General features: G+C 38.3%; 39 protein-coding genes. 32 read left to right on the top strand and 7 right to left on the bottom strand.

Going from position 1 to position 50,670, the window contains the following annotated elements:
- From C7972_RS16915 to nhaC, 6 genes are all read left to right on the top strand, one after another.
- The coding region (locus C7972_RS16915) for a RagB/SusD family nutrient uptake outer membrane protein (protein ID WP_146216345.1) at nucleotides 1-516 on the top strand (516 nt) is incomplete at its 5' end.
- A 55-nt stretch (nucleotides 517-571) separates the two neighbouring features.
- Nucleotides 572-2,110, top strand: a complete 1,539-nt coding sequence (locus C7972_RS16910; protein ID WP_110357354.1) for an arylsulfatase — start codon at nucleotides 572-574, stop codon at nucleotides 2,108-2,110.
- A gap of 32 nt (nucleotides 2,111-2,142) precedes the next feature.
- Nucleotides 2,143-3,609: a sulfatase gene (locus C7972_RS16905; protein ID WP_110357353.1), complete on the top strand. Its 1,467-nt coding sequence runs from the start codon at nucleotides 2,143-2,145 to the stop codon at nucleotides 3,607-3,609.
- Nucleotides 3,610-3,837: 228 nt separating this feature from the next.
- The gene (locus tag C7972_RS16900; protein ID WP_220020925.1) at nucleotides 3,838-6,342 is read left to right on the top strand and encodes a GH116 family glycosyl hydrolase; all 2,505 of its coding nucleotides are present in this window, start codon (nucleotides 3,838-3,840) and stop codon (nucleotides 6,340-6,342) included.
- A gap of 19 nt (nucleotides 6,343-6,361) precedes the next feature.
- Entirely contained in the window at nucleotides 6,362-7,459 is a 1,098-nt protein-coding gene (locus C7972_RS16895; protein ID WP_110357351.1) for a GTP-binding protein, read from the top strand.
- Between the two features lie 268 nt (nucleotides 7,460-7,727).
- Nucleotides 7,728-9,191, top strand: a complete 1,464-nt coding sequence (gene nhaC, locus C7972_RS16890) for a Na+/H+ antiporter NhaC (protein ID WP_110357350.1) — start codon at nucleotides 7,728-7,730, stop codon at nucleotides 9,189-9,191.
- A gap of 322 nt (nucleotides 9,192-9,513) precedes the next feature.
- Here nhaC and C7972_RS16885 read toward each other — a convergent pair whose 3' ends face one another.
- Complete coding sequence (locus tag C7972_RS16885) at nucleotides 9,514-9,723, bottom strand: tyrosine-type recombinase/integrase (protein ID WP_110357349.1); 210 nt, start codon at nucleotides 9,721-9,723, stop codon at nucleotides 9,514-9,516.
- 1,146 nt (nucleotides 9,724-10,869) lie between these two features.
- On the opposite strand from C7972_RS16885, the gene C7972_RS16880 reads away from it, so the two are divergent.
- The 7 genes from C7972_RS16880 (at nucleotide 10,870) to C7972_RS16845 (ending at nucleotide 18,815) form a co-directional block, all read left to right on the top strand.
- Nucleotides 10,870-11,403, top strand: coding sequence for a dihydrofolate reductase family protein (locus C7972_RS16880; RefSeq protein ID WP_110357348.1), 534 nt, complete (start codon nucleotides 10,870-10,872; stop codon nucleotides 11,401-11,403).
- A 410-nt stretch (nucleotides 11,404-11,813) separates the two neighbouring features.
- On the top strand, nucleotides 11,814-12,620 hold the full coding sequence (gene map / locus C7972_RS16875) for a type I methionyl aminopeptidase (protein ID WP_110357347.1): 807 nt from the start codon (nucleotides 11,814-11,816) through the stop codon (nucleotides 12,618-12,620).
- 158 nt (nucleotides 12,621-12,778) lie between these two features.
- On the top strand, nucleotides 12,779-13,594 hold the full coding sequence (locus C7972_RS16870; protein ID WP_110357346.1) for a helix-turn-helix domain-containing protein: 816 nt from the start codon (nucleotides 12,779-12,781) through the stop codon (nucleotides 13,592-13,594).
- 75 nt (nucleotides 13,595-13,669) lie between these two features.
- Nucleotides 13,670-14,164 carry a VOC family protein gene (locus tag C7972_RS16865; RefSeq protein WP_110357345.1) on the top strand — a complete coding sequence of 165 codons (495 nt, stop codon included), beginning with the start codon at nucleotides 13,670-13,672 and terminating at the stop codon, nucleotides 14,162-14,164.
- 198 nt (nucleotides 14,165-14,362) lie between these two features.
- Nucleotides 14,363-15,451, top strand: coding sequence for an AraC family transcriptional regulator (locus C7972_RS16860; RefSeq protein WP_110357344.1), 1,089 nt, complete (start codon nucleotides 14,363-14,365; stop codon nucleotides 15,449-15,451).
- 139 nt (nucleotides 15,452-15,590) lie between these two features.
- Nucleotides 15,591-17,930 (top strand): TonB-dependent receptor, encoded by a 2,340-nt coding sequence (locus C7972_RS16855; protein WP_110357343.1) that lies wholly within the window; start codon nucleotides 15,591-15,593, stop codon nucleotides 17,928-17,930.
- Between the two features lie 417 nt (nucleotides 17,931-18,347).
- Nucleotides 18,348-18,815, top strand: a complete 468-nt coding sequence (locus C7972_RS16845) for a DinB family protein (RefSeq protein WP_110357341.1) — start codon at nucleotides 18,348-18,350, stop codon at nucleotides 18,813-18,815.
- A gap of 94 nt (nucleotides 18,816-18,909) precedes the next feature.
- Here the strand turns inward: C7972_RS16845 and C7972_RS24210 are convergent, their stop codons facing one another.
- A complete protein-coding gene (locus C7972_RS24210; RefSeq protein WP_309148931.1) occupies nucleotides 18,910-19,230 on the bottom strand; it encodes a transposase in 321 nt (106 codons plus the stop codon).
- A 225-nt stretch (nucleotides 19,231-19,455) separates the two neighbouring features.
- On the opposite strand from C7972_RS24210, the gene C7972_RS16835 reads away from it, so the two are divergent.
- From C7972_RS16835 to C7972_RS16820, 3 genes are all read left to right on the top strand, one after another.
- Entirely contained in the window at nucleotides 19,456-20,916 is a 1,461-nt protein-coding gene (locus tag C7972_RS16835) for a serine hydrolase (protein WP_110357339.1), read from the top strand.
- 646 nt (nucleotides 20,917-21,562) lie between these two features.
- Entirely contained in the window at nucleotides 21,563-22,363 is an 801-nt protein-coding gene (locus C7972_RS16825) for a hypothetical protein (RefSeq protein WP_110357337.1), read from the top strand.
- A gap of 16 nt (nucleotides 22,364-22,379) precedes the next feature.
- The gene (locus tag C7972_RS16820; protein ID WP_146216344.1) at nucleotides 22,380-22,919 is read left to right on the top strand and encodes a DUF4468 domain-containing protein; all 540 of its coding nucleotides are present in this window, start codon (nucleotides 22,380-22,382) and stop codon (nucleotides 22,917-22,919) included.
- Between the two features lie 129 nt (nucleotides 22,920-23,048).
- Here C7972_RS16820 and C7972_RS23690 read toward each other — a convergent pair whose 3' ends face one another.
- The 4 genes from C7972_RS23690 to C7972_RS16800 form a co-directional block, all read right to left on the bottom strand.
- Nucleotides 23,049-23,234: a hypothetical protein gene (locus tag C7972_RS23690; RefSeq protein WP_146216343.1), complete on the bottom strand. Its 186-nt coding sequence runs from the start codon at nucleotides 23,232-23,234 to the stop codon at nucleotides 23,049-23,051.
- A 417-nt stretch (nucleotides 23,235-23,651) separates the two neighbouring features.
- Nucleotides 23,652-24,089, bottom strand: coding sequence for a hypothetical protein (locus tag C7972_RS16810; protein ID WP_110357334.1), 438 nt, complete (start codon nucleotides 24,087-24,089; stop codon nucleotides 23,652-23,654).
- 469 nt (nucleotides 24,090-24,558) lie between these two features.
- A complete protein-coding gene (locus C7972_RS16805) occupies nucleotides 24,559-24,996 on the bottom strand; it encodes an Hsp20/alpha crystallin family protein (protein ID WP_110357333.1) in 438 nt (145 codons plus the stop codon).
- A 94-nt stretch (nucleotides 24,997-25,090) separates the two neighbouring features.
- On the bottom strand, nucleotides 25,091-25,561 hold the full coding sequence (locus C7972_RS16800; RefSeq protein WP_110357332.1) for an Hsp20/alpha crystallin family protein: 471 nt from the start codon (nucleotides 25,559-25,561) through the stop codon (nucleotides 25,091-25,093).
- Between the two features lie 606 nt (nucleotides 25,562-26,167).
- On the opposite strand from C7972_RS16800, the gene C7972_RS16795 reads away from it, so the two are divergent.
- Entirely contained in the window at nucleotides 26,168-26,533 is a 366-nt protein-coding gene (locus C7972_RS16795) for a nuclear transport factor 2 family protein (RefSeq protein ID WP_181422922.1), read from the top strand.
- Nucleotides 26,534-26,587: 54 nt separating this feature from the next.
- Here C7972_RS16795 and C7972_RS16790 read toward each other — a convergent pair whose 3' ends face one another.
- Nucleotides 26,588-27,280, bottom strand: a complete 693-nt coding sequence (locus tag C7972_RS16790; RefSeq protein WP_110357330.1) for an NUDIX domain-containing protein — start codon at nucleotides 27,278-27,280, stop codon at nucleotides 26,588-26,590.
- A gap of 338 nt (nucleotides 27,281-27,618) precedes the next feature.
- On the opposite strand from C7972_RS16790, the gene C7972_RS16785 reads away from it, so the two are divergent.
- From C7972_RS16785 to C7972_RS16715, 15 genes are all read left to right on the top strand, one after another.
- Complete coding sequence (locus tag C7972_RS16785; protein WP_110357329.1) at nucleotides 27,619-29,292, top strand: ribulokinase; 1,674 nt, start codon at nucleotides 27,619-27,621, stop codon at nucleotides 29,290-29,292.
- Between the two features lies 1 nt (nucleotide 29,293).
- Nucleotides 29,294-29,995 (top strand): L-ribulose-5-phosphate 4-epimerase, encoded by a 702-nt coding sequence (locus tag C7972_RS16780; protein ID WP_110357328.1) that lies wholly within the window; start codon nucleotides 29,294-29,296, stop codon nucleotides 29,993-29,995.
- A 15-nt stretch (nucleotides 29,996-30,010) separates the two neighbouring features.
- Nucleotides 30,011-31,522: an L-arabinose isomerase gene (gene araA / locus C7972_RS16775; protein WP_110357327.1), complete on the top strand. Its 1,512-nt coding sequence runs from the start codon at nucleotides 30,011-30,013 to the stop codon at nucleotides 31,520-31,522.
- A gap of 12 nt (nucleotides 31,523-31,534) precedes the next feature.
- Entirely contained in the window at nucleotides 31,535-32,716 is a 1,182-nt protein-coding gene (locus tag C7972_RS16770; protein WP_110357326.1) for an aldose epimerase family protein, read from the top strand.
- An 8-nt stretch (nucleotides 32,717-32,724) separates the two neighbouring features.
- Nucleotides 32,725-34,344, top strand: a complete 1,620-nt coding sequence (locus C7972_RS16765) for a sodium:solute symporter (protein WP_110357325.1) — start codon at nucleotides 32,725-32,727, stop codon at nucleotides 34,342-34,344.
- A 275-nt stretch (nucleotides 34,345-34,619) separates the two neighbouring features.
- Nucleotides 34,620-37,589, top strand: coding sequence for a beta-L-arabinofuranosidase domain-containing protein (locus C7972_RS16760; protein ID WP_309148930.1), 2,970 nt, complete (start codon nucleotides 34,620-34,622; stop codon nucleotides 37,587-37,589).
- 53 nt (nucleotides 37,590-37,642) lie between these two features.
- Nucleotides 37,643-40,333, top strand: a complete 2,691-nt coding sequence (locus C7972_RS16755) for a DUF5695 domain-containing protein (protein WP_110357323.1) — start codon at nucleotides 37,643-37,645, stop codon at nucleotides 40,331-40,333.
- 31 nt (nucleotides 40,334-40,364) lie between these two features.
- The gene (locus C7972_RS16750; protein WP_110357322.1) at nucleotides 40,365-40,643 is read left to right on the top strand and encodes a hypothetical protein; all 279 of its coding nucleotides are present in this window, start codon (nucleotides 40,365-40,367) and stop codon (nucleotides 40,641-40,643) included.
- 747 nt (nucleotides 40,644-41,390) lie between these two features.
- A complete protein-coding gene (locus C7972_RS16745; RefSeq protein WP_110357321.1) occupies nucleotides 41,391-41,849 on the top strand; it encodes a hypothetical protein in 459 nt (152 codons plus the stop codon).
- 373 nt (nucleotides 41,850-42,222) lie between these two features.
- Nucleotides 42,223-43,266, top strand: a complete 1,044-nt coding sequence (asnA, locus tag C7972_RS16740) for an aspartate--ammonia ligase (protein ID WP_110357320.1) — start codon at nucleotides 42,223-42,225, stop codon at nucleotides 43,264-43,266.
- Between the two features lie 292 nt (nucleotides 43,267-43,558).
- Entirely contained in the window at nucleotides 43,559-44,503 is a 945-nt protein-coding gene (locus C7972_RS16735; RefSeq protein WP_110357319.1) for an alpha/beta fold hydrolase, read from the top strand.
- A gap of 131 nt (nucleotides 44,504-44,634) precedes the next feature.
- A complete protein-coding gene (locus tag C7972_RS16730; RefSeq protein ID WP_110357318.1) occupies nucleotides 44,635-45,216 on the top strand; it encodes a tRNA-(ms[2]io[6]A)-hydroxylase in 582 nt (193 codons plus the stop codon).
- 637 nt (nucleotides 45,217-45,853) lie between these two features.
- Nucleotides 45,854-46,723 (top strand): lipopolysaccharide assembly protein LapB, encoded by an 870-nt coding sequence (locus C7972_RS16725; protein ID WP_110357317.1) that lies wholly within the window; start codon nucleotides 45,854-45,856, stop codon nucleotides 46,721-46,723.
- Nucleotides 46,720-48,390: a metallophosphoesterase gene (locus C7972_RS16720; protein WP_110357316.1), complete on the top strand. Its 1,671-nt coding sequence runs from the start codon at nucleotides 46,720-46,722 to the stop codon at nucleotides 48,388-48,390. The genes C7972_RS16725 and C7972_RS16720 overlap by 4 nt, the downstream gene beginning before the upstream one ends.
- Nucleotides 48,391-48,521: 131 nt before the next feature.
- The gene (locus C7972_RS16715; protein WP_110357315.1) at nucleotides 48,522-50,408 is read left to right on the top strand and encodes a cytochrome-c peroxidase; all 1,887 of its coding nucleotides are present in this window, start codon (nucleotides 48,522-48,524) and stop codon (nucleotides 50,406-50,408) included.
- Nucleotides 50,409-50,670: the final 262 nt, after the last annotated feature.

The raw sequence follows: 50,670 nt of genomic DNA, 5'->3' as shown, positions 1-50,670 counted from the left end.
TTGGAGCTTTTTGAACCGGAGGACGAGCGTTTGAACGCGTTCGTGTTCGAGTATACCAATGTACAGGGGGCAACGGTGGTCCTAGGGGAGGACGATGTAAGGAGCTTCAAGTATCTGGAGGACCCCACTGGTATTGGTAGTGTTGCAGGAAATGATCTTCCTTGGATTCGCTATGCCGATATTCTGCTGTCGCGGGCGGAGGCCCTGAACGAGGTACAGGGCCCTACACAGGAATCCATAGACCTGGTGAACGAAATCCGGGAGGCGGCAGATGTTCCTCCGATCGACCTAGTTTCGTACGCCGATAAGGAGTCGCTACGGGACTTTATACTCGATGAAAGAGGCAGGGAGTTTCATAGTGAATGGTTGCGCCGCGAGGACCTCATACGGCACGGCAAGTTTATCGAGATGGCGGTTGCGCGAGGAAAGCCGGCCAAGGACTTCCATGTTCTTTTTCCTATTCCGCAGTCCGAGTTGGACAAGAACCCAAACCTGGAACAGAATCCCGGCTATTAAAGAGGGGTAATGTGGCTTGAGAAACTAGATAGTACTAATCTTAAATTTTGATTTCATGAGGTTTTATAACCATGCGAAATGGCCACCTTTTATAGCGCTATTATTGTTCCTTGTACCCTTTGGGATTTTGGGGCAATCGGGCGAAAGGCCTAATGTGATCATCATCAACGCGGACGATATAGGGTACGGGGACCTGGGTGCCTATGGGGCCACTTTGGTGAAAACGCCCCAAATAGACCGTTTGGCCAAGGAGGGCAGGAGGTTTACGGACTTCCATTCCGCATCGGCGGTGTGCTCTCCTTCCAGGTATGCGCTCATAACGGGGCGGTATCCGAGCAGGAGGGATTTTTGGAACCCGATATCCCTCAGGACGCCCCTGATGGTAGCCCCCGATAGGACGACCATTGCGGATGTGATGAAGCGTGCCGGGTACCGTACCGGGATTGTGGGAAAATGGCATCTGGGCTTTGGCAACGAAAGCCCAATAGACTGGAACAAGGAGTTAAGGCCCGGGCCTTTGGAGCTGGGCTTCGATTCCTATTTCGGCGTTCCGATATTGAACAGCCATCCCCCTTTTGTATATGTAGAGGACCACAAAGTGGTCGGACTTACACCGGAAGACCCTATGGTTTACGGGAAAAAGGCCGAGACACGCTGGTTCCCTGAGAAGATGGGTTTAGATGCCATTGGAGGAGGCCGGGCGGCCCATGCGCTCTATGATGACCGTATGGTGGGAACGGTGCTAAAGGACAAGGCGGTCGAGTTTATCAGGAAGCATAAGGACACTCCATTCTTTCTGTACTATGCCACGACCAATATACACCATCCCTTTACACCTGCACCCCGCTTCATAGGAACGAGCAAGGCGGGACGCTATGGGGACTTCATCCATGAACTGGATTGGATAGTGGGGGAGATCGTCAGGACCTTGGAGGAGGAAGGGCTCACCGAGAACACCATGTTGATATTTACCAGTGACAACGGTGGTATGTTGAACCAAGGAGGGCAGGACGCGTATAGTCAGGGCCACCATCAGAACGATGGCCTACTCGGTTTTAAATTTGATGCATGGGAAGGAGGGCACCGTGTACCCATGATCGTACGTTGGCCCGGCAGAGTCCCGGCAGGATCGGTCTCAAACGAGCTATTGTCCAATGCCGACTTTCTTGCCACTATGGCCGCCTTGGTCGACCTTGGGCTAAAGGAGGACGAAGGCCCGGATAGTTATAATATGTTGCCGGCATTTACCGGGACCCCTAAAAAACCGATACGCGATCAATTGGTGATCAGCCCGAACAAAAAGGACAACCTGGCGATACGCAAGGGGAAATGGATGTACATAAGTGGCCAGGGCGGGGGCGGGTTCTCCGCCACCAAGGCAGGGGAGCATGCTTTCGGCGGTCCGGCGGCGTTTCCTTTTACCGGACAGCGCAATAGCGACATCGAGAACGGAAAGCTTAGGGAGGGCGCCCCAAAGGCCCAGCTCTACAATTTGGAGGCAGATATCAAGGAATCTGAAAACCTTTATGACCAAAACCCTAGGGTAGCCAGGAAAATGAAAGAATTACTGGAAAAAACATTGGCCCCGGATTGAGGCATCTTTAAAAACATTTAAAATATATTCAAATGAAAATTATTAATCATTGTATTTCGATATCCATAATTAGTTTATTTATGGGGTTTGCCATGAACTCGTATGCTCAAGTAAAACAACCAAATGTAGTGCTCATATTTATGGATGATTTGGGTTTTGGGGATTTTGAAAGCTATGGAGGTACAGGTTATCAAACTCCTCACACCAATAAAATGGCGGCCGAAGGGATGCGATTTACACATTTTTACGTATCACAACCTGTATGTAGTGCTTCTCGAGCGGCCTTATTGACCGGGTCTTATTCCAATAGAGTTGGGATTTCAGGTGCCCTAATGCCATGGAGTACCAGAGCACTTAACCCTACAGAGGAAACTATTGCAGAAGTGCTCAAGAAAAAGGGATATCGCACAGGAATGGTCGGTAAATGGCACTTAGGTGATCAGAGGGCACACCTGCCTTTGCAACAAGGATTTGATGAATATTACGGACTTCCATATTCTAATGATATGTGGCCAATGGGCTATGATGGTCAACCTGCGGGTCCGGCGTACAAGCAAATAAACCCCAATAAGCTCAAACATCCATTGCTACCATTAATGGAAGGCAATGAACGAATCGGCTATATTAAGAACATGCAGGATCAGGCGACTCTTACCACTAATTATACGAATCGAGCCGTGAAATTTATAGAAGAAAATAGGGACTCTCCTTTTTTTCTGTACGTAGCGCATTCAATGCCACATGTCCCATTAGCAGTCTCGGATAAATTTAAAGGTAAAAGTGAGACTGGATTGTATGGTGATGTAATGATGGAATTGGATTGGTCCGTTGGAGAGATACTAAATATCTTGAGAAAATTGAAATTGGATGATAACACACTAGTGATTCTTACAAGTGATAATGGCCCGTGGCTTAGTTTTGGAAATCACGGAGGTAATGCTGGTGGATTAAGGGAAGGAAAGGGTAGCGCTTGGGAAGGCGGTATGAGAGTTCCTTGCATAATGCAATGGAAAAATGTTATTCCAGCTGGTACGATATGCAACAAATTGGCATCAACGATTGACTTACTTCCCACAATTGCAAAGTTTGCCAATGCACAATTACCGAGTAAAAAAATTGATGGAGTGGATATATCTTCTCTGTTGAAAAATGAGTCTGGAGCCAATCCTAGAGAACACTTTGCGTATTATCAGGGCAACAAGCTAGAAGCGATACGAAAGGGAGAATGGAAATTGGTGTTCAGCCATTCATATAGGTCTTACAAAAAAAATCCTCCGGGATATGACGGGTGGCCGGGTAAGCAGGAATCTTTAACGGCGAAATATGCGCTATACAACCTTCGTTCCGATCCGGGGGAGACAGTGGATGTACAAGAAAAATTTCCTACAGTAGTGGGTGAATTAAATGAGTTGGCTGACCAGTACAGAATTACTTTAGGTGATGATTTAAGACATATGGAGGGTACTGAACGAAGGGCTCATGCGCAAGTGAAACGGTAATAATTAATATAATGAACATATTAATATACGCTTATTATGAGTTGTGCCATTTTGTTCAATATGCCAAGTAGGTTGGAGGCAAAAATGATAAGAGCTTATATGTAGATAATGAATAAAAAGATAAATTTTTTTCAGTGGAATAGTATATGAAATGTCTTTTTAGGAGTGCAGTAAAAAAGTTTGAGTTGAAGAGAAACCCATTAAAATGGCGCGTATAATTTTATGAATATGGTTGATAATCGTGAATTTAATGATGTTTATAAAGGCAGGCATCTTAGTAAAATTGCATTTCCAATAGGAGGAATTGGGGCGGGTATGTTTTGTATGGAGGGAACGGGCGCAATTTCCCATATGTCAATTAATCATAAGCCTGATGTGTATAATGAACCATGTGTTTTTGCCGCATTACACATTAAGGGTAAGAAGAATATTAGCAAGGTTTTGGAGGGGCCTGTACCTGATTGGAAAAAACACGGCCAAACCGGCGGCCCAAGATCATCTACTGCAATAGGAGCTGGAGACAACAATTTTGGGCTCCCCAGATTCGATTACGCTTGTTTTAAGGCGCGCTTTCCATATGGAACAATACAGCTTAGTGATAGTGATGTTTCTATGGACATTCAAATAAATGGATGGAGCCCTTTTATTCCGACTAATTCGGATGATTCTAGTTTGCCAGTCGGAGCTTTGGAATATTCGTTTGAAAACAAATCTGAAGATAAAATTGAAAGTGTTTTTTCATGGAATTCTAAAAATTTTTTAAAAAAAGGAGGCAATAACCGTATTACTAAAATAGTTAATGGGTTTGTTCTCGAACAAGGGTATTTTGATGAATGCACCCCTAATAACCTTTCCCAATTTGCAGCCTATATACCCAATGAAAAAGTAACATTGGATTGTTGCTGGTTCCGAGGGAGTTGGAACGATCCACTTTATACTGCATGGAATAAAATCGAAAATGGTAATACCTCTAGAACAGACCCCGTTTCTTCAGACGCGCCAGGAGCGAGCATTTATTTGCCTTTCACCTTGAAACCAGGAGAAAAAAAAGTGATTAAAGTATTATTTTGTTGGTATACGCCAAATTCAGATCTGCGTATTGGAAAGGGGATTATATGTGAACCAAATTCGTCCTGTAGTGAATCAAAAACGTATCGCCCATGGTATGTAAATAAATTTAAATCCATCGGTCAGCTGGTAGGTTATTGGAAAGACAATTACGATAGACTTAATAATGATAGTTTCAAATTTACAGAAGCTTTTTACAAATCAACATTGCCTTCAGAAGTTTTGGAAGCCGTTTCCGCCAATTTAGGAATACTAAAATCTCCAACTGTATTGAGACAAACAGATGGCAAATTGTGGGCTTATGAAGGTTGCGATGACACAATCGGTTGTTGCCCAGGGTCCTGTTCTCATGTATGGAATTATGCACAAGCGCTTCCTCATTTATTTCCAGACTTAGAGCGAACATTGAGGGAAACAGAATTTAACCTAAGTCAGAATGAAAAGGGGCATCAGACTTTTCGGACCTCTTTGCCAATAGGTAAAATTGATTATGAATATGAGGAAGCTTCGGACGGAAGGTTCAGCAAAGTAAATCATAATTTTCATGCAGCTGCCGATGGCCAGTTGGGAGGTATAATGAAGGTTTACCGAGATTGGAGAATTTCAGGTGATACCAATTGGATGATTTTATTGTACCCGAGAATCAAAAGTAGTTTGGACTATTGTATAGCGACCTGGGACCCAAAAAGAAAAGGAATATTGGAAGAGCCTCATCATAATACATATGATATTGAATTCTGGGGCCCCAACGGAATGACTATGAGCTTTTATTTGGGAGCTTTGACAGCTATAATTGAAATGGGTAAAGTTGCCAACGAATCGGTCCAAGAATATAGAGTATTATTGAAGAAAGGCAAAGAGTTTATGGAAACTAATTTGTATGAAGGAGAATATTTTATACAAAAGATAGTATGGAAGGGTCTTGTGGCGCAGAATCCTATTGAATTATCTAAAAACAGCTGGAAAACTAATTATTCTGTTGAAGCAAAGGCATTGCTTGAAAAGGAAGGTCCAAAATATCAATATGGCCAAGGTTGCCTTTCCGATGGAATAGTAGGTATGTGGATGGCCTCTTGCTGTGGTTTGGAAGAAGTAATCGACGGAAAGATGGTAATGAGTCACTTAAGATCCGTTTATACGTATAATCTGTTGAAGGATATGCGTAACCATAGTAATCCACAAAGGCCGTCTTATGCATTGGGGGCCGAAGGCGGGCTAATCTTATGTAGTTGGCCTAAAGGAGGTAAATTAAAGCTACCTTTTGTCTATAGTAATGAAGTGTGGACTGGTATAGAATATCAGGTGGCATCGCATTTAATCATGAACGGGATGGTAGAAGAGGGGCTCGAAATAGTAAGGACATGTCGTAAGCGATACGACGGTACCGTTAGAAACCCCTTTGATGAATATGAATGCGGCCACTGGTACGCAAGGGCAATGGCCAGTTATTCCTTAATACAGGGATTAACAGGTGTTCGGTATGACGCTTATGAAAAAACCCTATATATAGATTCTAAAATTGGAGAAGATTTCACGTCTTTTTTGTCTACACGGACCGGCTTTGGAAATATAAGCTTAAAAGATGGTGAACCGGCAATTAATATTGTTTATGGACACATAGAAATTACGAGGTTTTCAATATCAGGGAAGATAATCAAAGTATGATTGTCCAAAATTACAGTATATGAAAAAATCAAAAATAATATTTGTTGGGGGGTTCTTGGGTGCTGGTAAAACCACATTACTTAATTGTGCCTCAAAAATATTAAAATCGCGAAGTATAAAAATAGGTGTTATTACCAATGATCAGGCAGTGGGTTTGGTCGATACGAATATTTTACAACACAATGGCCTAATCGTTAGTGAAATATCGGGAAAATGCTTTTGTTGTGATTTTAATGGATTGGTAGATGCCATAGATTATATGGTAAAGGTATTGCATTGTGAACTGATATTGGCAGAACCCGTAGGAAGCTGTACCGATTTATGCTCAACTTTGATACAGCCATTAAAGAAGTTGTTTCCGAACGCTTTTGAAGTAGCTCCCTTATCCGTATTGGTAGATCCACTAAAATTATTTGCAACACTTAAGAATTTGGATAGTCACAAAGAAGGCTCTGGGTATATTTATATAAAGCAATGGGAGGAAGCCGATTATATAGTTGTCAATAAACTAGACTTACTTGAGAATGATCAAATTGATGAATTGAAGGACTTAATAAACACCAAATTTTCCGATTATCCAATTTGTTGGATTTCGAGCCAAAAAAGTATAGGTGTTGAGGACTGGATTGTTGTAATTCTTTCGGATATAAAATCGGGCAAGCGATTAGCAAATGTAGATTATGATGTTTACGCCTTATGTGAGTCTAGAATGGGTTGGTATAATGCTTCATTTATGATTGGGCTGGAAAATCTTACAATTATGGATTGGCAAGGTTTTAATAGGGAAATATTGGCATTAATTCAAAAGGAATTCGAATCTAAAAAAATAATAATAGCCCATGTAAAGACTTTTTTAAAAAGTGGGGTCAACTTTAGCGCGGGAAACATCATAAATGAAATTGAGGGTGTGGACATAAGGGGAACCGAGTTTGCAAGTCGATCCGTTCGCATGGTTATAAATATTAGGGCAGAAACCTCACATTGGACTATAGATGAAATAGTGAACGATGTTCTTCAATCTTATATGGAACATGGATTTAAATTTGAAATGATTGCCAAAAAACATTTTACACCTATGAGACCTGAGCCTATCCATAGATTTGGCATTACATGTTAAGAGCGGAGGGTTCCGCAGAAAGTAATAAATATATTACTTCCTTTTTGAGATTATATAAAGGGACCATTCGGGAATTGGTGCTAATGAAGGTTCATAATCTAAATCGATAATTGGAAATATGTGTATGGTGGAGCTGTATATATGGATTCATAGGGTTGATCGGGAATAAACAAAACGCTTCGTTAAAGTGACATTATATTTCTAGTGGTTGACTTTTCGTTTCACCGAATAGAATTTTAATTACAATAATATTATAACCTAATAGTAAATGACCAATAAACCACATAGAAATATTAGCTTGTTTCATTTGATATTGCCTATAATATTTCTAATTACTTTTATTTTCTATGGATTGATTATAAGGCCAATATTTTATGAAAAATCTGCCTTTCCTTTGGAGATTATTTTTTCGTTGTCAGCTATTTTTTCCACGGCCCATTTAATATTTATTGGTTATAAATGGAAAGCGATTCAGAAGGCGATAATTGATAAAATTTTAAAGGGGTTTCCTGCAATTCTTATATTATTTGCTATTGGAATCATCATTGGATCCTGGATCATTAGTGGAACAATTCCTATGATGTTGTATTATGGTATTAAATTAATAAACCCACATTATATTTATTTGTTGGCTTTTGTTATCCCTATCATTTTTTCCACTGTAACCGGTACATCTTGGGGATCAGTTGGCACAATTGGAACCGTAATAATTGGAGTTGCAATAATTATAGGGGCAGATTTGGGAATTACGGCAGGTGCTATAGTGGGTGGCGCCATTTTTGGCGATAAAATGTCCCCATTATCGGATACGACCAACCTTGCCGCCATGGCTTCAGAGGTGGATTTGTATGGGCATATTAAATCAATGACATATACAACTCTACCATCGGCAGTTATTGCATTAATTGTGTTTTTTGGATTAGGGTTTATTTATCCTCCCACATTGACAGAGATAACCTCCCCGGAGACTACTGAAATATTACACAACCTTTCTTTAATGTTTAATTTTAATGTTTTTTTATTGTTGCCACCTCTTATAGTGTTATACGGGTCTTTAAAGAGAAAGGCAACACTTCCTACTCTAGTAATGTCAGCTATTGTTGCTTGTTTATTGGCTTTGTTATTTCAAGATTTTGGAATGACAAATGTCATCATGACTTTAAAAGATGGCTTTAATACAGATATGGCAAGTTGGATAATAAATACTCCTGTACAGCTAATTATGTTATTGAATAGGGGAGGTCTCTTTGAACTTGTTGAGGTAATTGTTTTCGTAATAATGGCGCTTGCTTTTATAGGCACAATGGATGTTACCAATGCAGTATCCCAAATTGTAAATCGTTTGTTCTCGTTTATAATTACCAGAAGAGGAATTATATTGGCAAGTTTGGCTTCAACGGGTTTTACCAATGCGATTACATGCAATCAAAGTGCAGTTAGTTTTATTATTGGAGATGCCTTTAAAAATTTGTATGATAAATTCAACATATCCCGTTATGTCTTGTCTCGTTCAATAGAGGATTATGGAACTGTACTGGAGCCACTGGTTCCATGGTCAACAACAGTATTGTTTATGTCGGCCACATTGGGTGTTGCTTATGAGGATTATTACTATTGGCAAATATTCTCCATCTGCAACATTATTGTTGCCCCCCTTTTTGCAATTTTCGGGATAGGGAGTCAGAGTACCAATACAATTTTAGAAGAGGGGCCAAATATTGGTGACCGATAAGAATTTGGGATATATTTCATTAAGAATTCCCTTGGTAACAACACGTTTATTGGCCTCGTCCAGAACATGGTTGGTAAATTTTTTAAAATAGAATTGAACTGTACTCTATTGTATAAAATATATTTGAGAGTGTTTTTTGAAAGAAGTTTGTGGATTTCTTTTAGGATTTATTACAAGTTTAGTTGTTTAGTTAGTTTTAAGAGGAAGGGCTCCCTTAAAAAGGAGCTTTTTTTATGTTGATGAAGGATGAAGATTCTGAGAATTGTTTATAATACAGCCATTCTATTAGGTTTACTACTCTACTTTTTTTTTGTGAAATCCGCTATGATACCACCATCTCATTCGCTTCATCCAGAACATGGTTGGTAAAACCCTTTAAATGGATCTGAGTTGTTTTTAAGGAGTTGTGGCCCAACCCATCACTGATCACCTCCGTGGGTATTCCCATGAACTTGGTGATGGTAGCCCAGGAATGGCGTATGGTATAGGTGGTGAAGTGTTCTTCAATACCGGCATCGTTGGCTATAATCATAAGGTAGGATCACCGCAGGTAATCCTAGTGCCATCATTAATAAAAAAAAAAGGCTTCCGAGAGATTTGGAGCCTTTTTTATTTGGTAAAAATCTCACTTTAGGCCCACTTTTCATGGATCAATCCCAAAAGTTGTGTGTGAATTACAAAAAAATATAATTTACTATTTCAAGTTTGTGTCCTGTTCATTTTTTGCATCGCCCAAAAAACGAACCAAAAAACGCTAGGCTGATTTTAAATTTCTTTAAATCTACGCACTTTCCACGGCCCCGGCGTCCAGGCCGCTTTCACTTGGGTGAAATGCTCTATGGACGCCTACCTGAACCCAATGTGGAAACTACTTGATTTAATACGAAATTGAAAATAGGCCGTTTCTTACGTTCCGTCAACCTTCAAGTGAGGATAAGTCATTTTCCGTTATTATAAACCTTTGGACATTGCCCTCAAGGTCTATGGTTTGGTAACTCTTCTTCCGTCGTGGAGATGGCTTGGCCGTTAAGAATTATTGAAGCCTTGGAAATAATTTAGGCCATGGCATCGGTACTTAAAATCCAGAGATTTTAGGGACCACCTAGCTAAGAAGGGTCTTTTCTCCTGCCTGCCGGAAGGCAGGTTTGTTTAGCTCATGGCTGGTTATTTTCCTAATTATGTATTCTTGAACCTGCGGTTTCGTTTTATTCATTGCCTTTTTATTTTATAATAAGGTATTCATGAACCTCCTGCGTCGGTTTCATTGGACAAGCAAAGAAATCGAAGATTCACGAAAACCATTAAAAAACAATAAAAACCACTTGAGTAAAATGAAAGAATAATTTAATGATTAGTTTTAATAAATTGCTCCTATTAATTAAAACTATTGATCAAAAAACACGACTAATCAAATTATTCCTAACTTTTTGATAAACACAACAATTGGTCATGATCCCTTTTCATTTTTAACAAAACTTTATTATATTTTAGGCTCAAATGGCCTCTTTTAAGGCCTTTTTGTAATATCAATATAGTGTATCTATGTAAACGGTTGAGCATTACGGGCAAACAAAAAAGATTTACTACATTACACCTATAATAGCAATAAAAGTACTAGTTACAATATTCTATTGTTGTGGCTAATACATGACAGACAGGAAAGAAAAATAGAAAAAATATGCAAAAAATAATCTATTATGTAGCGAGTTCTTTAGATGGATACATCGCAGGGAAAAATGACGATATCAGTAAATTTATTTTGCAAGGAGAAGGAGTTGAAAAATACCAATCAGACCTTGCGAGTTTCGGTACTGTTATTATGGGAAGAAAAACATATGAATTCGGATTTCAATATGGGCTTGAACCAGGGCAGCCTGCTTACCCAAATATGGAGCACCACATCTTCTCGAATTCGTTGAAAATTGATAGCCTATCAGAATCCGTTAATATCGAAAAGCTGAGTGTGGATAAAGTGAATGAAATTCGAAAAAACACCAAGACTGATATTTATCTATGTGGTGGCGGACAGTTTGCAGGTTGGTTATTGGAAAACGGACTGATTGACCAATTGAAACTCAAATTAAATCCTGTTGTACTTGGAAGTGGCACAAAATTATTCGGTTCTTCAACAGCACATGAAAGTTGGGAATTAACTGACAAAGAATCATTTTCTGACGGACTTCAAATATTAACTTACGACCGGAAAAAATAAATAGTACTAGCCACAACAATGGCTCCTATGAAAAGCACTAGTCCAGTTCCTTAAAGTAAATATTTTATTTTTTATCAATCTATAAGGTTGATTTTGGGGTGTATAATTTTGAGTGCCACTTTTTAGCATTTAGCCTGGCCATACATACTCAAATACCGAAGATATCACTCGTAGTACCACATTTACGGTTACCCGCATCTTCAAATTCCAGGAATTGATTTTCTTTATATGTATATTTTAAACAAGCCAATGAAGGTCAGAATTGACAAAAAAAGGGTAGGGGTCAGCAGAGCTATAAACCATCTAATTAATAACTAGGCCAACAAAAAAGATTTGTTAAATTAGATCTATAAAAGTAATATAGTCAATGACTATATCCATTTGTCGTAGCCAATTAAAACGAATACAAAATGTCAATAACCAAGGAATCTGAATTAATAGGAATGAAAAGAGTTAGTGAAGTTGTCGGGACTACACTAAAATTGATGAGGGAATATGCTAAAGTGGGAATGTCGACTAAAGAATTGGACGAATATGGAGGCGAAATTTTAAAGAGCTATGGAGCAAAATCCGCACCATACGAAACCTATGGGTTCCCCGGCTATTCCTGTATAAGTGTAAACGAAGAAGCGGCTCACGGAATACCATCCGAGAAAAGAATATTGAAAGAAGGAGATTTGATCAATATTGACGTGTCTGCTGAATTAAGTGGTTTTTGGTCGGATAATGGCGGTTCCTTTGTAATTGGAAAAGACATTCATAATCACCAACCTCTTGTAAATGCTTCTAAAAATATTTTACGAAAAGCAATAGGCAATATCAAAGGAGGAGTGAAAATTTCTGAAATTGGATATTTAATAGAAACAGAAGCTAAAAAATCAGGTTTTAAAGTAATTAAAAATTTGGCTGGTCACGGAGTTGGTAGAAATTTACACGAAGAACCAGAAAACATTTTAAACTATAGGGTCAGAACTAATAGAGAACGATTTAAGAAAAACACCACAGTAGCAATAGAAACTTTCGTTTCTACAAACTCTACAGTTGCTATAGAGTTGAACGATGGTTGGACCTTAGTAGGAAACAGGGGCGGATATGTAGCCCAACACGAACATACAATATTAATCACTGATAGAACTCCAGTAGTTTTAACAGAATGTAATGAAATCTGGAATTGTATAAGTGGCTACAATAACACCGTACCCGGTGAAAAGCACTAGTTCATCCTGATAAATATTTCAGACATATAAGATGAAAAAGTTCGAGTCCAAATAAAATAGAATTTAAAGCTAATTAGTTTTCTTAAGAATTATGAACCATAATTTAGTAAACTATAAATCTTAACGAACACTCGAAAAAAGCGACTTAGAAAAATATAATGGACTACCAAACATACGAACCACAGATTGACTTAAAATCACTTGTTAGTTGCTATTGGACTTTGGAAGTGCCTAAACAATCTGATACGCAAAAACAACGGATTGTTCCTGATGGTTGTATTGAAATGGCGTTTATTCTTGGTGATGACATAAAAAGATACACATCCGAAAATGAATTTATACTTCAGCCTCGTGCTATGGTACTCGGACAAACCATTGAACCTTTTTACATTAAGCCAACAGGGTTTGTTAAAACATTCGCTGTCCGATTTTATCCATATGGATTTGCAAATTTTGTTTCTGTACCAATTAGCAATTTGGCGAATAAGGAAACACCCATAAGCCAACTTTTTGGACTAGACACCGCAGATGATTTGGAGCAAAAAATAATCAATGCGGAAAATACGGAAGAACGAATAAGTATTATTGAAAAATTTCTTTTGGATAAGCTTAATGACGAAAAAACGATTAATAAAATTGTAAAAAACACCGTTGATTCCCTTCTATTCACAAACGGAAGTGCTTCAATAAATTCAATCCTTAAAGACGATTTGTCTAAGCGAAGACAACTCGAAAGAAACTTCAAAAGGCAAATTGGGGTAAGCCCTAAACAATTGGGAAAGGTAATTCGATTACAAACCGCTTTAAAAATGTTGCTTGACCAAAAATCAGAAAACCTTACCGATATTGCCCATAAAAGTGAATACTTTGACCAAGCACACTTCATAAAGGACTTTAAGGAATTTACTGGAATAAACCCCAAAGAGTTTATCAAGCACGAAAATTTAGCTCTTTCCGCCCTTTTTTATAAATAGTATGAGGGTGTCGCATTTTTACAATTTCAAAGGGTTTTCTACTGCTATTTTTGTTCCGTCAACAACAAACGGAAAATGAAAGACCTTATACTTATCTCCATTATTTCTTTGACTTTTGGCGGTGTATCCTGTAAAAATAAAGGGACTTCTGCTACCGAAACAATCCCAAATAAAGATACAACAATCGATAAAGACAAGAATATGAAAAGTTTTATTTCACTTTTTGAAATTCCTGCAACGGATATTTCACGAGCAATCAATTTTTATCAAACAATTTTAGACATTAAAATTGAAAAAATGGAAATGCCAGGAATGGAAATGGGAATATTCCCGTATGATGGACAAATGGTTACAGGAGTTATAGTGAACAGCGAAGGGTACAGACCTTCAGCAGATGGGGTAACCATTTATCTAAATGGCGGTGATAATCTTCAACATATTCTTGACAAGGTTAATGAAAATGGTGGAAAAATCATAATTCCAAAAACCTCTCACGCAGATGGAAATGGATTTTTTGCTTTGTTCACGGATACAGAAGGAAATAAACTTGGACTAAATTCCCCAAATTAAGAGTAGAAAAGCGAACGCACAACAATAAATAAAAGCAATAGCGGTTCGAGTGCAAACTCGATCCGTTTTTGTGTTTAATTAGGTATATTGCTACACGTTTAAGCCGCTACAGCTTTACGCGGTACCGTTGAGTGAAACATAAACCAAATAGGGGAATTGGAATCAACTTAATAACAAAAAACCACCTAACACAATTTAATGAATACTCTTGTCGTAATTTTATTATTTGGGTCGCTTTTATTACTCTCATTTTTATTAATCTCGAACCCAGTAAATGTCAATAAAAAGGCGAATTTTTGGTTTGGATTGGTTTTATTTTTTTGGTCTTCTTTTTGGCTCGAAGAAATTTTTGTTTTGATACGTTTAGATATTCAGAGTAGCCTATTTTGGCTACCTATTCGTTTTTTTCAGTTTTTAACCCCCGTTGTATTTTATTATAGTATAGCGTATTACGCTAACCCAAATTTCAGATATGGAAAAAAGGATTTTATTCATATTCTTTTCCCAATAATACTACTAATTCTTTTAATGGTCAACCAATTTTACAGTGACAACGCCAACCTTTCATTAATCTTAAATGCCTTGGTAATTATTCAGGCATTTTATTTTATAATCTTGTCATATATCAAAATTCAAAAGCACAAACAGAGAATTCGATTGTTTTCATCAAATACGTTTCAAATCGATCTCAAATGGTTGGAGTTAATCATTCTTGCAATTTTCGCTCTAGTTGCTTTTATTGGCATCTATAATTTATTATTTGTTGAAGCAGATTTAAACTTGTTTGCAAATATTGTATCGTTATCCATTGTATACTTTATTGCATATAATTCACTTAAACAAAAAGAGATTTTCTTATTGGATGAAAATGAACGTAACCTTATTATTTCATCTGAAGAACAAACAGAAATAAATAAGAGAAAATTAATATCTGATGACGAATTAGAATCTCAAAAAGAGCATCTTATAAAACTAATGGATGATCAGAAACCTTATTTAGATTCTGAATTATCTCTTGCACAATTAGCTGAATTAATGAATTTTACACCGCATCAGCTTTCCTATTTAATTAATGCTGCGTTTGAAGAAAGTTTTTTTTGGTTTGTTAATAGGTATAGAGTTCAAAAAGTAAAAGAATTGCTTTTGGATAAGGAAAATGAACATTTGACCATACTTGGCATTGCCTTTGAATCGGGCTTTAATTCAAAAACTTCGTTTAATACCACCTTCAAAAAGATTAGCGGACAAACTCCTTCAGAGTTTAAAAAAAATGGTGCAGCTTTATAAAATCGAACTCCAACATTTTGTTACACACTTATTTTCAAGTACTTACAAAGTATCAAAAACAAGTTCAGTTATATAACTTCGAACATAGGGACGAACATTCTAATCTAATTTTGTAGCTAACTTTAACTACAATTTAATTATGACTAGAATTATCTTACTACTAGTATTTTCGCTTTCATTATCCATTATAAACGCACAAGATATAACACAAAATATTAAAGGTTCAGTAATCGATAATTCATCCAAAGAAACTATACCTTTTGCTACAATAACAATAATCGGTACTGATCCGATTATAGGTGCCACCTCTGATATGGAAGGTAATTTTATTCTTAATAATGTTCCTATTGGCAGATATGATTTACAGATTTCTTACTTGGGTTACGAACCTATTATAATGCCTGAAGTTATGGTTACATCTGCTAAAGAAGTCGTTTTATCCATAGCCCTAACAGAAAGCGCATTCGCTCTAAACGAAGTTGTTCTTAAACCAAAGCTTGTTAAAGCTAAACCACTTAATGAAATGGCTTCAGTGAGTACACGTATGCTGAGTGTAGAAGAAGCCAATAGGTATGCAGGGGGATTTGATGACCCTGCACGTTTAGCTTCTTCCTTTCCTGGGGTAGCAAGTAGTGTTGGCAACAATGCCATTGTGATTAGAGGGAATGCCCCAAAATATTTACAATGGAAAATTGAAGGTGTGGAAGTTTCCAACCCAAATCATTTTGCTGATTTAGGATCTTTTGGTGGGGGAGGATTAACAGCTTTGAGCAGTAATTTGTTAGCCAATTCCGATTTTTTTACGGGAGCTTTTCCTGCTGAATACAATAATGCATTGTCCGGTGTTTTCGATATAAGAATGCGAAAAGGTAATAGCTCAGAACTTGAACATAGTTTTGAAATTGGAGCCATTGGAATAGACTTTGCATCTGAAGGACCTATAAGCAAAAAAAACAACGCTTCATATCTCATAAATTATAGATATTCAACATTAGGTCTTGTTTCATCATTGTTGCCAGATGATGCCGATGGCACAAATTATCAAGATTTATCTTTTAAATTAACGCTACCTACTAAAAAACATGGAATATTCTCTGTTTGGGGAATTGGATTAATAGACAAGTCTGGTTCAAAACCGGAAACTGAAACTGACAAACAAATTTATTATCAGGATATTGAAAAGCAAGATGTAAAACAGTATATGGGAGCTGTTGGTATAAATCACAGGCTTGTTTTTGAAAATTCAGCATACTTGAACTCTACATTATCAATATCTGCCAATGGAATCGATTTAAAAACAGATAGGTTAGACGATACCTCTCAATTACAACCTGAGAATGAAATAAACAATAAAAACTACAATATTACTTTCAAGTCTTTCATAAATAAAAAATTCAACTCAACACACACTAATAAAACAGGGATCATGGTAAGGGGTTTAGGATATGACCTAAATCTAAAAGAAAATCAAGGAGAACCTGAAAATGGTCTAAATTCATTAGTTGACGAAGATGGTTTTAGCTCTTTAGTATCAGCATTTTCAAGTTCCTCTATTTCATTAAAAAAATGGCAACTAAATATTGGCCTAAATTCTCAACTGTTTACATTGAATAACAGCTTTGCTCTTGAACCTCGTTTAGGACTAAATTATCAACTGAACGATAATAATGAAATAAGTTTAGGATATGGATTACACAGTAGAATGGAACCGTTAAACATTTACCTTGCCAATACCGTCAATTCCAGGTCCAACCAAGCCAACAGAAATTTAGATTTTTCAAAAGCACATCATTTCGTAATGGCTTATGATTGGAATATTAATGAAAAGTTACATTTAAAAATAGAACCCTATTTTCAATATCTATTTAATATTCCAGTAATAAAAAACAGTACGGAATCACTTATTAATTTACAAAATGATTGGTTTATCAATGATATCTATGCAAATAATGGAAAAGGTAAAAATTATGGGCTTGATTTAACTTTAGAGCAATATATAAATAATGGATTTTATTATTTGCTTTCCGGTTCTATGTTCAATTCAGAATATAAAACAGATACTAATATTTGGTACAATACCAGATTTAATAAAAATTATCTCCTTAACACTCTAGTCGGAAAAGAATTTAGAATTGGTAAGAAAAGGCAAAGTTTACTTGGAATAAATTTAAAATTAAGCCTTCAAGGCGGTGACAGATATTCAAAAATTGATCCAATTGCTTCATTTATGGAGCAAGATGTTGTTTACAATGAAACTACACCTTTTACCGAGCAATCAAAGACATCTATTATTTCTCATTTTACTATCAATTATGAATGGTATAAAAAGAAATCCACACAACAATTATCATTAAAAATACTCAATGCAACAAACTACAAAGACTTTCAAGGTCATAGATACAATATTAATACCAATAAAGTGGAGGAATTCAGAGAAGCATTAATGATACCGAATATTAGCTACAAAATATCATTCTAAAAATAAAGGTTGTGTACAACTTAGAATAAAACTAATACCTAGTTCACGGCTATATTCAAAAATCTTCCCACCGCATGTAATTTTAATTCCTAGATAAATATTAGCCCGCAAGACAAATCTTTGTAAAATGATTTATTATCGATTATACACTAAGGACACAATTGTAGTATACATTTACGGTTTCCCGCAACTTCCAATTCCAGGAATTAATTTTCTTTATATACATATTTCAGAAAATCCAATGAAGGTTGGAACCGACAAAAATAGGGTAGGGGTAAGTAAGGTTTATAAGTCCCTAAATAAATAACTAGGCCAACAAAAAGATTTACTAAATTGGGCCTATAAAAGGAAATATAGTTAATAACAATATCCAATTGTTGAACTGTAATGTAAAACTACATTCTCGATAAAAATAAAATGAACCAATCTGAACTCATAATTTTAAATTTCACAGAAATAAGGAGAAGAAGTATAAAACTTTGGATTGGACTATCTGAGAAGTATTATAATTGGAAACCTGACGGAAAAGCAATGAGTGCGTCAGAAATGATAAGACACGTTTTGGAGGCTGATTATGGCTGGAATATTATTATTAATCAAGGAGATATGTCAAATTATAAAACACCCTGGGAAAACCGACCATTCAAAAACCTAAAAGATGAACTTGAATTTGCTGAGCCTTTTAGAGAAACATTTTTAGAAAGTATTCGACATTTTTCTGATAAGGAATTAAACGAAACCGAAATCGTTCATCCTGGAAATGGAGACAAGATAATCCTTGCAAAATATTTGTTACGGATTGGATATCACGAATCTGTTCACGCAGGACAATTCCTGTCGTATTTAAGAGCAATGAAAATTGATAGACCAGAAATATGGGACTAAAAAAACACTACTGCCAACAATGGTAACTGTTGCACAACCCTATAATTAATAAAATATCGATGCTATAAGCGGCCTTTTAGGGCCGTTTTGTTTTTTAAACTAAGGTGTTGCCGCTCATTTTTATAGTGCCAAAAAGGAAGCATATAGACTTATGGAGTACATTTTCCATACAATTGTGCAGAACTATGCTTCCCGCTCCACTTTTGGAGCGTTTTCCCGAGAATTTCAGGTATTTTTTGAGGTTGTAGGCAATGGCCGATAGCTGCATTGCCTTGTTGGCCTGTGACAGTCCCAAGGTGTTTATCTTCCTCTGCCCCATGCACTGGGTCAGGGTCCTGAAGACGGGCTCCACCGTACTCTGGTTCTTGCTCTTCATGTACCTTCCCTGCGGACTGTTCACCCGTTCTATGGAAATTCTATTATAGGGTATATATCACAGCTGCTTTGAAAGGTAAATATGTTGGAATGGAGTAATTGGGCAATGGCATTTGGAGGGTAAATTATAGAAACGTATTTTTAGGATACTTTGATGAAAAACATTTAAGAAATAAAGAACAGGCTACAAGATTGGAAACCAATTTAGAGTAAAGGTCAATATATAACTTTTACAAACCATGTATCTTAACGAACATTTGAAAAAATGAAATACACATATTTAATAGTAGTCTTTTTATTCATCATTAGTGGATGTAAGCCTACGGAAGAATTAGTAAAAAAAAGGGAGACCAACCAAGACTTAATAAATTTTGTGTTCCGAAATTACATAAGTGAAAGGCCAAGCGCGAGTTTCGCTGTTATAAAAGATGGCAAAATAGAAGACTGTCAAAGTTTTGGATATGCCGATTTGGAAAATAAAATCCGGGCGAATTGTGAAACGAATTATAGACTTGCATCGGTAACCAAACAGTTTACCGCCATGGGAATTTTAATTTTAATAAACCAAGGCGAATTAAATTTCGACACTAAATTGACCCAAGTAATTCCTGAATTTCCTGACTATGGAAAAGAAATCACAATAAAAAATTTACTGACGCATAGGTCAGGGCTGCAGGATTATTCCAAATTATATCCAAGGGATTCTGAAAAACCACTTGTGGATAACGAAGTGCTCAACCTTCTAATAGCGCAGGACAGTCTTTTGTTTCCTGCGAATACACAATTTAAATATAGTAATTCCGGTTATGCCGTGTTGGCCATGATTATTGAACGGGTTACAGGAAAAACGTTTAAAAGATTTATGGAAGAAGAAATTTTTGAGAAAACTGGAATGACCAACAGCACGATATATGTGAAAGGCGCACCCATTAAAAATCGTGCTTTTGGTTATACATTCAATGATTCCCTCAACAAATACATAAATATAGACCAGAACATTTGGTCGGCCATACAAGGCGATGGCGGAGTTTATTCCTCCGTAAGCGATTATGCTAAGTGGGACAACAGTTTATATGATGAAACCCTTATTTCATCGGACTTGCTTAACGATGCATTTTCCAGTTGGGACGAAAACGAAAAAACTGAGGGAAATGGCTATGGATTTGGATGGTTTATTGAAATGGAAAACGGCAAAAAATATTTAAGGCATAGTGGTAGTACTACCGGTTTTATAAACATTTCATTGAGAATCCCTTCGGAGAAACTAAGCGTAGTTATTTTTACAAATAGCGTGGATTTTGGAGGATTACGGCGTACAGCTGCTTTTCTGGCAAGCTTATATTCCGATGGACAACTACCTATACCTATTGATGTGATGATCGAAAAGGAGATCACCAATAATGGAAGTGGGGAAATAAAAACATACTATGATACCCTCATCGTAAGTAAGGACAACTACAAAGTCGATACAGAAGATTTGACCCGTTTAGGCTTTAGCTACCTACGAAAAGATGAAAAAGAAGATGCTTTTAATGTTTTTACTTTCGTAAAAATGGAATTTCCCCAAAACTTTGACGGATATATTGGATTAGCTCAGTATTACAAAAAATATGGAAATAATGAAAAGGCCATTGAATATTTCAAAAAAGTGATTGAGGTAGCAACCAGTGATGAACAACGTCATATTGATTTTTCAAAGAAAATGATCAAAGAATTGAGTGAATAAAACTATGCCTAACAATAGTAACTGTTGCACAACCCTATAATTTATAAAATATCGATGCCGTAAGCGGCCTTTTAGGGCCGTTTTGTTTTTTAAACGAACGCGTTGCCACTCATTTTTATAGTGCCAAAAAGGAAGCAAATAGACTTATGGAGTACATTTTCCATACAATTGTGCAGAACTATGCTTCCCGCTCCACTTTTTGTACCTTTTCCCGAGAATTTCAGGTATTTTTTGATGTTGTAGGCAATGGCCGATAGCTGCATTGCCTTGTTGGCCTGTGACAGTCCCAATTTGTAGGCCTACAGCTCGATATTCTTTCTTCTTTGTCTTGGTTGATACCTTAGTTTAATGTGCCATGCATTTCGGACCAATTGTGCAATAATAAAAAATAGAAACTAGAAAAATCCCAAACTACGGTTACCCACAACCAACTTCCCATAGAATTGTTTTTCTTTAGTTCCATGAAATTATGCAAATGAACGATAGCCAGACCCCACAAAAAAAAGACGGGGTAAGTTAGGATTATAGGCCACTAAATAAATAATCAGACCAATAAAAAGATTTACTAAATTAGGCATATCAAAGATATATAGTCAATGACTATATCCAAATGTTGCAGTTGAATATGACTAAATTAGTTAACCATATGAAAAATTTATTTTTTTTATTGTTTTTTTTGACTTTTCAATTATTTAGTCAAAATAACCCCAAATTCTTTGATATGCCAACTGCTCAAAAGGTTTTAAACCAAGTAAAAGGCAAAGATAAAGCGGAAACCTACATTCTACAGTGTGCTACATTATCACATTTGTCTAGAATCGCACTATATCGAATGAGTGATTTTGAAGAGCTGGAAGACAATGTTCTTATGGCAGCAAAAAAGAAACAGAATGAAGAATATAATACTTTTTACAAAGAGGTTCGTCAAAGATATAGTAACGAAATTAAATCTTTAGAGCTAGATGAAAATGCTAAAGATTGGGATGCAACGATAAGCAATTTTTCAAATAATGAGGAGTTTCAAAAAAATATTATAAATACTTTATTTAATGAAAGAGCTAAAAACCAATACAACAATGTATTTTCTCGAAGAGAACAACACAACAAAAAATTAAAAGACACTAATGCAAAGAAACAAAAAGAAAAGTCAAATGCTATTTTTAATAACATTATAGCACATGGTTTCTTTTGGATAGTAATGTTTTCATTTCTAATTTTTGGAGTTATTTTAACAATTCGCGGTTATAATTGGAGAAAAAGATTATTAAAATATGAATTTGAAAATACAACATCTGGTGGAGTTGTAGGGTTTGATGATTTTGGAAAAGCACAAAAACACAGTTCAAACAAAACCTTTTCAGGAATTTTAATTTTTATTGGTGTAGTTATTTTTATGATTGCATTACTTTTAATTAATATTACAATTGTTAACGATAAACTGTTTTAAATCAAATAAATATATAATGAAAAGAACAATTTCAAACCTAGCCTGTTGCATGATAATCTCTATGTCATTTGCGCAAACTACTTATATTTTTGATGAAGTTGGTGAAATTAGTCCAAATCCATTTGTCACTGAAGTCAATGGTACAAGTATGGAACTTTATAACAACACCTTAAAATGGATCAAACTTAATTACAATTACCCTGATGAAGTTATAGCCAGCAAAATTGAAGGAGAGTTTATTCGAATTTCAGGTACAGAGGAGGTAAGAGGAACGGATGATATGGTTTATACAATTGAGATTGACTTCAAAGACAATAGGTACAGAACTACTTTAACAAAAACTAATCATGCTGATGAAAAAAATGGGAAAACTGTTGTAAATTCAATCGAATTATTGACTCCAGACCCTAAATATGGGAAATCGCAGAAAATAATTGACCTTCACAAAGAGATTTATCAGCCATGGCTTAATGAAACATTGAATATTCTGAATAGATTCAACCTTTCACTTTTTAATTATTTATCTGGAAAAACCGACAAAAATGATGGTTGGTAAAATGCTGACTACAATAACGTATCCTTTAAAAAGACCAAGTCCATCCCGATTATTATCGGGACCTTAAATTGAAAAATTTTTTAAGCCCATAATGTTGATATTGTGGTGATGAATGGGGAGCTTCACTCTTCAGCCTCTATTCTCGCAGTGCACACTCAAATACTCTAGATGTAATTCTTTGGCCTGTCTATTAGATAACCCTTCACTGATCACCTCCGTGGATATCCCCATAAACTTCGCGATGATGGTCGAGGAATGGCGTATGGTATAGGTGGTGAAGTGTTCTTCAATACCGGCATCGTTGGCTATAATCATAAGATAGGATCACCGCAGCTAATCCTTCTGCTATCACCAATAAACAAAGGGCTTCCGAGAGATTGGTTTTTTTTGTTTATAAAAGGCTCACTTTTTTTTGATAACCTTATAGATGAAATGATATCAAATAGTGTTTCAATGTAAACGGATAGTATCATAAGTCCACATAAAGCTTGACTAATTTGGACCTACGTATGAATTAAATAACAAGATTGGAGATCGATTTAGTGTAAAGGTAAATCTCTAACTATGGTCAACCATATACCGTAACGAACATACTTCATAATTTCATTTTATGTGATATATGGATTAAAATCGCACCCAACATAATTAAGTAGCTTTTTATGCTAATAATAAATGATGTGAATGGGGAACTAAAATATTACGGTATGTAGATATTGTGATATCATCACACAATCAATCTATTCCAACTTGCTCCCGAGCAATCTCATTTCCCGCGTAATCGAATGGTTCGGGTATGGGTTGGAACTGTGCCTTAATTCGAATATACTCTTTCCAACGATACGGTTCTAGAACATTGATCATTTCTGAAGTCTCCAGACTTGATAGGCGTTTTAACAAGTCATATTTCGCCTTGGGCGATAAATTGGAATCCTGCTCAACTGCCTGCTTTTTTACCAAATACCTGGCCACTGTTGATTGAAACTCCAAGGCTTGGTCAACACCCATTACAAGGCGTGGCTGATATTGAGCTGTAATTTTCTTGGCCTCTAGACGGATGTTTCCATCTATTTTCAAGGCGTACATGGTTTGTCCCCTTAAATTGGAAAACGCACATATGAGCATGGCTAAAACTAGGTACTTGGGCTGTGAGATTGGAACATTTTTTATCATAATTATACACTTATAATTTTTTTCGGATTTTGGTCAATTTGCTACAAGTTCGATTTGTAATTTAGGATATGGACCAAGACCTACTGATAAGCACCAAATAAGAATCCCATGGTATTCCATTTTGGAATTCTATATATAACTTCCAACTAATTTTAATTTATCGTATCTTTTACTTTCTCGATAAGCGGTTGGTACCTATCCAAAATAGTATTTGCATGGCCTCCATACGTATACGCATCTGGTTTTCTTTCCAACTGCCCTTGGGAGATCGGGATATAATTTCTCCAACCTTACCGACATCTTCTTACTTGTTTTATTATAGTATTGCTACGGCTAGTATTTTACAATACTCGGTAACATGGGTATGGCATATTTTTTCAGCACTTTTGTTTTTGATTCAACTTTGTAAATTATTAGCGTCCAATATATTTTAATTCGCTCAATAACATTGGAATTCATAGTTTAGGATTTAATTGATTTCGATGACCCTGTTTTTTCGGTCAGGTCTTGTCGCCTTTCCTACCCTAATATCCAATCGGCCATTTTTCATTTTTGCCTGTACTTTTTGAGGGTCTGCATTGGGAGGTAGACCGAAGGCTCTATAGAACGAATTGCTTACAAACTCTGTGCGCACCCAGTTTTTATGCTTTTCCTCTCTGCTCTGTTCTTTGTGGGCACTTACTATAATGCACTCGTTCTCTATTTCTATGTTAACATCGTTCTTGTCCAATCCCGGCAAAGCGAGCGAGAGTTCAAAAGCTTTTTCTTCATCACTGATATTGGTCGATGGAATTGTTACCAGCTCTTCGTTATCCTTGTTTTTGTTAGGTAAAAGTTTCCCGATAAAGTTGTCTATAAACGGTGGGATTTTAAGGTCTTTTCCTATTTTTTTTCCAAATACTTTCATTTTTAAGATAATTTAAAGTTCCTATTCGATTATGACGTAAACACGATTGAATTAATTAAAAGGCCGGCAATACCGGCCTTTTAAAACTTGACTCTTATGAAATCTTGATAGTTCTGGCGGGGTTTTGGATAGCCTCTTCATTTTTGGGCAGGTGAATGCTCAATACCCCATCGGTATACTTCGCATTGATATCATCCTCGTTTATCGTTTTTGGTAGTGAGAACGAACGCTTGAAAGAAGAATAGCCAAACTCCCTACGGATAAAGTTGTCTTCTTTCTGTTCGTTGTTTTCTTCCACTTCTGTGCAAATGGAAAGCACTTGATTATCCAAATTGATACGGAAATCTGATTTTTTCAATCCTGGTACCGCCATATCTACAAAATAGGCATCCTTGGTCTCCCTGATATTTACTTCGGGCAAGGAATTATAATTTGTAGTAAAAACTGAAGGTAGTTCCCAATTGAACGCTTCATCCAACCAAGAGGACCATGTTGGATAGCTAAGGCCATTCGAATTTGTGCTTACCTTACTGCCATTTTTTCTTGTTGTTACTAGATTGCCCATAATTACAAAAAAATTTAGGTTAAACAATAATTCAAATAATCTGAAAAATATCGGACAAATAAAATGCCAAAATGTGGGGGCCCTGTTCCATTGATAAATTTTTAAAATTCATTTAAGAAATTCAGAAAGAAATTATTAATAAAGTTTTAAAATCATGTCGATTTGACATAATGAAGTTGCGTGATAATGACAATTTTTTATAATCAAATATTTGAATGTCATGTGCTAACAAAGGGGTTAAATTAATGAGTGAGAATTATTTTTTAAGATTCTGGTGAAAAGGCACCCTCAATTTTTATGGATGAGGATTTGGTGCTTGGAACCTATAACGTTGTCACAGCGAGATCCCTTTAATAACATAATAGTGTATCAATGCCAAGGGGATGGCATTGACCCCATAAAAAAAGATTTAGTAAATTAGACCTATAGGAGGAATTTAAGTACAGCTTCCACCTATACCCTTGTTGTAGATAAATTTAATTAAATTGGTAAAAGTTGAATTTTCGAATTCTTTTAAAGGTCCTTTGGTGTTTGCTATGGTTACCACTAAGTTGCAACAAAAAAGTAGTAGTCAAAGAGATTGATTCAGTAGCCTTAATTGAACAAGTGAAAAGTAGGGTCGATGCTTTTCATATGGCCGATACAACTCTGAATTCCGATGGGGTTGTAGATTTATTATGGCCAGAATTCATCATGTTGGCAGATGGAAATTATATTGCATATGATAACGTCAGGGAAGGCACTAAAGCCTTCATGGCATCCTTGGAAAGCTTTGATTCGGAATGGAAAAATGTAAGAATTATTCCTATAGGAAATAATCACGCGATTTCTTCATTTATATTTACCGATTCACTTGTTGCCAAAGATGGGACAATTTCTCAATCCCAAGGGCCAAACACCTTTGTATGGGAAAAACGCGATGGGATCTGGAAAGTGATATATGGAGATGTTGATCATTATCCTATGGAATGATGTAACGGGATATTCAGCCCAATTCCAACCTAAAGGGTCAATGAACTATAATGTTTATAGCTTAAAATTAAAACCATCCTCTACTTTACGATTGTATTTTTCCTCATCGAATTGAAATAGGAATGCCCCTTTTTTGGAAGATTTCATATCTTTTTCATCCAACTTAACCAATATATCCAAGGAATTGAACTTGTTAATGAAGTTTCGTTTGTCCAACTTAGTATCCAATATGGCTTCGTACAATTTTTGCAATTGGCGCATTGTAAATTTTTTTGGCAAAAGTTCAAAACCTATGGGCTTGTTTAATGCCCTTCTACGTAACCTGGCCATTGCCCGTTCTACCATACGGCCGTGGTCAAAAATTAACTTAGGTGCATCCTTTAGGTTAAACCATTGTATGGGATTCTGTTTTAAAAGCTCCTTGTCATGGGAAGCGATATCGATGAGGGCATAATAGGCAACAGAAATTGTTCTTTCCGCAGGATCACGATCCACTTTGGAGAAGGAATATACTTGTTCCATATATATATTGTTCAGACCGGTCAAATGATTTAGTATCCTGGTGGCCGCTTTGTCCAAATCTTCTTCTTTTTTAAGAAAACCTCCTATTAGGGACCAATTTCCCTTTTCCGGTTCAAAGTCTCTCTGAACTAATAGAATCTTTAATTTTTCTTTATCAAATCCAAAAATTATACAATCAACCGCTAATAGAACCTTGTCTTCTTTATTATAATGATTTAATACCATTGTTGAATTTTTGTGGGGCAAATTTAACAAGATTAGGATAATTCCTTATCAAAAAAACTAGTTATTCTTTAAAAGCTAAATTATTGATTATTAAAGGGGTAAGTGAAAATTATATATTCTTTCGAATACGGCTCCGCCCGATTTGAATTCGGTCATTTGCCAAGAACCATCAGCCCTTTGGTAGATCAAATATAAAATTCCAATGGAAAAGTAAATATATTACCAAAGAACAACTCGTTTACCATACTGAGGTTTAATGGAACTTAACAATAAGTGTTTTTATAACACTTTATAACGGTCAAATAATTATATTTACTTCGAAAAAATTGAATCAAAAAATGAAAGGGTATGTAATTGGATTGGATTATGGTACAGATTCCGTAAGGGCTGTACTAATAGATTCATCAAATGGAAATGAAATAGCTTCAGAAATATATTGGTACCCAAGGTGGAGCGAAAAAAAATATTGTGAACCGTCTCAAAATAAATTTCGGCAACACCCATTGGATCATATAGAAGGGTTGGAAAAAACAGTATCCGCCGTAGTTACAAAAAGCAAAGTGAATCCAGCGGAAATTAAAGGTATATGTATTGACACGACAGGTTCTTCCCCGGTGCCCCTAGCAAAGAATGGTACGCCTTTGGCCCTGGTAGATGGTTTTGAGGAGAACCCTAACGCCATGATGGTCCTATGGAAAGATCATACGGCCATAGCAGAAGCAGAAAAGATTAACGGGTTGGCAGCAACCTGGGGAGGGGAGGACTATACAAAATATGTAGGAGGAATATATTCATCGGAGTGGTTTTGGGCGAAGATAGCACATGTTGTAGAAGAGGATGTAGCAGTTGAAAGGGAAGCATACACCTGGATGGAACATTGTGATTTAATGACTTATATCCTCGTTGAAAATAAGGATTTAAAAACCTTTAAACGCAGTCGTTGTGCCGCCGGCCACAAGGCTATGTGGCATGAAAGCTGGGGAGGCTTGCCCCCTAAGGAATTTTTGGGGCTTTTACATCCGTACTTGGCAGAATTACGTGCCAACTTGTATGATGAGACATACACTTCCAATGAAATTGCTGGAAATTTAAGTAAAGAATGGGCGGAAAGGTTGGGTTTAACCACAAACACGGTAATCGCAGTTGGAACGTTCGACGCGCATGCCGGCGCTGTGGGTGCCAAAATTAACGAAAATACCCTTGTGAGGGTGATGGGTACTTCCACCTGTGATATTATAGTAGCAAAGGACTCCGAAGTAAATGGAAAGACTATTAGGGGTATTTGTGGTCAGGTTGATGGTTCTGTCCTTCCCGGTTTTATTGGACTTGAAGCTGGGCAGTCTGCCTTCGGGGATTTATTGGCGTGGTTTAAAGAGGTACTGGCCTGGCCGATTGACAATTTGATCATGACTTCCGATATAATTTCGCATCAACAAAAGGAAGATCTGCAACGGGAAATAGAAAGTGATTTTATCAAGAAACTTTCTGATGCCGCCGAAGCCATTCCACTATCGGAAAGTATTCCAACAGCCTTGGATTGGATCAATGGACGTAGAACACCGGATGCAGACCAAAATTTGAAAAGTGCCATTTCCCATTTGTCCTTGGGTTCAAAGGCTCCGCATATTTTTAAGGCCTTGATCAATGCAATTTGTTTCGGTTCCAAGAAAATTGCCGATCGGTTTCAGGAGGAAGGTATAAAAATAGAATCGGTTGTAGGCATTGGTGGCGTTGCAAGAAAATCGCCATTTATCATGCAGACTTTGGCCAATGTAATGAACATGCCCATCAAAGTGGCAGCCTCCGATCAGGCTCCTGCTTTGGGGGCTGCCATATATGCTGCCGTAGCTTCGGGTATTTATCCCAATGTTATGGAAGCCAGTGCCCATATGGGCAGTGATTATGAGGCAGAATATTATCCGGAACCGGAGGCGGTCAAGGAATTTGAAAAATCAATATTATCCTATGAAAACCTCGGAATCTATATGGAAAGTACCATAAAAAAGAATTGAAATGAATACAAAATACAGTTATTTAAAACAGGAATGCTATGAGGCCAATATAGAGTTGAACAACCTTGGGCTGGTCATCTATACCTTTGGTAATGTAAGTGCCGTGGATAGAGCAAATGGGGTATTTGCCATTAAGCCCAGTGGTATTCCCTATGAAAAGTTGAAACCAGAGGATATCGTTGTTCTAGATTATGACAATTCTATTGTGGAAGGGGCTTTAAGGCCTTCATCGGATACAAAAACACACGCCTATTTATATAAAAACTGGGACCACATTGGTGGAATAGCCCATACCCATGCCACCTATTCGGTTGCCTGGGCACAAGCCCAACAGGACATACCTATTTTTGGGACAACACATGCCGATCATCTTACAGCCGATATTCCATGTGCCCAGCCTATGAAGGATAGTCTAATTGAAGGGGATTACGAACATAATACGGGCATACAGATATTGGATTGCTTTGAGGAACGTGGTTTATCCGCTAAAGAAGTGGAAATGGTGCTTATTGGGAACCACGGTCCGTTTGCATGGGGGAAAACAGCGGCAAAAGCCGTTTATAACAGCAAGGTGTTGGAGACCGTTGCCCAAATGGCATATTTAACCTTACAGATCAATCCAAATGCTCCAAGGTTAAAAAATTCTTTAATTAAAAAACATTACGAACGTAAGCATGGTAATAATGCCTACTACGGACAATAAATTGCAATTACTATTATGGGTATAAAGACGAAGGATAAGGAAATATGGTTCTTGACAGGTAGTCAGAATTTGTACGGACCTGAAACATTGGATCAAGTAGCAAAGAACTCACGGACCATTGTAAAGGAATTTAATGCATCTGGCCATATACCGGTGCAAATTGTATATAAACCAACGGTAAAATCACCCAATGAAATAGCGGAGGTTTGCCAACAGGCCAGTGCCGATAAGGCGTGTATTGGGGTCATTACCTGGATGCATACTTTTTCCCCGGCTAAAATGTGGATCAATGGTCTGTCTATTCTTACCAAGCCTTTGTGCCATTTACACACTCAATTTAATGCAGAAGTTCCGTGGGAAACCATTGATATGGATTTTATGAACTTGAACCAATCCGCTCATGGCGACCGTGAATTTGGCCACATGATGACTCGGATGCGTAAAAAGCGAAAAATAATTGTTGGACATTGGGGAGAGCGAAGAATTCAGGAAAAGGTAGGTAACTGGAGTAGGGTCGCCTTAGGTTGGAACGAGTTTCAGAATCTAAAGGTGGCGCGAATTGGAGATAATATGCGTGAAGTCTCCGTAACCGACGGGGATAAAGTGGAAGCCCAATTGCGATTTGGTTTTTCGGTAAACGGTTATGATTCGTCCGATGTAACCAAAATCATCGATAAGCTTTCAGATAAGGAAGTAGCTACCCTGGTAAGCCAATATGAATCCGAGTACAACTTAACAGATGAATTATTGGAATCTGGTAGCAAACGCCAATCCCTCATCGATGCGGCAAAAATAGAATTGGGCTTACGTGCCTTTTTGGAAGAAGGCGGATTCAATGCTTTTACCGATACATTTGAAAACCTTGGCGAGTTGAAACAGCTACCTGGAATTGCCACCCAAAGATTAATGGCCGATGGTTATGGCTTTGGCGGGGAAGGTGACTGGAAGACTGCCGCGTTGTTGAGGGCAATGAAAGTAATGGCCTCTGACTTGGAAGGCGGAACATCGTTCATGGAAGATTATACCTATCATTTTACGCCACAGAAAGCATATGTAATGGGATCGCATATGTTGGAAATCTGTCCGTCCGTAGCCGATAAAAAACCCTCTTGCGAAGTACATCCGTTGGGTATCGGCGGTAAGGAGGATCCAGTGCGTTTGGTTTTCAATTCCCCGGCCGGCCCTGCAATTAATGTATCCTTGGTTGATTTAGGAAATCGATTTAGGTTAATTGTCAATGAAGTGGAGGCGGTAGCCCCAATGGGAGAATTACCCAAATTACCCGTGGCACGGGTGCTATGGGATGCGAAACCCGATTTGGAAATTGCGGCAACGGCCTGGATTTTGGCTGGAGGCGCTCATCATACCGTTTATAGCCAAGCGGTAAAAACGGAATTCATCGAGGACTTTGCGGAAATGGCTGGGGTAGAACTTGTTGTAATCGATAAGAATACCACCATAAGGCAGTTCAAGGACCAATTGAATGCCAATGAGGCCTATTACCATTTATTTCAACATAAAATGTAAAAATCGGATAGTATGAGAACATTCAAAACACCTTTGTCCATATTTTTATTTGGAACTCTGTTAGTTCTAAATAACGGTTGTAAGGACAATAAAACGAAAAGAGAAAATTTGGAACCAGAACAAATGGAAAAATCCCAAAGCATTACAAAAAGTGATTTTGGCACTACTGCCGAAGGTGAAAATGTAGCTAAATATACCCTGGAAAATAGGGATGGAATCCAAGTGGATATCATCACCTACGGCGGAAGAATCACCTCTTTGCGAACCCCGGATAGTGAGGGAAACATGAAAAATGTAGTGTTGGGATTCAATAATCTGGCCCAATATGAAAAGGACAATCCTTTTTTTGGGGCACTTATAGGAAGATATGGAAATAGAATAGCCAAAGGTAAGTTTAGTCTTGATGGTGAAGAATATACCTTGGCACAAAATAATGGGGAAAATAGCCTTCACGGGGGAGAAAAAGGATTTGATAAAAGGGTTTGGGATGCTGCCATTGAAGAAAGCGATGACTCCATAAAGTTGAAACTAACCTATGTGAGTGCTGATATGGAGGAAGGTTTTCCAGGCAACTTAACAACTACGGTCACCTATATTCTTAATACGGATAATAGCTTGGAAGTATTGTACGAAGCGGTTACCGATAAAACAACGGTGGTCAATTTAACGCAACATGCCTATTTTAATCTTTCAGGTGATTTTTCAAGAACAATTTTAGACCATGTATTGGAAATAGATGCGGATAAATTCCTTCCTGTTGATAGTGGTTTGATTCCTACCGGGGAGTTGGCATCTGTGGAAGGTACGCCCTTCGATTTCAGAAAGGCCAAGTTGATAGGAAAAGATATTGATGCTGAGAATGAACAACTTCAGCTGGGCGGGGGATATGACCATTGTTGGGTGTTGAACCGCCAAAGTGCGGGTTATAGGTCGGTGGTCAAGGCTTATCATCCAGAAACGGGCCGCAGTTTGGAGGTACTTACCGAGGAACCGGGGATTCAATTTTATACAGGTAATTTTTTGGATGGTACTCTGCCGGCACCCAACGGCGGAACATATGCCTTGCGTTCGGGTTTTTGTTTGGAAACACAACACTATCCGGATTCACCCAACCAACCGGAATTCCCATCCGTAACCTTGGTACCGGGAGATAGGTACACCACTAAAACTACTTTTAAATTTTCTACAAAATAACCACCAACATGCAACCATTGGATACCTTAGACTGGATTAGTATATCCTTATATTTTTTAGTCCTTATAGGGATTGCCATTTGGGTAATCCGAAAAAAGGAAGAGAACACCGAAGACTATTTTTTGGCAGGTAGAAATATAGGATGGTTTGTTGTAGGAGCATCCATTTTTGCCTCCAACATAGGCTCGGAACATGTGGTGGGCCTTGCAGGTACAGGAGCCAGTAATAAATTGCCTTTATTGATTTATGAAATACAGGCCTGGGTGGTATTAATTTTGGGCTGGGTATTCTTACCCTTTTATGCACGAAGTGGCGTGTTTACCATGCCGGAATTTTTAGAGAAGCGTTTTGATGCTAGGTCTAGATGGGTATTGTCCATTTTCTCTATAATTGCTTACGTGCTTACAAAAATTTCCGTTACCATATATGCAGGAGGGGTAGTGGTAGCAGCACTTTTAGGGATTGATTTTTGGACCGGAGCAATCGCAACGGTAATCCTAACAGGTATTTATACCGTATTGGGAGGTATGCGGGCCGTTGTTTATACGGAAACTTTACAAGCGGTGCTTTTAATTTTAGGGGCAGCCGTACTAACCTATATAGGTTTGGACAAAGTTGGTGGCTGGAGCAGTATGCAAGAAACCTTGGGGCCGGAATATTTTAATATGTGGAGGCCAGCTACCGACCCTGATTTTCCTTGGCCGTCCCTATTGATCACCAGTACTATTGTTGGTATTTGGTATTGGTGTACAGATCAGTACATTGTGCAACGAACACTAACGGCAAGAAATATCAAAGAAGGGAGACGGGGAACTATTTTTGGCGCTTTATTGAAATTATTGCCTGTCTTTTTATTCCTGATTCCTGGTATTATCGCCTTGACCCTCAAAATGCGAGGAGAGTTGCATTGGGACAGTCCGGATGAAGCTTTTCCTGTATTAATGAGTAACCTTTTGCCTTCAGGATTACGTGGATTGGTAGCTGCAGGATTGTTGGCAGCTTTAATGAGTTCCTTGGCCTCGGTATTCAACTCTTGTTCAACCTTGTTTACAGTTGATATATATAAAAAATTAAAGCCCAATACTCCTGAAAAGAAGTTGGTGCGTACAGGACAGATTGCGACGGTCTTTGTAGTTATTGTCGGGATTATATGGATTCCGATAATGGCCAATATATCAGGGGTTTTATACGAATATCTTCAAAGTGTACAAGCTTATATTGCGCCTCCGATAACCGCTGTATTTATCTTGGGAATATTCTATAAGCGGATTAATGCTACCGGGGCATTTGCAACCTTGATTATGGGAATTGTGGTCGCCTTTTTTAGAATCGCCTTAGAACTAATTAAAGAAAATTTAGACCCGGATAGCTTTTTGTTTTATTTAGGGGATATGAATTTTCTCAGTTTCGGGGCATGGTTCTTTTTGTTCTGTCTGATATTCCTGGTTGTGGTAAGTTTACTTACCAAAGCACCGGACAGGGAACAGATAGTGAATCTTACTTTTGGCACAATTACGGAAGAGGAGAAGAATAATAATAAAAGTAGTTATAGCTGGGTCGATATAGCTATTTCTATTTTGATCATTTTAATTGTAATAGCGGTGATGATATTTTTTAATGGTAAGTAGGAATATCTATCATTGGTTTTTATGAATGGGGTGCTTAATCTCCGAAGAAAGTTTTGGTTCTCCAAAGCTTGCCTAAATGTACAAGGAAGCATTGGAGGGTTGGGGATGGATTTTAAGAACGCCGTAAACTTTGTGGATAAAACCCCAATAACTATAGATTTTTAAATATAGGAGAAACGGATTTAGTTATGAAAACATACAAATTATTTATTATAGTAATACTAAGTTGTCCAATGTTGTTTACATCAACTTTAGTAGCCCAAACTGGTAATCAGATGTTGGACGGAATAGGCGAAACAGCGTTGATTGTCCGTTATTTATTTGATGGTAATGTAAAGGACTGGTCAAGGAATAATTTACACGGTCAAATTGATGATTCCGGGGTTCATTTTATTAATGATGATCAGTTTGGACAAGTACTTTCCTTAACCAAAAATTCCAAAGCTTTTGTTACTATTCCAGGGGAAGCTATCGCACAGCAGGAATCTATAAGCGTTACAGGATGGATCTACCTACGTTCTTCGGAGAACGGTCAGTTTTTTTTTGATTTTGGAAACAATGAGTCCCATTTTTTTGTCGCACCAAGGGGAATTGAAACTAAAGAAGCTTACCAGGTTGAAATAGCTTCTGAAAACGGAAATATCCATTTGTCAGGGCAACCTCCCTTGGAGGTTGATAAATGGAATCATTTGGCAATTGTTATTGATGCTCCCTCCAAGTCTCTAAGTACATACATCAATGGAAATCTTGTTGAAAAGGTGAACGATATAAACCTTGGATGGGAACAGCTCTTCGATTCCAATTCAAGTGAAAATAATTTGCTCTACATAGGCAGATCAATACGCTCCGAGGCCACTTCCCTAAATGCGAAAGTACACGATTTCAGAATCTACAGAATTCCCTTGGGTGAAAAGCAAATAGCGGGAATATATAAAAATGCACTGGAGGATGATGAAGCCGTTGTAGGTACAAAGGTTGAACTTGACGGTGATCTCCCCATGTTTCCTAAAGGGACTCCTCAGCTTTATAATGAATACTTGAAAAGTGTTGAAAATATTGAAGTTGAAACGCAAGTCGGGTTTCTCCCACAGCTTCCACCTTATGTAAAGGGAATTTATAGCAAAGGGATCAAGAAGGGCAATGTAAGGGTAATTTGGCCCTCGCCAAAAGATAATACCGAAGTACTCTCGCCCAGGACATATACCGTTGAGGGTATTATATCTGGTTCAGAAATAAGGCCTAAGGCCATTGTAAACGTGAAAGACGGGAAAGTACCGGCTACCCCCAAACGGGAACTGGAAGTGTTTGATCTTGATCAGGTATCACTAAACAATAATGTTCATGGGCAACGTACAAAATTTATAGAAAACCGGGATAAGTTTATCACAAAACTTGCCCAAATAAACCCCGATAATTTTCTTTATATGTTTAGGAACGCCTTTGGACAGGAACAACCCGAAGGAGCTGAGCCATTGGGCGTTTGGGACAGCCAGGAAACCAAACTGCGGGGCCATGCTACGGGACATTACCTCACCGCTGTTGCCCAAGCTTATGCCTCTACAGGGTACAACAAGGAACTCCAAGAAAATTTCTCGGAAAAAATGAAGTACATGGTCAATGTCCTTTACCAATTATCCCAGATGTCCGGACAACCGATAGAAACTTCAGGCGAACATGTTTCAGATCCTGCAAAGGTACCTCCTGGACCGGGTAAAATGGATTTTGATTCCGACTTAAGTGTTGAAGGTATCCGAACAGATTACTGGAATTGGGGTAAGGGATACCTAAGCGCTTATCCTCCCGATCAATTTATTATGTTGGAAAAGGGTGCTACCTATGGCACAGGGAATACCAAAATCTGGGCTCCCTATTATACCTTGCACAAAATTTTAGCAGGACTACTTGATATATACGAAGTGAGTGGTAATGAAAAAGCACTGGAAATTGCCAAAGGGGTGGGAAGTTGGGTTCATACACGTATGAGTCGATTAACGACCGAAACACTTATCAGTATGTGGAATACCTATATAGCAGGAGAGTTTGGAGGTATGAATGAAGTTATGGCACGTCTTTATAGGATGTCCAATGAAAATAAATACTTAGAGCTGGCACAGGCATTTGATAACATTAAAGTTTTCTTTGGGAATGCGGAACACTCACATGGTTTGGCTAAAAATGTGGATACCTTTCGCGGATTGCATGCCAACCAGCATATACCCCAAATGATGGGGGCTCTTGAAATGTATAGGGATTCTAATGTCCCTGAATATTATAGAATAGCGGATAATTTTTGGAATAAAACCATTAATGGTTACATGTATAGTATTGGGGGGGTAGCTGGGGCCCGTAATCCTGCCAACGCGGAATGTTTTATCAGTGAGCCGGCTACGATTTATGAAAATGGGTTATCGGCTGGTGGGCAGAATGAAACTTGCGCTACCTATAATATGCTCAAATTAACGAGAAATCTTTTTCTTTTTGATCAGCGAGCAGAGCTAATGGATTATTATGAGCGTGGACTATATAACCATATTCTTGCCTCCGTTGCAGAGGATAGTCCAGCAAATACCTATCATGTTCCGTTAAGACCAGGTTCGGTCAAGAAGTTTGGCAATCCTGATATGGAAGGCTTTACCTGCTGTAATGGTACGGCCCTTGAAAGTAGCACAAAGCTTCAGAATTCAATCTATTTTAGAAGTTCGGATAACAAGGCTCTCTTTGTTAATCTATTTGTGCCCTCAACCTTAAGTTGGACCGAAAAAAAAGTAACTATAGAACAAACAACCGATTTTCCTAATGAAGATCAAACCCTATTGACAATACGTGGGGGAGGAGAATTTGATATAAAAGTTCGTGTGCCAAAATGGGCGACCAAAGGATTTTTTGTAAAAATAAATAACAAGAAACAAATGGCAAATGCTGTCCCCGGAAGCTACCTTTCTTTAGGTGGTCATTGGAAAGATGGTGACAGGATTGAACTTAGTATGCCATTTCAATTTCATTTGGACCCAGTTATGGATCAAGAAAACATAGCCAGTTTATTTTATGGCCCCGTTTTATTGGCGGCCCAAGAGTCTGGTCCCAGTAAGGAATGGCGTAAGGTAATATTGGATGCAAAAGATATTGGTAGATCGATTAAGGAGAAATCGGGAAAACTGGAATTTACTATTGATGGAGTGGATTTTAAACCTTTTTATGAAACTTATGGGCGGCATTCAGTATATCTGGATGTAATACTTAAATAATTGGGAATTTACGTAATGAGAGGTTGATTTCAATTTCGAATAAAACAAGGCATATGAAATTTAGACTTTTTTGCACGGTACTATTTATAATGGTTGGCTTTTTCACTAAGGCACAAGGTTATTGGAGTAAGGTAGAGGCCAAGGAACCTACACTTGGCATAGCCGATGTATATCAAAAATTTACTACCCCGGACTTTCAGTTAAAGTTGGTCAAGGCCTCGCAAACAGTGGCAGCTTTGCGTCCCAATAAAAATTTGGATTTCGATTTTACACCTAGTGATCGGTTGGAAATTAGGGATAAGGACGGGTTATATCATTTAGGGGATATCAATTTAAGAATTAAGGAAGCCAAAGGAATTTGGAAAAGTTATTCTACGGCTACCAAGCGAGTTAAGGTTGAACCTTTGGAGGTCTCTGGAAATATTTTGGCAGCAGCAGATTTATCAAATACATTCCCTGCCGATATACCTGTAAGCGTTCATAGGTTTTATGAATTGGATAATGACCATTTGGCAATTCGTTTTGAAATAAGGAATAGGAGTAGCAAATCCATCGAAATTGGTGCTTTGGGAGTACCCATGATTTTTAATAATATATTGGAAGGCAAATCACTGGTTGAAACCCATGCCCAAAATGTATTTTTTGACCCTTATATCGGTATGGATGCTGGATATTTGGAGGTGAAACGCTTATCAGGGAAAGGTCCGGTTCTATTGGTCTTACCGCTTCAAAACATGTCTTTTGAAGCCTATAGGCCACTCTTGGATGATCCCACGCCAAGAAGTATTGTTTTTGAGGGATTCCATGAATGGATGGTCTATAGTAAGGCTTATGCTGAAAATGAATGGCAAGGAGTGGAACAGTGGAATACACCAACTTCAGTGATATTGGAACCTAAGGAGGCTAAAAATTTTTCTTTTAAACTTGTACTTTCCAAAGGAATAAAAGAGGTGCAAAGAACTTTGGTAGAGGAAAAAGTTCCAGTAGTAAATGGGGTCCCGGGCTTTGTGGTTCCCCAAGACGTAAAAGCCCAATTATTTATTGATTATAGCAAAAAGGTTACATCCTTGGAAATAGTACCTAATGGAGCTTTGGAGGTTAAAGAAGTTGCCAAGACGCCAAAGGGACAGAAAAGCTATAGTGTACTAGGCAAAAAATGGGGAAGGGCACGGTTGACCATTACCTACGAGGATGGGAAACAACAAACTGTAAACTACAAGGTAATTAAACCTGAAACAGAGGTAGTAAAGGATTTTGGACATTTTTTGGCTACGGAACAATGGTTTAATGATCCCAACGACCCTTTCCATAGAAACCCTTCTTTTATTAGCTATGATTATGATACAAAAAGAAAGTTAACCGAGGACAGTAGGGTATGGATCAGTGGCCTGAGTGATGAGGGCGGAGCCGGTAGTTGGTTGGCGGCCATAATGAAGCAATTGGTACTGCCTGAGCGTAGTGAAATACAAAAAATCCAAAAGTTTATAGATTCTACCTTATGGGGAGATATTCAATATAGTGGGGGCCCCCATAAATATGGCGTTAAAAAAAGTGTGTTCTATTACGAACCGGATTCCTTACCAAAGGGAACCTATAGTGATGGGATCAATTATAAAACCTGGGCTGCCTGGAATCATGAACATGCCAATGACCCTGGAAGATCTTATAACTATCCCCATGTCACCGCCGCATATTGGGTCATGTACCGCTTAGCTAGGTACAGGAAAGGATTAGTGGATAACCGGACTTGGGAATGGTATTTGAACAATGCATACCATACCAGTATAGCCATGTTGGAACAGGCCCCATATTACTCAGTTTTTGGGCAGATGGAAGGGTCTGTATTCCTTTATTTGCTAAACGACCTAAAAAGTGAGGGATATTTGAAGCTGGGCAATGAGTTGGAAGCAAAAATGAAGGAGAGGGCCAATCATTGGCGGGCCCTGGATTACCCTTTCGGAAGTGAAATGCCTTGGGATTCTACGGGGCAAGAGGAGGTGTACCTGTGGTCCGATTATTTTGGGTATAATGATAAGGCAGGCATAACTTTAAATGCTATTCTGGCCTATATGCCAACCATGCCACATTGGGCTTACAATGGTAATGCACGGAGGTATTGGGATTTTCTATATGGGGGTAAGGCAGGGGAGACGTCTAGGGTGGAACGACAAATACATCATTATGGATCTTCCTTGAACGCTATTCCAGTGTTAACACAATTTAGAAAAACACCGGAAGATTTGTATTTGTTGAAAGTAGGGTATGGTGGACTTTTGGGTGGTATCTCCAATATTACCCAGGATGGTTTTGGTCCGGCTGCATTTCATTCTTTTCCGTCAACCCTGGAAATAGATGGGATTTCTGGAGACTATGGTTCTGGATTTTACGGTTATGCAGTGAATTCGGCAACGTATTTGACACATGATAAGGATTTGGGGTGGTTAGCTTTTGGGGGAAATCTTCATATAAATAAAAATATTGTTGAAGTGGACATAACTACTGCGTCAAAATCCAGAATATTTATTGCCCCAATTGATTTATGGGTCACTCTGGATGCTGGTGCGTTTAAGAAGTTCACCTATAATACAGAATCAAAACAGGTAACCCTTACCTTGTCCAAAAAGGATGATTTTACCCCCAATGCTTATTTAAGGATAAATAAAGAGAAGGATTTATCCTATAATAGACTTAGTGGGGCATATGAAATTCCTTTAAGAGATGTTTCTTTTCAAATTGAATTATAATTCTTCTTAAAGAATTTGCACAATTATTGAAATGAAAGATCAAGGTTGTGTTGTAGCCTTCTCCAAGAAGGACATGCTTCCCGTTAAAGGAGTGTCTGTCAATGATTGGTGTTTTTTCTCCTGTGTCCCCACGGGACATGGGCTTATTGATAACCAACGGATCGCGCAGTTGCTGGTGGACGTAAATTATAAAGGCTTTTTTGCAGTTGAGGTAGATACCCTACATCCCAGTTATGCATTTAGGGAATTAGAGGTTGTGGCCGAAAGTGTACAAGAACTTAAGAATATTTCTGCTAGGTGCCAGTATTGAGCAGTAATGATAATTGTAGTATTCCTTAAGGTTTTCTTCAGGGATATTTTACAGTTATTATAATACATTTTTCGGGGCATTGGGCTTTTAGGGATTGGAAAATCCAAGAGTTTAGTGGTATAATTAGACATGTCAAGTCTATTTTGGAAGGGTATGACCGCGCCCACTACCATAATTATGTAGTGCACAGTGCTACCGTAAAAAAGGCAGTTTGGAATCTTAATTGAAAAAATGATCGATTAAGTGAAGACCTTGAACTGCCTGTATCCACCTTAAATACATTAGCTCCTCCACATGACCATAATTTGTTGCAATGAAGGAAACGAACCAAAAGAATAGAAGCATTGAGTTAGTTAGTTTTGTTGGAAAAGGGGCAAGGGGAAACTTTTGTTCCTTTTTAGTTGTTGGCCCATTTACTTTGGTTTTAGGCAAAGTTACTGTTAAAAGTTCGTTTGGTATTTTATAGGAAAATGATAGTACTGGGAGTCAAATAGGAACAATTCCTTGGCATGGACCCCATTTCTATATCAGGGTCAGATCAAACTTTCCGGGGATGTCCAATTCTATACTTAATAGGGGTGGAGTGCAAACCAACCAGCATGGCAGATCAACATAATGGATTTACTAAATTGGACTTATAAAAAATACAGAACTTGTTGTTGTATATAGGTGTTGGTAGTAAGTAAAATACCTATTCTACGCAACCATACGGGGTATTTAACGTCTATATTTTTAAATAAATGGTCTATGAGAACCTATTCTACAATCAAAAATTTGGCATTTTTAGTAGTGACACTATTTTTATGCAATAGTTGCTCAAAGGAAAACGATGATATCTCATATGATTTGGCGGGTAGTTGGAAAGTTATCTACTTTTTGGACGGGAATAAAAAAATTACTAAATCGGAGGACAATACCTGGCCTGATATCAATAATGGAGACATTACAACAAACTTTACGGCACCCGATAACAATGGAAAAGGAACTGTTTCTGGAATTTCGGTTTCCAATGCCTACAATGGGGAATACACAATTCAAAAGAATGGAGATATATCCATTGGACCAATTATGACTACCTATATTAATGAACCTGAATGGACAAAATTATTTAGTATTGGATCGGCCCAAAAATTTGAAATTAAAAACTCAAACCTATTGATTTATTATAACAGCAGGAAAAATATAATTGTGTTTGAGCGGAATTAGGACATATGTTTTTAAAGATTAAAAAAACCAGTTGTGCAAAGTCTCCTGACTTTGAACTAGCTGTGCGATGTCTCCCGACTTTGGACGTACCATGGATCAAGTGGAAAATTGGGTTCCAAAATGAATCATAAGTTTCTTAGCACCTTAAATTTTCAGGATGGACAAGGAACCAATTTTCTTACCAGACTATGATCGCTTTTCTTTTGTAAAGGCCTTGAATGGTGATTACTGTGGTGTAGGGGGCAGTCCTTACAACTTCCTTATTTAACACTTAACACTGTTTTGATATTCTTTCTATTTATTGCACTTTTGCGTTTTAATTTTCAATAATAACCAGGCAGGTCGCTAATGATCTTATAAAAGGTAACATAGAATGGATTATAAATTACAAATCCCGAAAGGATATCATCCGCAATTAAATATGCAAGAGACAGAACAAGCAATTAAGTTGATCAAAGACTTTTTTGAACTTAGTCTATCATCCGAATTGAGATTGAGAAGAATTACGGCTCCTTTGTTCGTAAAAAAAGGATCTGGAATTAATGATGACCTTAGTGGCGTAGAACGTCCAGTTACCTTTCCCATAAAAAGTATGGATGATGCCGAAGCTGAAATTGTACATTCGCTTGCCAAATGGAAAAGACTTGCTTTGGCCCAATTAGGAATTGAGTCGGGTTACGGTGTATATACAGATATGAATGCATTGCGTCCGGATGAAGTTTTTTCAAATATACATTCCATTTATGTAGATCAGTGGGATTGGGAAAGGGTGATTTCTAAAGAAGAAAGATCCATTGACTTCCTAAAATATATTGTAAGAAAAATATATAGCATTTTTAGAAGGGTAGAATATGTTGTATACGAGCGCTATCCCCATTTAAAACCTGTACTTCCGGAAGAAATTACCTTCATCCATACAGAGGAATTGGCAGAACAGTATCCTAAGCTTAGCTGCAAGGAAAGGGAATTGGAAGCTGCTAAAAAGTATGGTGCCGTGTTTGTTATGGGAATTGGAGGACTACTCCCAGAAGGGAAAAAGCATGATGGAAGGGCTCCGGATTATGACGACTGGAGTACCGAAACCGAAAACGGTTTAAAGGGGTTAAATGGCGATATCCTTCTGTGGAACCCTATGCTTGAAGATGCCTTGGAGCTTTCATCTATGGGAATCCGCGTTGATAAGGAAGCACTCAATAGACAATTGCTAATTGAAGGTGCGGAAGACAGAAAAGAATTAATGTGGCATAAGATGCTTTTAAATGATGAACTGCCATTATCCATAGGAGGAGGTATAGGCCAATCCCGTCTATGTATGTTCTTCCTGAAAAAAGCGCATATTGGTGAGATTCAGACCAGTATCTGGCCCGAAGAAATGATTGAAGAATGTAAGCAAGGGAACATACCCATTCTTTTCTAGGAACCCCACCCTTTAATATACCATTTACAATGGCTGCCAATACTTTTTGGTGGCCATTTTATTTTAATCAAAATTCGTAATTGACGGCACATTTAAGTGTAGTAGTTTTGTTTGGGTACTTAGGTTCTTTTTTTATTCATCGGCTGGTCTATTGATTTTTAATGGTATTCATGAATGCTACGCATTTGGGCGATGCAAAAAATGAACAAAACACGAACGCCAGCTTAGTTTATTCTATCTTTATCCTATTCACAAACCGCTTTTGGGATTTATCCAATGTATATTGCATTCTATGAGACTATTGCTTTTGCTTACTGTTTTTGTTTTTGGTGTTGGTTGTACCGACCAATACGATAAGTATAAAAATCCACCGGAATATATTACAAAGCCATCTGCTGCAAATGCAGCCTATTTTGAAGCTTATGACGAAACCTTAAAATTGTGGAAGGTCCCTTTTGAGGAATTATATATTCCTACCACCAACGGAATAGCCCATGTTATAGTAAGTGGCCCCAAAAATGCAGATCCGGCGGTGTTGCTTCACGGAATGAACGCCAGCTCTACCATGTGGTATCCAAATATAGAATCCTTGACCAAAAACCATAGGGTGTTTGCGATCGACTTTATTTTGGAAGCAGGAAAATCGTATTTGTATAAAGATATTGAAAGTGTGGAAAAAGTGACCGACTGGTATAAGGAAGTTTTATTAGCCCTGGAGTTGGACAGCTTTCATCTCATTGGTGCTTCCCGGGGAGGTTGGTTGGCGGTGAACCTAGCGTTAAACGATCAGAAAAGGATAAAAAGCCTAGTGTTGTTAAGTCCGGCCCAAACCTTTACATGGATCAAGCCAAGTACGGATTTATTAAAAAATATTGTCAGGATATTTTCTTCCAAGGAAAAACAAATGGAGCAAAGCCTAAAAAGCATGTCGGCCAATGTGGCCAATATCAAAGAGGCCTACCTGAAGCAATACAAACTGGGTACGGAATTGGAGTCCGAAAATAAATTTGTCACCAGTATGAAACCTTTTTCCAATGACGAACTAACATCCTTACAAATGCCTGTTTTAGTGTTAATTGGGGATGACGATATGATCAATGAAAAAAGAACGGTAGAAATTGCCAATATGTTGCCAAAAGGAAAGGGGGAGGTTGTACACAATGCAGGACATTTTTTATCTATGGATCAGGCAGAAACGGTAAATAAAAAAATGTTGGAGTTTTTAAGTATCCCTTAAGTAAACTTTCAAAGAGGAGTATAAAAATTGCCTAACGCAGATACGCTGTACATAAAGGTACATTTTGGGCAGGGGTAAGTTTATATGATTTCTTATACAGCTTATTGCTACTTTTACAAAAACATTGGCCCATGCTCCATTTAAAATTGGCAACAGACCCGCGTTGGGTTAATATTGTTGAAAAAAACATAGAAGAAATACTAACAGATCATGCGTGGTGCGAACAAAAGGCGGCGACCAATGCGATCACTATTATTACACTTAATTCAGAATACCCGGATTTGGTCACCGATTTGCTCCTTTTGGCCCAGGAAGAACTGGAACATTTTCAGATGGTGCATGATCTCATTAAGAAGCGCGGTTACACCTTGGGCAGAGAGCGCAAGGACAGCTATGTTAACGAGCTTTATAAGTTTATGAATGTAGGGGGAAGTAGACTCAAAGCGATGGTAGATAGGCTCTTATTTTCTGCTATGATCGAAGCGAGAAGCTGTGAACGATTTAAGTTGCTGTCAAATGAAATAAAGGACCCAGAGCTTTCAAAATTTTACCACGATTTAATGATCAGCGAAGCAGGCCATTACACCACTTTTATTGGTTTTGCCCGCAAATATGGCCAAAATATAGATGTAGACCAACGCTGGCAAGAGCTTGTTGAATTTGAAGCTGAAGTGATAAAAAATTATGGAAAGGAAGAAACAATCCACGGTTAAAATAATGTAGCGTTGCCAGGGATACAACCTTATTACGTTTGGCCTATTGTTGTTTGGCGCCCGTTACTTATAACGCTTATATCCAAGTAAGTGTCTCATTGTTAATCCCCTGCTCTTTCTTGATATTTATAGCCAAACTATTCTACCATTTCAAAAATTCAAATTATTCTTAAAAGCTACATTGATTTCCCTATAAATTTGATAAATAGATCCGCAAAGGAATATTAAGGTTTTGTTTAATTCACGGATAAGGGTATGTTGAGATTGAAATTAGTTTTAATAAGGTTGGGGTGCCACATGTGCCATATTGTCCCAGCAAATATTTCCGGTTTATAAGATTCAATATTGATAATTTTTTTGTTTTTGGGGAGGGATATTAATGGAGATTGGTTCGTTCTCCTTTTTCTGTTTTAACAAAAAATTAACGTGCTGGAAAACCACATTTAATATTGTTTCAATACGTTTGATAAGGGAGTATTATCGTCCTTAAAAATTGATAATATTCTATCATAAATTGAGAAATAAAACCAAATGGGGAGTACAATCCTTAAAATTGTCCGCCCATAACGGCAACCTTCTTATAAATTATGCCTTATGATGGCGGTTTTGGAAAAAGGTTGTTATATTGACCAATTGAATGATTTTTAAAAACAAGGGGTATTTACCTTTAATGAAGAAAAGAACGCTACTTATAATCCTGATGTTATCGCTGTCCATGCCACTGTTGGCCCATGGGGATCTAAGTATGCGGATAGCGGAAAAAACCATTGCTATATCCGAAGATCCGGACAATTCTGAACTGTACTATGAAAGAGGGTTGCTGTATCAACAGCACATGGAGTACGATAATGCCCTGGAAGATTACCTTAAGTCCCAATCCATGGGAAATTCCAACAAAGCCCTATATTACCAAATTGCGGAGGTGCACTTTTTAACCAAAGCCTACCAGGAGGCCCTGCAAAGTATAAATTCCTATTTGGAATTGGATAGCATGGACCTAAGTGCAAAAAAATTGCAGGCTCAAATACACTTCAATCTTAAATCGTACAAAAAATCCTTGGAGGGCTACCGTACTGTTATCCTTAATATGAAGGACATTCGGCCCGAGGATGTATTGGAATACTGCAACATCATTCTTGCCGAAAACAACAAAAACTATAAGGCTGCCTTGAAGGCCATCGAATATGGCCTGGACCAACTTGGCCCGCATACCATATCGCTCCAACTTAAAAAATTGGACTACTTAAAAGATGCCGGTCTAACTGAAAAGGCCTTGGAACAGTACAATTACTTTATCCTTGAATACAGCAGAAATGAATTCTGGTATTTTAAAAAAGCAAAGTATTTGGTGGAAATACATAAACCCCATGAGGCCTTCATCTCCTTAAAAATGGCTACGGTTGCCGTTGAGCAATTGGATACCAAGTTTAAAAATATGGGTCCTGTAATAGAATTAAAAGAACAAATAAAAAGCCTGGAAAGCTCCCTTAACAACCAAAAATCATGATTAAAAAAAGTACCTTTTTACTAGTAGCACTAAGTTCAGTGTTTTCATTTTCCCAAACCTCGCATGTAGATCTTCCCAATGTAAGTGATGTTGCGGTAACCATGCCTGTAAGCCATCCACAGCATTCCACTTCGGTAACTGTTGTAAGGGGGCCTTACTTACAAAGCGGTACCCCAACGTCCGTAGTGGTAAAATGGAGAACGGATATCGCTACTGAATCCGTGGTGCATTACGGAAAATCATTAAAATCGTTATCGAAGAAGGCTAGCAGCAATAATGTAACCACCGAGCACGAAGTCGCTCTGTCGGGTTTAAGCCCCAACACCAAATATTATTTCAATATCGGCAATAAAGCTGGTGTACTTTCCGAAAGTGTTTCCGGCGAGATGTACATTATAACAGCCCCTAAAGCAGGTACCAAACAGTTTGTAAGGGCATGGATTTTGGGTGATGCCGGTACGGCCAATAACAATCAGCGAAACGTACGGGATGCCTATTACGATTATGTGGACGCAGCACCCAAGAATTCGGGTAAGACCGATATGATGTTGTTCTTAGGGGATAATGCCTATGGCAGTGGCACGGATGAGCAGTATCAGAACGCTTTGTTCGACATTTATGACGATATGCTTAAAAAATCCGTGGCATGGTCCTGCTTGGGAAACCATGATGGGAAGTCGGCCGATTCGGCTACACAATCCGGTCCCTATTATGATATATTTACCTTCCCTACCGCTGCACAGGCCGGAGGGATTGCCTCTGGGACAGAGGCCTATTATTCCTTTGATTACGCCAATATCCACTTTATAATCTTGGATTCCCATCATACCAGTCGCGAAGTTGGGGGTGCCATGTACAACTGGACCAAGGCCGATATTCAAAACACCAAACAGGATTGGATCGTGACCCTGTTTCATCATCCCGTATATACCAAAGGGTCCCATGACTCCGATACCGAAGACCGACTTATTGAAATGCGACAAAACTTTATGCCCATGATGGAGGCCAACGGAGTGGACCTTATCCTAAACGGGCATAGCCATTCTTACGAACGCTCGTATTTCTTGAACGGACATTATGGCTTTGCCAACACTTTTAACCCGGATGATATTTCAAAGGGTGGCCATACCGTTGGATCCAATGGCTATGGGGACGGGAAAGTGGATAGCAATGGGGCCTACCAAAAAGCTAATACGGCTGCCGAGGGTGCCGTTTATATAACTACGGGCTCTGCCGGTAAAATATCCGGGGGCGACCTAAATCACCAGGCCATGTCCGTGTCCCTGAACCAATTGGGCTCCTGTGTTATGGAAGTGGAAGATGACGGTAGGGGAGGGCAGAACCTGACCGTAAAGTTTATAAGGGATAATGATGGCATAGACGACTATTTCACTATCAACAAATCAGCTTGGGTACTGAATACGGATAGAAATGCATCCGGACAAAAAAGTGCTGGACTATTGTATGATGCCGACAAGGATTTGGTAAGGCTTGATGTGGATAAAAACGATAAACTAAAGAAAGTCAAATTCTATAACAACATAGGGAAATTGGTGAAGAAAAGTAGAAGGAAAACCATCAATGTAGGCAAGCTGCCAAAAGGCCTGTATGTTATTGAAGTCATTACAAATCAAAAAGCGTATACCGAGTCCATTACCATAGAATAGAATAATTTGGCCAAAATCGGGCTGTGGGAATGGCCTACAATAATATCCCAAGTAAGGGCTGGCCCCATAGAGGAAAGAGAAGGTTAGCAGTGTTAAAAAGTCCATAGAATGGTAAAAAGCGGTTGTTGAAAATGAAGAAGACAAGCATTTTATTGGGAGTTTTTTTAATTTGTCTATTGATGTTGTCCGGGACGCAAATGGCAATTCCAGACCAGAAGGATACGCTTCCGGAAAAAGTAGCAGCCTTATACACGGCCAATTTTTACAAGTTTCAAAGGGAAGTGGATTCATTGGCAGCCCTTGTCAATAGGGCAACCTCCGTAAACGAATGGGAGGGGTTGAAAAGACAGGTGGATAAGACCAGATTGGGCTATAAGGAGATCGAATTTATTTTTGATTATTACCAAACCTCCTACAATACCACTTATATCAATGGCGCACCATTGCCCAAGGTAAGTGAGTATTTTGAAGCCGAAAAAGTGATTCCCCCTGGCGGTTTGCAGGCATTGGATGAGGCCGTTTATGGGGAAGCTTCCAATGAAAATTTACAGCACCTGCAAGGATTGGCCAACGGACTCAAGGAGCGGGTAGATTTTATAGCGAAAGTACATTTACCGGTTCATTTAAAGTCGAGCCAGATTATTGAGTGTATCCGGTCCGGCATCGTTAGGATCTTTACGTTGGGACTAACGGGATATGATACTCCAGGGTCTGTAAATGGGTTGAAGGAAAGTGTTACGGGGTGGAAAAGTATGGAAACTACATTTCTGTATTTTGAATCCGGGATGGCCCCAGAAGCCAGGGCCCAATTTGAAGCCATCAAAGAACACTTTGCCAAGGGGAGGAAGAAGTTAAATGCCCATACCACTTTTAATGAGTTTGATAGGCTGGCCTTTTTAAAGGAGGTGGTCAACCCCTTATATGCGGCCTTGTTGGAATTTCAGAATGTAAACAAGATTGTGCTGGAGCCGTTTAAAAAGCATGCCCAAAACTACAAGGCCAAGAATATATTCGACATTGATTTTCTCAACACCGATTTTTATTCGGAACTGGTATATCTGCCTTTGGACAACCCCAAGACCATAGCCTTGGGGAAATTGTTGTTCCGGGATCCCCAGCTTTCCAAGGATAATGTCATGGCCTGTATAAGCTGCCATAACCCCAACAAAGGTTTTTCAGATGGCTTGCCCAAAAGTGTATCCAATCAAAAAGGGGTTTTTACTGCACGAAATGCCCCAACCTTGATAGATGCGGGCTATTCCACAAGATATTTTTGGGACATGCGCGCCTTGGATTTAGAAAAACAGGTGATACACGTTATCGATAACGATTTGGAGTTCAATACCAATTTTGATGCGATTATCAATAAGCTCAATAAAAATGACGTTTATAATGAGCTATTTAAAGAGGCTTATGGAGGGATAGCCAAGGAGGATATCAATCAGCGTTCCATTAGCAATGCCATTGCGGCCTATGTAAACTCTTTAAAATCCTTTAATAGTCCCTTCGATAAATATGTGCGGAACGAAACCAAGGAGTATCCCGAGAATGCCAAAAGGGGATTTAACCTATTTATGGGGAAGGCGGCCTGCGGAAGTTGTCATTTTGCACCGGTCTTTAATGGTACCGTTCCTCCTTTTTATCTGGAATCGGAATCGGAGGTCTTGGGTATTACCCAGGGATTTGATTCCATATCCCCTAAGTTGGATACGGATTTGGGACGCATGGGCAATGGTCTAAAACTGGATAATCGTCCCTTTTTGAAAAATTCGTTCAAAACGGTTACGGTCAGAAATGTAGCGTTTACAGCACCTTATATGCACAACGGATTATTTGCTACTTTGGATGATGTGTTGGCCTTCTACAACCTAGGAGGAGGCGCAGGAATGGGCTTGAAGGTGGAAAATCAAACCTTGCCCGAAACACCCTTGAATTTGACCCAGCAGGAAATGGAGGATATTATTGCCTTTATGGAAACCCTATCGGATGTACCGGAGTATGGGGGTAGGGGTGATTAATTGGTTTATGTTCAATGTTTAAAAGTTGAAAGTCCTTGTGGAGATTGAGCTTGATCGAAATTGAAGTTGTAAGGTAGTAGTGAGAAGGCAGAACCTAGAATCTAGATCCTAGACTTATTGGAGACAAACAGATTCCCCTCTTGAGAGAGCTTGTCCCGCGTTTTCCGCGGGAGGTTAGGGGTGTGTTTCAACCCAAACACTATCTATAATCCCCTCCAGAAGATCTGGGCTATCAATCCCTTCCGTCTCCTCCGCATCTCGC

This window comes from Arenibacter sp. ARW7G5Y1 (assembly GCF_003201775.1).
In the GTDB taxonomy this organism is placed as follows: Bacteria; Bacteroidota; Bacteroidia; order Flavobacteriales; family Flavobacteriaceae; genus Arenibacter.
This window is presented reverse-complemented; position numbering and strand designations above follow the sequence as displayed.

Bases quoted from the DNA above. Each gene is read 5' to 3' on its own strand.
- C7972_RS16860 (WP_110357344.1), top strand. From the start codon at position 14,363: ATGAATACTCTTGTCGTAATTTTATTATTTGGGTCGCTTTTATTACTC.
- C7972_RS16810 (WP_110357334.1), bottom strand. From the start codon at position 24,089: ATGATAAAAAATGTTCCAATCTCACAGCCCAAGTACCTAGTTTTAGCC.
- C7972_RS16730 (WP_110357318.1), top strand. From the start codon at position 44,635: ATGCTCCATTTAAAATTGGCAACAGACCCGCGTTGGGTTAATATTGTT.
- C7972_RS16870 (WP_110357346.1), top strand. From the start codon at position 12,779: ATGGACTACCAAACATACGAACCACAGATTGACTTAAAATCACTTGTT.
- C7972_RS16820 (WP_146216344.1), top strand. From the start codon at position 22,380: ATGAAAAGAACAATTTCAAACCTAGCCTGTTGCATGATAATCTCTATG.
- C7972_RS16845 (WP_110357341.1), top strand. From the start codon at position 18,348: ATGAACCAATCTGAACTCATAATTTTAAATTTCACAGAAATAAGGAGA.
- C7972_RS16855 (WP_110357343.1), top strand. From the start codon at position 15,591: ATGACTAGAATTATCTTACTACTAGTATTTTCGCTTTCATTATCCATT.
- C7972_RS16895 (WP_110357351.1), top strand. From the start codon at position 6,362: ATGAAAAAATCAAAAATAATATTTGTTGGGGGGTTCTTGGGTGCTGGT.
- C7972_RS16825 (WP_110357337.1), top strand. From the start codon at position 21,563: ATGAAAAATTTATTTTTTTTATTGTTTTTTTTGACTTTTCAATTATTT.
- C7972_RS16755 (WP_110357323.1), top strand. From the start codon at position 37,643: ATGAAATTTAGACTTTTTTGCACGGTACTATTTATAATGGTTGGCTTT.
- araA (WP_110357327.1), top strand. From the start codon at position 30,011: ATGGGTATAAAGACGAAGGATAAGGAAATATGGTTCTTGACAGGTAGT.
- C7972_RS16760 (WP_309148930.1), top strand. From the start codon at position 34,620: ATGTTGGACGGAATAGGCGAAACAGCGTTGATTGTCCGTTATTTATTT.
- C7972_RS16885 (WP_110357349.1), bottom strand. From the start codon at position 9,723: ATGATTATAGCCAACGATGCCGGTATTGAAGAACACTTCACCACCTAT.
- C7972_RS16785 (WP_110357329.1), top strand. From the start codon at position 27,619: ATGAAAGGGTATGTAATTGGATTGGATTATGGTACAGATTCCGTAAGG.
- C7972_RS16745 (WP_110357321.1), top strand. From the start codon at position 41,391: ATGAGAACCTATTCTACAATCAAAAATTTGGCATTTTTAGTAGTGACA.
- C7972_RS16765 (WP_110357325.1), top strand. From the start codon at position 32,725: ATGCAACCATTGGATACCTTAGACTGGATTAGTATATCCTTATATTTT.
- nhaC (WP_110357350.1), top strand. From the start codon at position 7,728: ATGACCAATAAACCACATAGAAATATTAGCTTGTTTCATTTGATATTG.
- C7972_RS16900 (WP_220020925.1), top strand. From the start codon at position 3,838: ATGGTTGATAATCGTGAATTTAATGATGTTTATAAAGGCAGGCATCTT.
- C7972_RS16905 (WP_110357353.1), top strand. From the start codon at position 2,143: ATGAAAATTATTAATCATTGTATTTCGATATCCATAATTAGTTTATTT.
- C7972_RS16720 (WP_110357316.1), top strand. From the start codon at position 46,720: ATGATTAAAAAAAGTACCTTTTTACTAGTAGCACTAAGTTCAGTGTTT.
- C7972_RS16750 (WP_110357322.1), top strand. From the start codon at position 40,365: ATGAAAGATCAAGGTTGTGTTGTAGCCTTCTCCAAGAAGGACATGCTT.
- C7972_RS16800 (WP_110357332.1), bottom strand. From the start codon at position 25,561: ATGGGCAATCTAGTAACAACAAGAAAAAATGGCAGTAAGGTAAGCACA.
- C7972_RS16780 (WP_110357328.1), top strand. From the start codon at position 29,294: ATGAATACAAAATACAGTTATTTAAAACAGGAATGCTATGAGGCCAAT.
- C7972_RS16835 (WP_110357339.1), top strand. From the start codon at position 19,456: ATGAAATACACATATTTAATAGTAGTCTTTTTATTCATCATTAGTGGA.
- C7972_RS16790 (WP_110357330.1), bottom strand. From the start codon at position 27,280: ATGGTATTAAATCATTATAATAAAGAAGACAAGGTTCTATTAGCGGTT.
- C7972_RS16880 (WP_110357348.1), top strand. From the start codon at position 10,870: ATGCAAAAAATAATCTATTATGTAGCGAGTTCTTTAGATGGATACATC.
- C7972_RS16770 (WP_110357326.1), top strand. From the start codon at position 31,535: ATGAGAACATTCAAAACACCTTTGTCCATATTTTTATTTGGAACTCTG.
- C7972_RS16715 (WP_110357315.1), top strand. From the start codon at position 48,522: ATGAAGAAGACAAGCATTTTATTGGGAGTTTTTTTAATTTGTCTATTG.
- C7972_RS16865 (WP_110357345.1), top strand. From the start codon at position 13,670: ATGAAAGACCTTATACTTATCTCCATTATTTCTTTGACTTTTGGCGGT.
- map (WP_110357347.1), top strand. From the start codon at position 11,814: ATGTCAATAACCAAGGAATCTGAATTAATAGGAATGAAAAGAGTTAGT.
- C7972_RS16725 (WP_110357317.1), top strand. From the start codon at position 45,854: ATGATTTTTAAAAACAAGGGGTATTTACCTTTAATGAAGAAAAGAACG.
- C7972_RS23690 (WP_146216343.1), bottom strand. From the start codon at position 23,234: ATGATTATAGCCAACGATGCCGGTATTGAAGAACACTTCACCACCTAT.
- C7972_RS16735 (WP_110357319.1), top strand. From the start codon at position 43,559: ATGAGACTATTGCTTTTGCTTACTGTTTTTGTTTTTGGTGTTGGTTGT.
- C7972_RS16805 (WP_110357333.1), bottom strand. From the start codon at position 24,996: ATGAAAGTATTTGGAAAAAAAATAGGAAAAGACCTTAAAATCCCACCG.
- asnA (WP_110357320.1), top strand. From the start codon at position 42,223: ATGGATTATAAATTACAAATCCCGAAAGGATATCATCCGCAATTAAAT.
- C7972_RS16910 (WP_110357354.1), top strand. From the start codon at position 572: ATGAGGTTTTATAACCATGCGAAATGGCCACCTTTTATAGCGCTATTA.